Origin of the sequence: Psychromarinibacter sp. S121 (assembly GCF_049801035.1) — a bacterium.
Lineage (GTDB): Bacteria > Pseudomonadota > Alphaproteobacteria > Rhodobacterales > Rhodobacteraceae > Psychromarinibacter.
The window spans coordinates 559,702-616,452 of sequence record NZ_JBNAGE010000001.1 but is presented as its reverse complement, the minus strand read 5'-3'; the positions used below and the strand labels follow the sequence as shown (position 1 = coordinate 616,452).

The 56,751-nt window shown below is 66.3% G+C and carries 52 protein-coding genes (2 of these 52 cut by a window edge); 22 read left to right on the top strand and 30 right to left on the bottom strand.

Translation table 11 applies throughout. The features are described 5' to 3' along the window. Positions 1-390, top strand: the 3' end of a protein-coding gene (locus ACP156_RS03025) for a capsular polysaccharide biosynthesis protein (RefSeq protein ID WP_425049811.1). 1,680 nt of this gene lie to the left of the window's left edge; the window shows 390 of its 2,070 coding nt (coding positions 1,681-2,070); its start codon lies beyond the left edge, outside the window; the stop codon is at positions 388-390. A gap of 102 nt (positions 391-492) precedes the next feature. Here the strand turns inward: ACP156_RS03025 and ACP156_RS03020 are convergent, their stop codons facing one another. The 3 genes from ACP156_RS03020 to pobA form a co-directional block, all read right to left on the bottom strand. After that, positions 493-1,557 (bottom strand): AbrB family transcriptional regulator, encoded by a 1,065-nt coding sequence (locus ACP156_RS03020; protein ID WP_425049810.1) that lies wholly within the window; start codon positions 1,555-1,557, stop codon positions 493-495. A 45-nt stretch (positions 1,558-1,602) separates the two neighbouring features. Beyond that, entirely contained in the window at positions 1,603-2,535 is a 933-nt protein-coding gene (locus tag ACP156_RS03015; RefSeq protein WP_425049809.1) for an SMP-30/gluconolactonase/LRE family protein, read from the bottom strand. A gap of 152 nt (positions 2,536-2,687) precedes the next feature. Next, a complete protein-coding gene (pobA, locus tag ACP156_RS03010; RefSeq protein ID WP_425049808.1) occupies positions 2,688-3,860 on the bottom strand; it encodes a 4-hydroxybenzoate 3-monooxygenase in 1,173 nt (390 codons plus the stop codon). Positions 3,861-3,951: 91 nt separating this feature from the next. Between pobA and ACP156_RS03005 the strand changes: the two genes are divergently transcribed. After that, on the top strand, positions 3,952-4,806 hold the full coding sequence (locus ACP156_RS03005; RefSeq protein ID WP_425049807.1) for a helix-turn-helix domain-containing protein: 855 nt from the start codon (positions 3,952-3,954) through the stop codon (positions 4,804-4,806). A 58-nt stretch (positions 4,807-4,864) separates the two neighbouring features. Here the strand turns inward: ACP156_RS03005 and ACP156_RS03000 are convergent, their stop codons facing one another. From ACP156_RS03000 to ACP156_RS02985, 4 genes are all read right to left on the bottom strand, one after another. Continuing rightward, positions 4,865-5,761: a Hint domain-containing protein gene (locus tag ACP156_RS03000; RefSeq protein WP_425049806.1), complete on the bottom strand. Its 897-nt coding sequence runs from the start codon at positions 5,759-5,761 to the stop codon at positions 4,865-4,867. 121 nt (positions 5,762-5,882) lie between these two features. Next, positions 5,883-6,581, bottom strand: a complete 699-nt coding sequence (locus tag ACP156_RS02995) for an alpha/beta fold hydrolase (RefSeq protein WP_425049805.1) — start codon at positions 6,579-6,581, stop codon at positions 5,883-5,885. Between the two features lie 69 nt (positions 6,582-6,650). After that, a complete protein-coding gene (locus ACP156_RS02990) occupies positions 6,651-7,499 on the bottom strand; it encodes a class III extradiol dioxygenase family protein (protein ID WP_425049804.1) in 849 nt (282 codons plus the stop codon). Positions 7,500-7,511: 12 nt separating this feature from the next. Then, positions 7,512-7,868: a protocatechuate 4,5-dioxygenase subunit alpha gene (locus ACP156_RS02985; protein ID WP_425049803.1), complete on the bottom strand. Its 357-nt coding sequence runs from the start codon at positions 7,866-7,868 to the stop codon at positions 7,512-7,514. A gap of 222 nt (positions 7,869-8,090) precedes the next feature. Here ACP156_RS02985 and ACP156_RS02980 point away from each other — a divergent pair, with 222 nt between their 5' ends. Further along, positions 8,091-8,678, top strand: coding sequence for a hypothetical protein (locus tag ACP156_RS02980; RefSeq protein WP_425049802.1), 588 nt, complete (start codon positions 8,091-8,093; stop codon positions 8,676-8,678). A 126-nt stretch (positions 8,679-8,804) separates the two neighbouring features. Here ACP156_RS02980 and ACP156_RS02975 read toward each other — a convergent pair whose 3' ends face one another. The 4 genes from ACP156_RS02975 to ACP156_RS02960 form a co-directional block, all read right to left on the bottom strand. Then, the gene (locus ACP156_RS02975; RefSeq protein ID WP_425049801.1) at positions 8,805-9,704 is read right to left on the bottom strand and encodes an amidohydrolase family protein; all 900 of its coding nucleotides are present in this window, start codon (positions 9,702-9,704) and stop codon (positions 8,805-8,807) included. Next, positions 9,701-10,756, bottom strand: a complete 1,056-nt coding sequence (locus ACP156_RS02970) for a 4-oxalomesaconate tautomerase (RefSeq protein ID WP_425049800.1) — start codon at positions 10,754-10,756, stop codon at positions 9,701-9,703. The genes ACP156_RS02975 and ACP156_RS02970 overlap by 4 nt, the downstream gene beginning before the upstream one ends. Before the next feature lie 127 nt (positions 10,757-10,883). Beyond that, complete coding sequence (locus ACP156_RS02965) at positions 10,884-11,576, bottom strand: 4-carboxy-4-hydroxy-2-oxoadipate aldolase/oxaloacetate decarboxylase (protein WP_425049799.1); 693 nt, start codon at positions 11,574-11,576, stop codon at positions 10,884-10,886. After that, positions 11,573-12,310, bottom strand: a complete 738-nt coding sequence (locus ACP156_RS02960; protein ID WP_425049798.1) for a PIG-L deacetylase family protein — start codon at positions 12,308-12,310, stop codon at positions 11,573-11,575. Before ACP156_RS02960 ends, ACP156_RS02965 begins: the two co-directional genes overlap by 4 nt. 152 nt (positions 12,311-12,462) lie before the next feature. Here ACP156_RS02960 and ACP156_RS02955 point away from each other — a divergent pair, with 152 nt between their 5' ends. The 5 genes from ACP156_RS02955 to ACP156_RS02935 all read left to right on the top strand — a co-directional run bounded on the left by ACP156_RS02955 (position 12,463) and on the right by ACP156_RS02935 (position 17,191). Then, on the top strand, positions 12,463-13,752 hold the full coding sequence (locus ACP156_RS02955) for a LysR family transcriptional regulator (RefSeq protein WP_425049797.1): 1,290 nt from the start codon (positions 12,463-12,465) through the stop codon (positions 13,750-13,752). Between the two features lie 190 nt (positions 13,753-13,942). After that, positions 13,943-14,338 carry a protocatechuate 4,5-dioxygenase subunit alpha gene (ligA, locus tag ACP156_RS02950; RefSeq protein ID WP_425049796.1) on the top strand — a complete coding sequence of 132 codons (396 nt, stop codon included), beginning with the start codon at positions 13,943-13,945 and terminating at the stop codon, positions 14,336-14,338. Beyond that, complete coding sequence (locus ACP156_RS02945) at positions 14,338-15,192, top strand: class III extradiol dioxygenase subunit beta (RefSeq protein WP_425049795.1); 855 nt, start codon at positions 14,338-14,340, stop codon at positions 15,190-15,192. Before ligA ends, ACP156_RS02945 begins: the two co-directional genes overlap by 1 nt. Positions 15,193-15,274: 82 nt before the next feature. Continuing rightward, a complete protein-coding gene (locus ACP156_RS02940) occupies positions 15,275-16,219 on the top strand; it encodes a Gfo/Idh/MocA family oxidoreductase (RefSeq protein WP_425049794.1) in 945 nt (314 codons plus the stop codon). A gap of 372 nt (positions 16,220-16,591) precedes the next feature. Then, the gene (locus tag ACP156_RS02935) at positions 16,592-17,191 is read left to right on the top strand and encodes a VPLPA-CTERM sorting domain-containing protein (protein WP_425049793.1); all 600 of its coding nucleotides are present in this window, start codon (positions 16,592-16,594) and stop codon (positions 17,189-17,191) included. A gap of 102 nt (positions 17,192-17,293) precedes the next feature. On the opposite strand, the gene ACP156_RS02930 is transcribed toward ACP156_RS02935, so the two are convergent. From ACP156_RS02930 to ACP156_RS02910, 5 genes are all read right to left on the bottom strand, one after another. Beyond that, positions 17,294-18,070, bottom strand: coding sequence for a FadR/GntR family transcriptional regulator (locus ACP156_RS02930; protein ID WP_425049792.1), 777 nt, complete (start codon positions 18,068-18,070; stop codon positions 17,294-17,296). Continuing rightward, complete coding sequence (locus ACP156_RS02925) at positions 18,039-18,998, bottom strand: ABC transporter ATP-binding protein (protein WP_425049791.1); 960 nt, start codon at positions 18,996-18,998, stop codon at positions 18,039-18,041. Before ACP156_RS02925 ends, ACP156_RS02930 begins: the two co-directional genes overlap by 32 nt. Beyond that, positions 18,995-20,875 (bottom strand): dipeptide/oligopeptide/nickel ABC transporter permease/ATP-binding protein, encoded by a 1,881-nt coding sequence (locus tag ACP156_RS02920; RefSeq protein WP_425050808.1) that lies wholly within the window; start codon positions 20,873-20,875, stop codon positions 18,995-18,997. Before ACP156_RS02920 ends, ACP156_RS02925 begins: the two co-directional genes overlap by 4 nt. Beyond that, entirely contained in the window at positions 20,875-21,822 is a 948-nt protein-coding gene (locus ACP156_RS02915) for an ABC transporter permease (RefSeq protein WP_425049790.1), read from the bottom strand. Before ACP156_RS02915 ends, ACP156_RS02920 begins: the two co-directional genes overlap by 1 nt. Positions 21,823-21,965: 143 nt before the next feature. After that, a complete protein-coding gene (locus ACP156_RS02910) occupies positions 21,966-23,546 on the bottom strand; it encodes an ABC transporter substrate-binding protein (RefSeq protein WP_425049789.1) in 1,581 nt (526 codons plus the stop codon). A gap of 94 nt (positions 23,547-23,640) precedes the next feature. On the opposite strand from ACP156_RS02910, the gene ACP156_RS02905 reads away from it, so the two are divergent. Then, entirely contained in the window at positions 23,641-24,297 is a 657-nt protein-coding gene (locus ACP156_RS02905) for a DUF1028 domain-containing protein (RefSeq protein WP_425049788.1), read from the top strand. A 13-nt stretch (positions 24,298-24,310) separates the two neighbouring features. Here the strand turns inward: ACP156_RS02905 and ACP156_RS02900 are convergent, their stop codons facing one another. The 11 genes from ACP156_RS02900 to ACP156_RS02850 form a co-directional block, all read right to left on the bottom strand. Further along, a complete protein-coding gene (locus tag ACP156_RS02900) occupies positions 24,311-25,375 on the bottom strand; it encodes an acetate/propionate family kinase (RefSeq protein ID WP_425049787.1) in 1,065 nt (354 codons plus the stop codon). Beyond that, positions 25,375-26,310: a phosphate acyltransferase gene (locus ACP156_RS02895; protein WP_425049786.1), complete on the bottom strand. Its 936-nt coding sequence runs from the start codon at positions 26,308-26,310 to the stop codon at positions 25,375-25,377. Before ACP156_RS02895 ends, ACP156_RS02900 begins: the two co-directional genes overlap by 1 nt. 118 nt (positions 26,311-26,428) lie before the next feature. Next, positions 26,429-28,204 carry a sulfoacetaldehyde acetyltransferase gene (gene xsc, locus ACP156_RS02890; protein ID WP_425049785.1) on the bottom strand — a complete coding sequence of 592 codons (1,776 nt, stop codon included), beginning with the start codon at positions 28,202-28,204 and terminating at the stop codon, positions 26,429-26,431. A 74-nt stretch (positions 28,205-28,278) separates the two neighbouring features. Next, a complete protein-coding gene (locus tag ACP156_RS02885) occupies positions 28,279-29,664 on the bottom strand; it encodes a hypothetical protein (protein ID WP_425049784.1) in 1,386 nt (461 codons plus the stop codon). A gap of 50 nt (positions 29,665-29,714) precedes the next feature. Next, the gene (locus tag ACP156_RS02880) at positions 29,715-30,494 is read right to left on the bottom strand and encodes an outer membrane lipoprotein-sorting protein (RefSeq protein WP_425049783.1); all 780 of its coding nucleotides are present in this window, start codon (positions 30,492-30,494) and stop codon (positions 29,715-29,717) included. Continuing rightward, positions 30,494-32,764: an efflux RND transporter permease subunit gene (locus ACP156_RS02875; protein WP_425049782.1), complete on the bottom strand. Its 2,271-nt coding sequence runs from the start codon at positions 32,762-32,764 to the stop codon at positions 30,494-30,496. Before ACP156_RS02875 ends, ACP156_RS02880 begins: the two co-directional genes overlap by 1 nt. A 157-nt stretch (positions 32,765-32,921) precedes the next feature. Continuing rightward, a complete protein-coding gene (locus ACP156_RS02870; RefSeq protein ID WP_425049781.1) occupies positions 32,922-33,587 on the bottom strand; it encodes an aspartate/glutamate racemase family protein in 666 nt (221 codons plus the stop codon). After that, positions 33,587-34,423, bottom strand: a complete 837-nt coding sequence (locus ACP156_RS02865; RefSeq protein ID WP_425049780.1) for an ABC transporter permease — start codon at positions 34,421-34,423, stop codon at positions 33,587-33,589. Before ACP156_RS02865 ends, ACP156_RS02870 begins: the two co-directional genes overlap by 1 nt. 3 nt (positions 34,424-34,426) lie before the next feature. Then, positions 34,427-35,347, bottom strand: a complete 921-nt coding sequence (locus tag ACP156_RS02860) for an ABC transporter permease (protein ID WP_425049779.1) — start codon at positions 35,345-35,347, stop codon at positions 34,427-34,429. A gap of 61 nt (positions 35,348-35,408) precedes the next feature. Continuing rightward, on the bottom strand, positions 35,409-36,680 hold the full coding sequence (locus ACP156_RS02855; protein ID WP_425049778.1) for an ABC transporter substrate-binding protein: 1,272 nt from the start codon (positions 36,678-36,680) through the stop codon (positions 35,409-35,411). Positions 36,681-36,741: 61 nt separating this feature from the next. Then, positions 36,742-37,713 (bottom strand): ABC transporter ATP-binding protein, encoded by a 972-nt coding sequence (locus ACP156_RS02850; RefSeq protein WP_425049777.1) that lies wholly within the window; start codon positions 37,711-37,713, stop codon positions 36,742-36,744. A 238-nt stretch (positions 37,714-37,951) separates the two neighbouring features. Between ACP156_RS02850 and ACP156_RS02845 the strand changes: the two genes are divergently transcribed. Beyond that, on the top strand, positions 37,952-38,638 hold the full coding sequence (locus tag ACP156_RS02845; RefSeq protein WP_425049776.1) for a GntR family transcriptional regulator: 687 nt from the start codon (positions 37,952-37,954) through the stop codon (positions 38,636-38,638). Then, positions 38,635-39,468: a GNAT family N-acetyltransferase gene (locus ACP156_RS02840; RefSeq protein WP_425049775.1), complete on the top strand. Its 834-nt coding sequence runs from the start codon at positions 38,635-38,637 to the stop codon at positions 39,466-39,468. Before ACP156_RS02845 ends, ACP156_RS02840 begins: the two co-directional genes overlap by 4 nt. A 4-nt stretch (positions 39,469-39,472) precedes the next feature. On the opposite strand, the gene ACP156_RS02835 is transcribed toward ACP156_RS02840, so the two are convergent. Both ACP156_RS02835 and ACP156_RS02830 read right to left on the bottom strand, forming a co-directional pair. Continuing rightward, positions 39,473-40,066, bottom strand: coding sequence for a hypothetical protein (locus ACP156_RS02835; RefSeq protein WP_425049774.1), 594 nt, complete (start codon positions 40,064-40,066; stop codon positions 39,473-39,475). A gap of 172 nt (positions 40,067-40,238) precedes the next feature. Beyond that, complete coding sequence (locus tag ACP156_RS02830; protein WP_425049773.1) at positions 40,239-43,412, bottom strand: chemotaxis protein CheB; 3,174 nt, start codon at positions 43,410-43,412, stop codon at positions 40,239-40,241. A 493-nt stretch (positions 43,413-43,905) separates the two neighbouring features. On the opposite strand from ACP156_RS02830, the gene ACP156_RS02825 reads away from it, so the two are divergent. The 11 genes from ACP156_RS02825 (at position 43,906) to ACP156_RS02775 (ending at position 56,348) form a co-directional block, all read left to right on the top strand. Next, positions 43,906-44,241, top strand: coding sequence for a hypothetical protein (locus tag ACP156_RS02825; protein ID WP_425049772.1), 336 nt, complete (start codon positions 43,906-43,908; stop codon positions 44,239-44,241). Positions 44,242-44,296: 55 nt separating this feature from the next. Then, entirely contained in the window at positions 44,297-45,121 is an 825-nt protein-coding gene (locus tag ACP156_RS02820) for a M12 family metallopeptidase (RefSeq protein ID WP_425049771.1), read from the top strand. 4 nt (positions 45,122-45,125) lie between these two features. Next, positions 45,126-46,301, top strand: a complete 1,176-nt coding sequence (locus tag ACP156_RS02815) for a caspase family protein (RefSeq protein ID WP_425049769.1) — start codon at positions 45,126-45,128, stop codon at positions 46,299-46,301. Then, a complete protein-coding gene (locus tag ACP156_RS02810) occupies positions 46,301-48,166 on the top strand; it encodes a hypothetical protein (protein ID WP_425049768.1) in 1,866 nt (621 codons plus the stop codon). The genes ACP156_RS02815 and ACP156_RS02810 overlap by 1 nt, the downstream gene beginning before the upstream one ends. Further along, on the top strand, positions 48,163-50,121 hold the full coding sequence (locus tag ACP156_RS02805) for a hypothetical protein (RefSeq protein WP_425049767.1): 1,959 nt from the start codon (positions 48,163-48,165) through the stop codon (positions 50,119-50,121). Before ACP156_RS02810 ends, ACP156_RS02805 begins: the two co-directional genes overlap by 4 nt. A gap of 188 nt (positions 50,122-50,309) precedes the next feature. After that, positions 50,310-53,189: a monovalent cation/H+ antiporter subunit A gene (locus tag ACP156_RS02800; RefSeq protein WP_425049766.1), complete on the top strand. Its 2,880-nt coding sequence runs from the start codon at positions 50,310-50,312 to the stop codon at positions 53,187-53,189. Position 53,190: 1 nt separating this feature from the next. Beyond that, positions 53,191-53,556 carry a Na+/H+ antiporter subunit C gene (locus ACP156_RS02795; RefSeq protein ID WP_425049765.1) on the top strand — a complete coding sequence of 122 codons (366 nt, stop codon included), beginning with the start codon at positions 53,191-53,193 and terminating at the stop codon, positions 53,554-53,556. Further along, entirely contained in the window at positions 53,553-55,178 is a 1,626-nt protein-coding gene (locus tag ACP156_RS02790) for a monovalent cation/H+ antiporter subunit D (RefSeq protein ID WP_425049764.1), read from the top strand. The genes ACP156_RS02795 and ACP156_RS02790 overlap by 4 nt, the downstream gene beginning before the upstream one ends. Further along, entirely contained in the window at positions 55,178-55,672 is a 495-nt protein-coding gene (locus tag ACP156_RS02785) for a Na+/H+ antiporter subunit E (protein WP_425049763.1), read from the top strand. Before ACP156_RS02790 ends, ACP156_RS02785 begins: the two co-directional genes overlap by 1 nt. Beyond that, positions 55,669-55,938 (top strand): K+/H+ antiporter subunit F, encoded by a 270-nt coding sequence (locus ACP156_RS02780; RefSeq protein ID WP_425049762.1) that lies wholly within the window; start codon positions 55,669-55,671, stop codon positions 55,936-55,938. Before ACP156_RS02785 ends, ACP156_RS02780 begins: the two co-directional genes overlap by 4 nt. A gap of 11 nt (positions 55,939-55,949) precedes the next feature. Then, positions 55,950-56,348 (top strand): Na+/H+ antiporter subunit G, encoded by a 399-nt coding sequence (locus ACP156_RS02775; protein WP_425049761.1) that lies wholly within the window; start codon positions 55,950-55,952, stop codon positions 56,346-56,348. A gap of 157 nt (positions 56,349-56,505) precedes the next feature. On the opposite strand, the gene ACP156_RS02770 is transcribed toward ACP156_RS02775, so the two are convergent. Further along, positions 56,506-56,751, bottom strand: the 3' portion of a protein-coding gene (locus ACP156_RS02770; protein WP_425049760.1) for a RidA family protein. 177 nt of this gene lie beyond the right edge of the window; the window shows 246 of its 423 coding nt (coding positions 178-423); the start codon falls outside the window, past its right edge; it ends in the stop codon at positions 56,506-56,508.

The following is a 56,751-nucleotide window of genomic DNA, read 5'->3' as shown; positions in this document are numbered from 1 at the left end:
CTGGTGCTGGGGCCGTGCGATCCGATCCGGCTGCTGGAAGAATGCGACGAGGTCTGGACGATGACCTCGCTTCTGGGGTTCGAGGCGCTGTTGCGCGGCCTGCCCGTCACCTGCCTTGGGACGCCGTTCTACGCGGGCTGGGGACTGACGCGTGACCTTGGTCCCGTGCCGGCCCGCCGGCAGGCACGGCCATCCTGTGCCGCGCTCGCCCATGCCGCGCTGATCGCATATCCACGCTATTTCGATCCGGTCACGGGCGAACCCTGCCCCGCCGAGGTTGTCGCCGAACGGTTGGAGACCGGAAACCTGCCACGCCCCGGCGCGGTAAACCGTGGCGTCGCAAAGCTGCAGGGCGCGCTGGCAAGCTATGCGTGGCTGTGGCGGCGCTAGGAATTTAACCTATACGAAAGCGATGTTTTGCGGTCGGATTTGCGGTCATTGACGCTGGTTTCTTGATCGGAACATACATCCGCGCCTAAACGCAAAAACCGCCTACTCCGCAGCGCCCCGCGCCTTTTGACGCTTGCCGACCCAGCCGACAACGACCACCGCCAGCAGGATGCGGAACAGGTGGTGCGCGGTGACGATCACCGGGCTTGCCTCGAGGCTTAGCGCGATCAGCGCCATCTCTGTCATGCCGCCGGGGGCGAAGCTGATGAACAGCGGTTCGAACCCGCCGGGCACGATATTGCGAAGCGCGAAGGCCGCGGAGGCGCCGATGGCTAGAATGCCGGCGACGTTGACCACGCCCAGCGAGAAGGCCTTGATCAGCAACCCGGCACTGGCCCCGGCGAACTGCGCCCCCAGCCCGGCACCCACCACCAGCTGCGCCAGCGGCAACAGCCAGAACGGGCTGTGCAGGCTGAGCAGCCCCGTGACATGCGCGATCCCGCACAGCACCAGCGGCCCCATCAACTGACCCGCCGGCAGGCCCAGCCGCCGCCCGAGCCATAGGCCCAAAGGCGCCAGCACCGCGATCACGCAAAGGTCGATCCAGCCCGCCTTGCCGTCGGCCATGGTCTGCCCCGCCGCGCTGCCCACCGCCTCGCCGCCGATGAACAGGAACAGCAAGGGCACGCTGACGACGACCACGATGATCCGCGCGAAGTGCTGCACGGTCAGAACCCGCACGTCCGCGCCTTCGCGTTCGCCCATGGTGATCGCCTCGATCAGCCCGCCCGGAAGCGCCGCATAGGTCGCGGTGGCCCGGTCATAGCGCCCGACCCTGCGCAACACGGTGTAGCCGAAGGCGTAGGCCACCAGCACGAAGGGGATCAGCGCCAGAAACGACGGCCAGTATTGCGGGAACAGGCCCAGAAGTTCGGGCGTGAACCGCGCACCGATCATCGTGCCGATGGTGGCGATGAAGAAAAACCGCAGGTTTCGCGGGAACTTCACCACGTGGTCGCGCTGGGTCTGAAAGATCGTGTAAGCCGCGCTGAACCCCAGACTGCCCAGCATATAGGGCATCGGCAGCCCCGCGAAGGCCGCCAGAGTGCCCCCCAAAACGCCCAGCACGAGAAGCACGCCGGTATCGAAAACGTTCACCTGTTGCATGGCGCCCTTATCTGCCCGGAGGCAGAAAGATGCCAGAGTCATTTATCAGGCGTAAGCAACCCCCTGCACCTTCACGTGCAGCGCATACAGCGACTTGCTGGCCGCCATGAACAGCCGCGTGCGGTGCCGCCCGCCGAAACACAGGTTCGCGCAGCGCTCGGGCAGGTGGATATGTCCGATGGCGGTTCCGTCGGGCGCGAAGACCCGCACCCCGTCCAGCCCGTCGCCCAGCCCCCAGCCGGCCCACAGGTTGCCCTGCACATCACAGCGGAACCCGTCCGGCGTGCCGCGTTCGCCCGCTTCGACAAAAACGCGGCCGTCCCCGACCGACCGGCCGTCCGCCGCCACGTCGAACACGTGGATCTTCTTCGGAAGCCCCGACTGCACGAGGTACAGCAGGCTTTCGTCGGGCGAGAAACACAGGCCGTTCGGCTGGTCGATCCCTTCGATGACCGCCGTCATTTCCCCGGTCTTGCCGTCGATGCGATAGACGTTGGTGGGCAGTTCGGGCTCGGCCACGCCGCCTTCGTAATGGCTGAGGATGCCAAAGGTAGGGTCGGTGAACCAGACGCTGCCGTCCGACTTCACGACCACATCATTGGGCGAATTCAATCGTTTGCCATCGAAGCTGTCGGCCAGCACCGTCAGACTGCCGTCGATCTCGGTCCGCACCACAGCGCGCGCGCCGTGCTGGCACGAGATCAGCCGGCCCTGCCGGTCGCGGGTGTTGCCGTTCGCATGGCCGCCCTTGCGGAACTCGGACACGCCGCCCGTCGTCTCGTCCCAGCGCAGCAGGCGGTCATTGGGAATGTCGGACCAGACCAGCGCCCGCTGATCCCCGAACCACACCGGCCCCTCGGACCAGCGGCAGCCGGTCGCCAACCGCTCGACAGCGGCGTGCCACAACACCAGATCGGCGAAGCGGTCATCGAGAATCTCGATGGACGGGTCGGGATAGCGTTCGGCGGGTTCCCACATGCGACAGTCTCCTCCTTGCGGCACCGCCAAGGCTTAGCGCGCCACCGCGCAGGTCGCCAGTGCGGAGCTGAACCGCCCCACAAATCCCAGTCCCGCAAACGAAAACGCGGCCCCGTCTTCGGAGCCGCGTGCATTCGTAGCGCTTGGTCGTGTCAGAACGGCAGGCCGACGTAGTTCTCGGCCAGCGAACCCAGCGCCTTTTCGGAAGAGAACAGGTATTCCATATCCGTCTCCTGAAGCCGCTGGTCGTAGGTGATCGACTCGGGGAAGGTGTGCAGTAGCGTGGTCATCCACCACGAGAACCGCTGCGCCTTCCAGACCCGCGCCAGCGCCTTTGCGGAATAGCCTTCCAGCCCCGCATCGTCGCCGTTCAGGTAGTGATCCACCATCCCGTGATAGAGATAGTAGATGTCCGACGCCGCCGAGTTCAGCCCGCGCGCGCCGGTCGGCGGCACGATGTGGGCCGCGTCGCCCGCAAGGAACAGATTGCCATAGCGCATCGGCTCGGCCACGAACGACCGCAGCGGCGCGATGGATTTCTCGATCGACGGGCCAGTTTCAAGCTTGGCCGAGACCTCGTCCGGCAGACGCTGTTTCAGCTCGTCCCAGAAAGCCTCGTCCGACCAGTCCTCGACGCTGTCGGTCAGCGGGACCTGAATGTAGTAGCGGCTTAGAACCTGGCTGCGCAGCGAGCACAGGGCGAACCCCCGGTCGTTGCGGGCATATATCAGTTCCGGGCTGACCGGCTTGGTGCGGCTCAGGACGCCCAGCCAGCCAAACGGATAGACCTTTTCATGCTCGGTCAGCACGTCCTTCGGGATCGACTTGCGGCTGACCCCGTGGAAGCCGTCGGCGCCGATGACGAAGTCGCAATCGATGCGCACGATCTCGTCACCGTCGCGGTAAGTCACCCACGGCGCATCGCTTTTCAGGTCGTGCAGGGTCACGTCCTCGACGTTGTGGATGACCTTGCCATCCATCTTGTCGCGCGCCTCGTACAGGTCACGCGTCAGTTCGGTCTGGCCATAGACCACCACCGAGGAACCGCCCGAGTATTTCTTCAGGTCGACCCGGTCCAGCTTGCCGTCATGGGCGATGTAGAACCCGTCGTGGATCTCGCCTTCGCGGTCCATCCGTTCGCCGCACTGCGCCTCGCGCATCAGTTCGGCGAAGCCGTGTTCCAGAACCCCGGCGCGGATGCGGCCAAGGACGTACTCGCGGCTTTGCCGCTCCAGCACGATGGTGTCGATGCCCTTCAGGTGCAGAAGCTGGCTCAGCATCAGCCCCGAGGGCCCGCCGCCGATGATGCAGACTTGCGTTTTCATGTCGCGCTCTCCTCCAGTGATCGTCAGAAAATAAACGGCGCGCGGCCTGCACGGAATGGACCGCCCCGCGAAAAACTTGTACGCATCGGACATGACGCAGGGCGCGCAGATCCTCACCTACAACCTGTTCGGCGAATCCGCCGACCTGCCGGACGTGGTGCATTGCGAGACGATCGAGACCCGCTCGCGGCTGCACGACTGGGAGTTCGCGCCCCACCGCCACGCGCGGCTGCATCAGGCGCTGTTCGTGGAAGCCGGCGGCGGGCAGGCCTCGCTGGACGGAACGGTGTTGGACTTGCGGCCGATGTGCCTGCTGAACGTCCCGACCGGCCTGGTGCACGGGTTCCGCTTTGCGCCGGGCACGGTGGGGCTGGTCGTCACGCTGGCCGCCGAGATCCTTGACGAAAGCCTGCATCCGGCGGAAGGGCTGCGCCCGGTGCTAAGCCGCCCCGCCCTGATCGACGCCGAACCCGCCACCGTGGCGACCCTGCGCGCCATCGCCGCCGAACATCCGGGCCGCGGCTTTGCCCGGGCGCAGATCCTGCGGGCGCTGGCGGGTGGATTACTTGGACGGATCGCACGAGCGCTGACCGGCGAACAGCCAGAAGACGCGTCTGGCGGCGGCGACCTCTTGGACAGGTTCGAGGCGCTGCTGGAGTCGCATTATGCGGATCACTGGAAGGTGGCGGACTATGCCGATGCGCTGGCGGTGAGCACGACGCATCTTAGCCGCGTGGCCCGTTCCGCGACGGGGCGGCCCGCGACGGGGCTGATCGAGGAACGGCTGATCCGCGAGGCGCGGCGGAACCTTGTCTATACCAACCTGCCGGTATCGACGATCGCCTACGCGCTGGGGTTTTCGGACCCGGCCTATTTCAGCCGGGTCTTTTCGCGCGCCACCGGCCTGTCGCCGCGCGCCTTCCGGGCGCGGCTGCAGGACGGGTGACGGGAATTTCCAGAAATCCCTGTTCTGCACACTCTTCTGGAAGCGTGTGCCTCGCGGCTTAGAAGCCGACCGCGACATCCTCGGCATCAAGGCCCAGACGCGCCCGCAGATCCGCCGGCAGAAGCCGGGCCGACGCGATCCGCGGCAGCGGCATCTCGTCGATGGTCCGCTCTTCGCCGCACAGCGCCTGATACTCGGCGAAGTTGTCGAAGGCGCGGCGGCCGACGTTGTCGACATAGGTCTCGGCGGGGGTGCCATTGGCGAGGATGACCTCATGCGCCTCGGTCTCGACGTGGTAATAGGTCACCTGCTCGGGCAGGTCGGCCATCGCGTCGAAGCGGATCGTGGTGCCGTTGACCAGAGCGCCCGCGTTCACCGCCAGCCCGTCGAGCATCAGCGCGTGGTCCGCGGTCAGAACCAGATCGGTGTGCGGCAGGCCATTGCCCAGGGCACCGGCGGTCACCCGCACCGGCGCGAACTTCTCGGCCGGGGTGAACAGCTTGTGCACCGTGCGGCGACCGACCCATTTCACGGTCGTTTCGCCTTCGGTCGTCAGCACCCGGTCGCCCGGCTCCAGCGTTTCGACCGCACGTTCTCCGCCCGGCGCGGCGATCTGCGTGCCGGCGGCAAAGCAGGTCACGTCGTAGGTGTAGGGGCTGGTGGTGTCGACGGTGAAGCTGTCAAACTGCGCAACGGTCGGGTTGTTGGTGAACAGATAGTAATCGCCCATACCATCAAGATCGACGACAACGCCGACGTTTGCGATCGTGCCGACGACTTCGAAGACACCGCCGTAGGCCGTCTCGAGCGAGTCGTCACCAACCGCGGTGAAGTCGTTTTCCGTCCCATCAAGGGTGTCGGAAAAGCCGTAGCTGTCTGTAGATGGGGGATCGTCTGCGGTGAACGTCGTTCCATCAAAGGAACCATAGAATAGTGTCGTGAAGCTCTGGCTCATGGGGCTGCCCTGCCTTGTTGATTGGTTTTGCAAAAATTAATTGCGCCATTTAAATTAACGGATCAAGTTTTTAATTAACGATCTGTTCTTAAAATGGAATCTCGCGACGCGTTGCCACACATCAGCGCAGATCTTGGGCAGCCAACCAATCCGTCATCGCTTCAATGACCGCCTCGGGTTTCTCGTAGGGCAGGAAATGCCCTGCCCCCTCGACAACCACGACATCGGACGGACCGGACACCATCCCGGCGATCTCGCGGTGCTGCGGTTCGGGGCTCCAGACGTCCTCGTCCCCCACCAGCAACAGCACCGGGCAGGTCACGCCGCCCAGCGACGCGCCCGCATCCGGGCGGTTGATCAGTGCTCCGATCTGACGCGCATGCACCTCGGGTCCGCAGGCGACCGACATCTCGGTCAGGTCGCCCATCAGCGCTGCATCCGAATGCCGCGACGCGCCCACCATCGGCGGCAGCCACGCCGTGACCATCGCGCCCATGTCGGCGTTGCCCTCGGCCACCTTTGCCTCGCGCTTGGCCCGCTCGCCTTCGGCCAGCGCATTGTGCCCGGTGTCGGCCAGCACCAGCCCCGCCATCCTCTCGGGCGCCAGCCGCGCCATCTCCATCGAGACGCGGCCGCCCATCGAGTGCCCCACGGGGATCACCGGCCCCTCGGCCAGCGCCAGCACGCTTTGCGCCATCGCGGTGATCGAGTTCTGCGTCGTCACGTCGGCGATCACGAAACCGCCCCCCACCCCCTCGGCCACCTCGCGCCACACGCGGGCGTCGGACAGCAGGCCGGGAACGTAGAGCAGGGTCGTCATGGGGGTCTCCTCGGGAAAAGAAAAAGGCCCCGGCGCTGCCGCCGGGGCCCTTCCGTCACATGATACCTATCAGGCGGCGCATTCCAGCAAAAGCGTCCCCGCGGCGGTGTTCGAAATCGGGATGTGGTAGTTCCGCGTGATCTCGGTCACGTCGTCGCCCAGCGCACCGCGCATCATCATCCACATCAGGAACTCGGTCCCCTGCGCCCCGGCCTTCTCGACCAGTTCCATGCGGGTGACCTTGGTCAGCTCCTCGGGGTTCGAGACAATGTTTTCAAGGCAGTACTGGTCGAAGTCCTTGTTGATGAACCCCGCCCGCGCGCCGTCCAGCTGGTGCGACAGACCGCCGGTGCCAAGAATGACGATCTTCGCATCCTCGGGGAAGGACCGCAACGCGCGGCCCAGCGCCTTGCCGAAATCCAGCGCCCGCTTCAGCGTCGGGATCGGGTGTTGCACCGTGTTCGCGCTGATCGGCACAGCGCGCGGCATATCGGGGTTGTTCGGCGCCCCCGGCCAGAACAGTTGCATCGGCACGACGAAACCGTGATCAACCGCCAGTTCCTGACACGAGGTGATGTCGAACTCGTCCGCCACCATCGACTCGATGATGTGCCACGACAGTTCCGGCGCACCGGGGAACGGGGGCAGCGACGGCAGGCCCCAGCCCTCGTCCTCGTTGCGGTACTCGTGCGCCGCGCCGATGGCGAAGGTGGGCATCCGGTCAAGGAAGAAGCCCAGCCCGTGATCGTTGTAGATGTTGATGACGTAGTCCGGCTTGTGCTCCTTGATCCACGCGTGAACCTTCGGATAGCCGTCGAAGAACGGCTTCCAGTACGGATCGTCGTACAGTTCCTTCTGGATCGCGTTGCCCACGGCGGGGATGTGCGAGGTGGTGATGCCACCGAGAACCTGTGCCATGATAGCCCCTCCTTATGCCTGGCTCTTGAGGAATTCCTGGAACTCCTCGGTCGTTTTTCCGGTCTGCAGACCGCCCACGTCCTGCACGGACAGCTTGAAGATCCCGGCCAGCTTGGCGAGGTAGTAGATGTTGCCGCCTTCCTCGATCATCTGCAGGATATTGCGGCTGCGGATGGCGGCTTTCTGGCCCTCGTTCAGGCCGTATTTCGTCATCCAGCCCTCTTCGTCGGCCTTGAAACCTTCGCGGTTCTCGGCGCGGTTGAAGTCGTAGCACATCTTGTTCAGCGCATAGCCCTTCATGGCCTGCTTGCCGTCGAAGATCGTCGTTCCGGGGATGTCGATGTGATAGTCGTAACCAGGTTGGTCCATGGTCTCCTCCTGTAACTGGAGGGCTTATCCCATGCCGGGAAGGGTCACGCGTTTGACATGGATCAAGTGCCGGCCCCGGTGGTCGCGGAACGAATACTGCGGACGCAAAACTTATGCGAGGCGGCCCTGACGGCCGTCAACAAATTCGTGATCACGCATATCTGGTTTGCCCAGAGGCCCCACGGCCTGTACCGTCGCGCCGATTCAGGAAGGACCTCTGTCATGTTTCGGCACGCACCCACCTATCTTCAAGCCGCCGCCTGCGCCCTCGCCATGGCGTTGACCCCGCTGGGCGCCGCCGCGCAGGCGACGTCCGGACACGGGGGCGGTCACGGACACGGCCACGGCGCCGACGGCACCGGGCATGACATGGTGAACATGCCGGGGCTTCGGGGCGAAAACGCGACGCCCGAGGAAAGCGCCGAGCTTGCGGTGATGTTCCGCGCCTTCCAGACCATCACCCGCGAGGTCACCAACCTGCCCGACGGCATCCGCACCGTAACCCGGTCCTCCGATCCGGACGTGATGGATGCGCTGATCAGCCACGTCACCGGCATGATCTCCCGGGTCGAGGCTGCCGACGACCCGCAGATCTTCATTCAAAGCCCGACGCTGGACATCTTCTTCGAGCGCAGCGAGCGGATCGAGACCGAGATCGAGGTCACCGATGACGGTATCGTCGTGGTTCAGACCTCTGACGACCCGGAACTGGTGGCGGCCATGCACGTCCACGCAGCCGAGGTCACGGACATGGCCGACCGCGGCATGGAAGCAGTGCATGAAATGATGATGACCCGCGCCTCGAACTGACACCCGCCCTGTCGGCCGGGACGCCTGTTCAGCAGCGTAGGGTGGGTTTCCAACCCACCGCCCCACCAAATGAAAAGGGCGCCGCGACCCCCGGCCGCAGCGCCCTAAACCAGTCCAAAACGCCGATCAGCGCGCCCAGTACAGCCGCATCGGGTTGTCCACCAGAAGCTTCTGCTGCAGCTCTGCCGTGGCCGCGATCTTCGGGATGAAATCCACCAGCACGCCGTCATCGGGCATGTGCGATTTCATGTTCGGATGCGGCCAGTCGGTGCCCGACAGCACCCGGTCCGGAAACTTCTCGACGATCAGCTTGGCGAAGGGGATCACGTCGGCATAGCCGGTGTCCGGCCCCTCGACCGACAGCCGTTCCGGGCAGGTCACCTTGGACCAGATCGTCGGCACGTCCTCCATCAGTTGCACGAAACGCTGGAAGTCCGGATGATCGACCCCCTTCGACACGTCGGGGCGACCCATGTGGTCGACCACGATGACGGTCGGAAGCTGCTTGAGGAACGGGATCAGCTCTTCCAGATCCTGCGCCTCGAAATAGACGACGATATGCCAGTCCAGCTTGGCGATCTTCTCGGCAATGCCAAGGAAGACCTCTTTCGGTGTGGAATCCACCAGCCGCTTCACGAAGTTGAACCGCACGCCGCGCACGCCGGCTTCGTCCATCTCCTTCAGTTCGTCCATCGTGATGTCCGGGCCGACCGACGCTATCCCGCGCGCCAGATCGCCCGCGGTCCGGCAGGCGTCGACCATGGCGCGGTTGTCCTTGCCGTGGCAGGTGGCCTGCACGATCACGTTGCGGCTGAAACCAAGGTAGTCGCGCAGCTCGTACAGCTTGTCCTTACCCGCATCGCAGGGCGTGTACTTGCGCTCGGGCGCGAAGGGAAACTCGTCCTTGGGGCCGAACACGTGGCAATGCGCATCGACGGCGCCCTCGGGCAGCTTGAAGTCGGGCTTCTTCGGGTTCGGATGGAATTCCAGCCAGTCGGGATCCATCACCTGCACTTCATCGCTCATGCGAACACCTCTCCGTCCATAAGTTTCCGTGCGGTCCGCAGGATCGCCGCCGAGACGACCGCGCCGCTGTCGTCCAGTTTCGCCACGACGCTCATCTCGCCGGTGGGATGTTCCACCGACAGCGTCCGCTCGGCGCCCGCGCCGCGTTCGGCAAGATCATAGGCGGGCGAGCCCTCGGTCAGGCAGGCGGTCGCGACCGAGACCGCGCCCAGAACGCCGATCGTCTTGTGGCAGCGGTGCGGGATGAAGGTCCGGGTCGAAATCGCGCCGCCGTTCTGGGGCGCGCTGACCATCGTCATCTTCGGCACCGACTTCTCGGCCACGTCGCCAAGGTTCATCATCGGCCCGCAGGCCAGCCGGATCTTTTCCAGCTTCGCGCGCAGATCCTCGTTGGCTTCCAGCTCCTCCGGCGTCTCCTCGCCCGATATCCCCATGTCCGACGCCCGCATCACCACGCAGGGCATGCCGTTGTCGATCATCGTGACCTCGACGCCCTCGACCGTGTCGCACGGGTTGCCGGTGGGCAGCAGCGCGCCGCAGGACGATCCGGCGGTGTCCTTGAACTCGCACGGCACCGGCGCCGAGGTGCCCGGCACGCCATCGATCTTGGCCTCGCCCACGTAAGACACCTTGCCGCCCGGCGTCTGCACCACCTCGACGGCCACCTGCCCGGTGTTTTCCATGAAGATCGCAACCGGAGTCTCACCATCCCGCGCCGCGACCAGCCCGCGCTCGATGGCGAAGGGACCGACGCCGGCAAGGATGTTGCCGCAGTTCTGCGCGTCCGTGACGATCGGCCGGTCCACGAAGACCTGCAGGAACAGGTAATCGACGTCGACCCCGTCCCGCTCGGATCGCTGCACGACCGCGACCTTCGAGGTCAGCGGGTCCGAGCCCCCCATCCCGTCGATCTGACGCACATCGGGCGAGCCCATGACGCGCAGCAGAAAGGCATCGCGTTCTTCCGTGTTCGCCGGCAGGTCACCGGCGAGGAAATACCCGCCTTTCGAGGTTCCGCCCCGCATCCACATGCAGCGCACACCGTCAGTCATCCGTCTCTCCTCAAACCGATCGCCCCCACGGGGCTCTGCCCGTTCCCGGTTCTTCTCTTTCCAAGTACCTTGGGGAGTCCGGGGGGCCAAGCCCCCCGCCGGATCGCCGCCCGAAGGCGGCGATGCCTCAGACGTACTTCAGGCCCTTCTCGGCCAGTCTCTCGCGCATCTTGTAGATGTCGAGGCCAAGCTCGCCGTTCCGCAGCTTCACGCGCTTTTCTTCCTCGGCGGCCTCGCGGGCGCGGGATTTCTCCAGCACCGACGCGGCTTCCTCGCGGCGCACCACGCAGACGCCGTCATCGTCGGCCACGATGATGTCGCCCGCGTTGACCATCTCGTCGGCGCAGACGACCGGCACGTTCACCGAGCCCACCGTCTCCTTGATGGTGCCCTGCGCGCAGACCGCCTTGGACCAGACCGGAAAGCCCATCTCGGTGAGGTCGCGCACGTCGCGCACGCCCGCGTCGATGATCAGGCCCTTGCAGCCCCGCGCCATCGCCGAGGTCGCCAGCAGGTCGCCGAAATAGCCGGCGTCGGACGGCGACGTGGTGCCCAGCACCATGATGTCGCCTTCCTTCAGCTGTTCGATGCAGACGTGGATCATCCAGTTGTCGCAGGGCGCGGCCAGCAGCGTCACCGCCGAGCCCGCGATGCGCGCGCCGGGGTAGATCGGCCGCATGTAGGACGCCAGCAGGCCCTTGCGGCCCTGCGCCTCGTGCACCGTGGCCACGCCGCATTCGGCGAGGCCGTCGATGATCGACTGGTCGGCGCGTTCGACGTTCTGGACGACGACGCCCATGGTTCCGGGCTGATAGCTCATTCCAGTTCGTCCACCGTGCGCGGGAAGATCGCCTCGAACCCTTCGGCATAGCGGCAGTCGCGGCCACCGGCCTGCCCGCCCGAGTTGCGGCGGAAGTGGTTGCCGCGGTTCTCAGCCACGTTTTCGTAGAAGTGCCACAGGTGCTCTTGCCCCTGCATGCACTGGATCGCGGCCCATTTCTTGTCCCACACCGGGGTGATGTCGAGGAAGGTGTTCGGCTTCCAGTTCATCTGCTCGGTCTGGTGCGGCTCGAACAGGTACAGCTGCGGCGCGCCAAGAACCTTCTGGCCGGGGTTGTGGCCCCACGCCTGCGCGACCATCCGGGCTTCCAGGGCAAAGTCGGTCGTGCGCATGTGGTCGGTGTTGTACGGGTCCCATTTCGAATGGGAGAACATGAACTTCGGCTGAACCTCGCGGATGATGTCGACCATCATGTCCAGCGTCTCGCGGCCCAGATCCAGCGGATAGTCGCCACGGTCGAGGAAGCGGATATCGCTGACGCCCAGCGCCGATGCGGCGTTCTCGGCCTCTTTCCGGCGCTCGGTCTTCACCTTGTCCAGCGTCATGCCTTCCTGCTTCCACAGCTTCGCGCTTTCGCCGCGCTCGCCATAGGACAGGCAGACGACGGTGACATCGTAGCCTCGGGACTGATGCAGGGCGATTGCGCCGCCGGCCCGCCAGACGAAGTCGGCGGAATGGGCGCTGATGACCAGCGCGGTCTTCTTGTCGGACATGGGTGCTCCTCCGGTGTTCGAACGGGGCCCTTATTGCCGACCGGCCCCGGAAAGCCTATTTCGAATGAAGCTTCGGGGATAAGTTCTGTCTATACCCCTCATCAGATTCCCTGCGCGGGCCGGTGCTGTCCGCGCGCCGCAAGGAGCGCCCGGTGACTGCTGACTTCCCCAACATACGCCATATGCGCGTGCTGGCCGAAGCGGTGCGCGCGGGATCGGTCTCTGTCGCGGCGGGGCGCTGCCACCTGTCGCAACCGGCGGCGACGCAGGCCATCGCGGGGCTGGAAAAGGATCTCGGCACGCCGCTTCTGATCCGCCGCACCCGCGAGCTGACACCGACGCCCGAGGGCGCGGCGTTCGCCCGCCGCGTGGGCGCCGCGCTGGCGCATCTCGACCGGGGCGCGCGCGAGGCGCTGAAGTCCGGCCGCAGCGAAGGCGGCGCAGGCTCGCGCAAGGCGGGCTTCGACCGGCTGGTGACGGCGGCGCAACTGCGCGCGCTGATCGCCATCGCCAACGCCGGCAGCTTCACCGTCGCCGCCCGCGACCTTGGCGTATCGCAGCCGACGATCCACCGCACCGCCCGCAATCTCGAGGCGCTGTCCGGCCTGACCTTCTTCACCGCCACCGCCGTCGGCGTCGAACTGACCGCCGCCGCGCAGGCCTTCGTTCTGGGCGCGAAACTGGCGCAGGCCGAGATCCGGCAGGGGATCGAGGAAATCGGCCGCGCGCTTGGCACGCAAGAGGGCAGCTTCTCTATCGGCTCGCTGCCGCTGGCGCGCACCTCGATCGTGCCGCAGGCGGTGGACGCCATGGTGCGCCGGTCGGGCCGGATGCAGATCCGCGTCGTCGACGGACGCTATCCGCAACTGCTGCGCGGGCTGCGCGAAGGCGATCTCGACTGCATCATCGGCGCCCTGCGCGATCCGGTCCCCGCCGAGGACGTGGTGCAGGAACCGCTGTTCGACGACCCGCTGGCGCTGGTCGCCCACCCCTCGCACCCGCTGTTCCGCAAGGCGTCTCCGACCGTCGAGGACACCCTCGCCTACCCGTGGGTCGCCCCACCGCGCGAGACACCGGCGGGCAGCTATCTGTACGAGACGCTGCGCATCCACGACCGCGACAGCACCCCCGTCCGCGTCGTGTCCTCGTCGCTGGTGTTCCTGCGCGGGCTGCTGGCGCAGGGGCCTTACGTCACCATCATCTCGCGCCACCAGATCGGCGTCGAAGAAGCCAACGGCCACCTCAAGCCGTTGCCGATCCGGCTGGACAACAACGCCCGCGGCATCGGCCTGACCTACCGCGCCGACTGGCGTCCGACCGTCGCACAGGCCGAATTCCTCGACCTCCTGCGCCGCTCCGCCGCCGCGGCCGCCGCCTCGCAAGCGCCGGAACCGTGGGGCGAAGCGCACGCGGTTAGGGACATTGCAGACTCCGCTCTATAGCTTTTTCCAATACTCCCCCGGGCATTCGAATTACAGGCCCGGCGGGCGGGCTGGTACAGCTTTGGCCATGTCAATCGACGGCGGCGCCCTCCGCCTGCGGCTGATCCGTCGCCTTGCGCATTCGTCGAATGCGACCACATAACGGATCATACCGCCTGAACCGGCGCCACCACTTTCCTGGGAGGAAGGAATGCCTGAAAAGGATTACGAGGACATTCCCGGCACATTCGTCTTCGACGCGGACCGTTCGCGCGAAGGCTATCACCTGAACCAGTTCTGCATCTCTCTGCGCCTGCAGAAGAACCGGGACGCGTTCAATGCCGATGAAGAGACGTACCTCGACAAATACCCGATGACGCCGGAGCAGCGCGAAGCCGTGCTCAAGCGTGAATGGAACCGCCTGCTCGAGCTGGGCGGGAACATCTACTACACCTCGAAGCTGGCCGCGAACGACGGCATCAACTTCCAGAACCTCGCGGGCCTGATGACCGGCATGGGCGTCGATGCCTACCGCGAGATGATGCTGAACGGCGGCCGCTCGCCGGACGGCAACCGCTATAAATCCGAATGGGAGGACAAAGAGTAATGGCCCGTATCACCGCAGGCGTGGGCTGCTCCCACGTGCCCGCCATCGGCGTCGCGATGGACACCGGCATCACCGAACAGCCGTACTGGAAACCCGTGTTCGACGGCTTTCAGTACAGCCGCGAGTGGATGAAGAAGAACAAGCCCGACGTGATCTTCCTTGTCTACAACGACCACTGCACCGCCTTCGACGCGTCCTGCATCCCGACCTTCGCGCTGGGTGCCGCGGCTGAATTCCAGCCCGCCGACGAAGGCTGGGGCCCGCGCCCCGTGCCGGTCGTCAAGAACCACCAGAAGCTGGCCAGCCACATCGCCCAGTCGCTGATCCTCGACGAATTCGACATGACCATCATGAACGAGATGGAGGTCGACCACGGCCTGACCGTCCCGCTGTCGGTGATGTTCGGCGAGGTCGCACCCGAGGACGAGTGGCCCTGCCTCGTTATCCCGCTTGCCGTGAACGTGGTGCAGTACCCTGCCCCGACCGGCAACCGCTGCTATCAGCTGGGCAAGGCGATCCGGAAAGCGATCGAAAGCTACCCGGAAGACCTGGACGTGATGATCTTCGGCACCGGCGGCATGAGCCACCAGCTGCAGTACAAGCGCGCCGGCCTGATCAACGCCGAGTGGGACCAGCAGTTCCTCGACATGCTGACCGAGGACCCGGTGAAGCTGTCGCAGATGCCCCACGTCGAATACCTGCGCGAAGCGGGCTCGGAAGGCGTCGAGATGGTCATGTGGCACGTGATGCGCGGCGCGCTGAACGACGAGGTCAAGGAAGTGCACCGGCACTACCATGTGCCCGCGTCGAACACCGCCGTCGGCCATATCATCCTTGAAAACGTCGCCGCCTGACCGGCGGCCGCACGCGAACCCCTGCCCGTTCCGCGCCCGCGCGGGACGGCGTTTCCGTGAATAGCGCAAAGGAGCCTTCCCCATGCGTATCTGTGTCGCCGGCGCCTACGGGGCCTTCGGACTGAAACACCTCGACGCCCTGTCGGCCATCGAAGAGGTCACCGTGACCTCGGTCATGGGCCCGACCCAGGAGAAGATCGAGAAGCTGGCCGCCGAGAAGGGTATCGGCCACGCCTCGACCTCGCTGGACGAATGTCTTGCGCGCGATGACGTCGACGCCGTCATCCTCGCCACCCCCACCCAGATCCACGCCGAACAGGCCATCGCCTGCATGAAGGCCGGCAAACCGGTGCTGATCGAGATCCCGATGGCGGACTCGCTGTCGGACTCGGAAGAGATCTGCAAGGTGCAGAAGGAAACCGGCGTTCTGGCGATGGCCGGTCAGGTCCGCCGCTTCAACCCCTCGCACCAGTGGATCCACAACAAGATCATGGCGGGCGAGCTGACGGTCCAGCAGATGGACGTGCAGACCTACTTCTTCCGCCGCACCAACACCAACGCCAAGGGCGAGGCCCGGTCGTGGACGGATCACCTGCTGTGGCACCACGCCTGCCACACGGTCGACCTGTTCCAGTACCAGACCGGCGGTCAGGTGAAGGAAGCCTTCGGCATCGAGGGTCCGCACCACCCCGAACTGGGCATCGCGATGGACATGGCGATCGGCATGAAGGCCGAGAACGGCGCGATCTGCACCCTGTCGCTTTCGTTCAACAACGATGGGCCGTTCGGCACTTTCTTCCGCTACATCTGCGACAACGGAACCTATATCGCCCGCTACGACGACCTGTTCGATGGCAAGGAAAACCCGATCGACCTGTCGGACGTCGCCGTGTCGAACAACGGCATCGAACTGATCGACCGCGAGTTCATCTCGGCGATCCAGGAAGGCCGCGAGCCGAACTCGTCGGTGCATGACGTGCTGTCGGCGATGCAGACGCTGGACAAGATCGAGAAGTCGTTCTCGTAACGATTCCGACACCCCGCTTGAAACGCCGTCCCGCCCAGCGCGGGGCGGCGTTTTCGCGTCTTAAGTGTCGAGGCAAAGCTGCTTTCGCCCATTTGCGAGTGTTACTGGAAATAACGCTAAGGAAACATGATGAAATGTTACGTTAAGTTAAACAGTATTCATTTCATCTTCGAAACCTAATTGCGTTCACTGCGGCTCGATCGTATCCCTGGCACGAACGATCCGCTAATTTTCCCATATTTAGTTGCGGCATGTGGACAAAAGACAAAATTTTGCCCTTGATGCGACAATTCCGGATGGAAAGCGGGCGGAACTGTGGCAGAAAGAAGTTCCTTATAGCTATGACCGCATACTTACGCGGAGGGGTAACACATGAAGCTGTTGAATATTTGTAAAGGCGCCGTACTTGCAATCGGCCTGACGGCCAGCACTGCGTACGCCACGACCGTCGACTTCATCGTCGGCGGCGACACCAGCGTGGCCGACGTTTCGGCCTGCCTGGGCTGCGACGTGACCATCGACCTGAACTCGGGCCTCATCGGCTCTGCGTTCTCGCTGGGTGTGGGTGAGACGAAGACCCTTGCGTTCTTCGACATCACCGCCGACACCAACAACCCGTTCTTCGCGGCCGGCCTGTTCGGCGTTGACGCCACGCTGGCGTTCGCGACCCCGGGCGGTTCCGCTTCGGCCATCGGCGGCGGCGGCTTCCTCAGCGCTTTCGGCAGCATCACGCTGGGCGCGCTGGTTTGGGACCAGAACGAGTTCACGCTCGATTTCGGCAACGGCGGGATCTACTCGGTCGTGTTCGACCAGGGCGTCGACCTGATCCTTGGCACCGCCAAGACCATCTACGCGGACGTGACGCTGGAAGCCGCTCCGGTTCCGCTGCCCGCCTCGGCTCTGTTCCTGCTCGCCGGTGTCGGCGGTCTGGGTGCCGTGCGCCTGCGCAAGAAAAAAGCCGCTGCCGCCTGATCGGCGCGACGGCATCAAGCTGAAAGACATTGCGGCCGCCCGGACCCCGGGCGGCCGTTTTCGTTCCGCACGGTCCCCATCCGCACGGTCCCCAGGGGCCGCCTAGCGCCCTTCCAGGAACCGCCGCTCCATCTCGGCCTCCTGCCGCACCATGAAGGCCTGCGCGGCTTCCATATGCTCTCGCATGATGGCGCGCGCCCGCGGGGCGTCGCCCACCCGCAGCGCCGAGATCAGTTCGATCTGGTGGTCGGTGCCCATCTTCCAAAGCTCGTAATTCCGGGGCTCGTACAGCCGGCGCATCACCGTCAGGTCCGACAGCATCTGCGCCATGAAGCCGATCACGAAGCCCAGAAGCTCGTTGCCCGCATAGCTGGCCAGCAGCTTGTGAAAGTCGAGCGAGGCGATGTGCTGCGCGCGTTCTTCCTCGGCATCCTTCGGCGGGGTGACATAGCGCGCGACGTTCGCCTCCAGCGCCGCAAGCTGATCGGCCGACAGCTTGCCCGCCAGTCCCGCCGCCATCTCGGGCTCCAGAACCATGCGAAGCTGGTAGATGTCCGAGACCGTCAGGTCCTTGAAGTAGAAGTAGTTGCCCAGAAGCGCCCGCGCCCGCGCCTCGCTGACCTCGTGCACGAAGCTGCCGCCGCCGGGACCGGTGCGGGTTTTCACCAGCCCCTGCGCCTCGAGAATGCGCATGGCCTCGCGGATCGTGCCCTTGGCCATGCCGAACCGCTCGATCAGCTCCAGTTCGTTCGGCAGCCGGTCGCCCGGCTTCATGTTGGCCTCGACCACCCACGACTTGATCGCCTCCGCGACTTTCGCCGGGCGGCTCAGCCGTTGCGGGTCGGCGTCAGGGGTCGAGCGGGTGGTGGCAGGCGGCAAACTGGTCCTCTCCCATCTTGGTCAAAGCCGGATCCTCCTTCCGGCAGATATCGCTGGCACGCGGGCACCGGGCGGCAAAGGCGCAGCCCGGCGGCGGGTTCAGCGGGTCGGGCAGTTCCGTGCCCTTCGCTTCGGGCGGCGTCAAGGGCCGGCCTACAACCGGAGCGCTACCTGCCAGCAGATTGGTGTACGGATGCCGCGGTGCCGCGAACACGCGGTCAGCCCGTCCGACCTCGACCACGGCGCCGAAATACATCACCGCGACCCGGTCGCTGACCGCTTCGACCACGGCAAGGTCGTGGCTGATGAACAGGTAGGTCAGCCCGTATTCTGCCTTCAACCGCGCCAGCAGGTTCAACACCTGCGCCTGCACGCTGACGTCCAGCGCCGAGACGGGTTCGTCCAGCACCAGAATGCGCGCGTTCGCCGCCAGCCCGCGCGCGATGCCGATGCGCTGCGCCTGCCCGCCCGAGAACTCGTGCGGATAGCGGTCGAGGAATTCCTCGCGCAGGTTCACGCTGTCGAAAATCTCGCGAATGCGCTTGTCCCGCTCGGCCGCGGGCATCCCGTGCAGCCGTTTCAGCGGCACCTCAAGAATCTTGCGGATCGGCTTTCGCGGGTTCAGCGAACTGATCGGGTCCTGAAACACGTATTGGATCAGCTTTCCGAAGGCCGCCGGATCGGCATTGTCCAGCGCCTTGCCCTCGATCTCGATACTGCCGGTCGAGGGCGGGATCAGCCCCACCAACATCCGCGCCAGCGTGGACTTGCCACAGCCGGACTCGCCGACGATGCCCAGCGTCTCGCCCTCGGCCACCTCAAGCGACAGGGGCCGCACGGCGCGCACACGCGCCTTTGGCGGGCCGATCAGCGGCTTGCCGACGGCGAAGGTCTTGGACAGGTTCTCCAGTCGCAGGGCAAGGGTCATGCGGTCACCTCCACCACGTCGGCCTCGGGATACAGGCAGCGCACGCCGCGTGTGCCGTCCTTCTTCAACTCGACCGGCGCGGCCGAGCACTCCTCGCGCGCCTTGTGGCAGCGCGGGGCGAATGCGCAGCCCGGCGGCAGCTTGTCGACGGCGGGCGGCAGACCGGGGATCGCCGCCAGTTCACGCCGCCCCTCGCCCAACTCAGGCACGCATTCCATCAGCCGCTTGGTATAGGGATGCGCCGGGCGGGCAAGGATCTCGTCCGTCGTCCCCTCTTCCACGATCCGGCCCGCGTACATCACGGCCACCCGGTCGCACAGTTGCGCCACGACGCCGAAGTCATGGGTGATGAACAGGATCGCCACGCCGCGCTCGCGCCGCAGGTCGTCCAGCAGCGACAGCACCTGCGCCTGCACCGTGACGTCCAGCGCGGTGGTCGGCTCGTCCGCGATGATCACCTCGGGCTCGTTCGCCAGCGCCATCGCGATGGACACCCGCTGCCGCATCCCGCCCGACATCTCGTGCGGATAGCTGTCGGCGCGGCTTTCCGCGTTGGGGATGCGCACCGATTTCAGCAGTTCGATGGCGCGCTTGCGCAGCTCGGCGCGGCCGACCTTGTGGTGAACGCTGATCGCCTCGGCCAGCTGGTCGCCGACCTTCATCAGCGGATGCAGCGTCGCCAGCGGGTCCTGGAAGATATAGGCGACCTTATCGCCCCGCAGCCTGCGCAGCCTCTCGTACCGCGCGCCGACAAGGTCCTGGCCCTCGTGGAACACCGCGCCCCCGGTGATCACGCCCGGAGGCGAGGCCACCAGCCCCATCACCGACAGCGCCGTCACCGACTTGCCCGAACCGCTTTCCCCGATCACGCCAAGGCATTCGCCCGGTGCGATGGTCAGGTTCACCTGATTGACGGCGCGGTAAACCCGCTTGCCGACGTGGAACTGCGTCTCGAGATCGACGACATCCAGCACCCCGCGCCCCGGCCCTTTCGGCGGCGTGTCCTTGCGCGCCACCATCGTCGCGGGCCGCGGCCGGGTCAGCGCGCCCGAGCGCAGACGCGGGTCCAGCGCATCGCGCACGCCGTCGCCCAGCAGGTTGATCGACATGACGATGAGGAAGATCATCACCCCCGGCACCACGGACGTATGCGGGTTGGTGATCAGCGCCGACCGCGCTTCGCCCAGCATCGAGCCAAGGTCCGCCTGCGGCGGCTGCGACCCGAGGCCAAGGAACGACAGACCGGCGGTTTCAAGAATCATCCAGCCGATGGTAGTGGACATGGCGATCACGATCACCGGCACCACGTTGGGCAGGATCTCGGACACGAGGATGCGGCCGTGGCCCATCCCCGCCAGCTTGGCTGCGTCGACGAATTCCTTGTGCGCGATGCCGACGGTGATGCCCCGGATGTTGCGCGCGAAGAACGGCACGTTCACCGCCGCCACCGCGATCAGCGCGTTCAGCAGGCCGGGGCCCAGCGCGGCGACGATGGCCAGCGCCAGCAGGATGTAGGGAAAGGCCATCAGCATGTCGACGAGCCGCATGATGATGTTGTCCGTGCGCCCGCCGAAATAGCCGGCGACGATCCCGATGGTCGAACCGATCACCGCCGCCGCGACGGCGGCGCAGAAACCCACCGCAAGGCTCAGCCGCGTGCCCCACAGAAGGCGCGACAGCAGGTCCCGGCCAAGGTGGTCGGTGCCCAGAAGGTGCCCTTCCGAGAACGGCGGCATGAAACGGTCGGCGGTGTTGGTGACATCGGGCGCCTGCAACGGCAGCACCGGGGTCAGCACCGACAGGATCACCACGAAGGCCAGAACCACGCCGCCGACAAGCGCCAGCTGGTTGCGGGCGAGGAGTTTCAGGAACTGCATCATGTCTTGATCCTCGGATCCAGCAGGCTTTGCGCCACGTCCACGGCGATGTTGAACAGCACGTAGCAGGCGGCGACGAAGACCACCCCGCCCTGCACCAGAAGGATGTCGCGCTGCAGGATGGCGTTCACCAGCATCCGGCCGACGCCGGGCCATTGGAACACGATCTCGACGTAGACCGCGCCCGACAGGACGAAGCCGGCCTGAATGCCCAGCACCGGGATGATCGACACCATCGCCGCCTTCAGCGCGTGCCACCAGATCACCCGGCGCTCTGGCACGCCCTTGGCGCGGGCGGTGCGGATATAGTCCTGACGCAGCACCTCGAGCATGGCCGAGCGCGACAGCCGCGCCACCACGCCGGTCGCCACCACCGCAAGCGCCGTCGCGGGCATCGCAAGGTGCCACAGAAGGTCGGGCAAATCGCCGCCGCCATAGATCGCGTACATCCCCGACACCGGGAACCAGCGCCGTTCGACCGCGAAGGCAAGGATCATCATCATGCCAAGGAAGAAGGACGGGATCGAAATGCCGATCAGCACCACGAAGGTGATCGCCTTGTCGGCCAGCCCGTACTGCCGCGCCGCCGAGATCACGCCCGCGACGATGCCGAAGATCGCGCACAGGATGAACGAGGTTCCCGCCAGCACCAGCGTCGCGCCGAAGCGGTCCAGCACCTCGTCGATCACCGGGCGGTTCAGCGAGAACGAGCGCCCGAAATCGCCGGTCAGCATGTTGCCGAGCCAAATGAAGTATCGCGCCACCAGCGGCTTGTCCAAACCGAGGTCGCGGTTGATCCGCGCCACGTTCTCGGGGGTGGCGTAGCTGCCGAGGATCGCCGTCGCCGGGTCGCCGGGGATCATCGCCATGATCAGGAACACGATCACGGTGATGCCCAGAAGCACGGGCACGGCCGAGATCAGTCGTTTCAGGATGTATCCACCCATAAGGCTCTCCGTTGCGGATGGCGGGGGGGGCCGTCGGGCGGGGGCGGGTGCCGGGGCGGGGGGGGGGGCGGGGGGGGCTGTATGCGCGCCGCCGCAGGGCGGCGCGCGGGCCGGACCGGGCGCGGGCCCGGTCCGAGACAGGGTCAGTTCTTGACCACGTCCTTCAGCAGCAGGAAGAACGACGGCTCGAGCGCGAAGTTCTCGACCATCGAAGAGGTCACGGCGTTCTGCTTCCAGTTCGCGACGAAGACCCACGGGGCGTCTTCCTGCACGATCTCCTGCATCTGCTTGTACAGTTCGGCGCGTTCGTCCTGCGACGTGGACACACGGGCTTTCTCAAGCAGTTCGTCCACCTCGGGGTTCGAATAGTAGCCCGAGTTGAACCCGCCCTCTTCCGGCCAAGCGCCGGTGCGCAGCGCGAGATAGGGCAGCGTGTCCGGGTCGTTGGTCATCCACGCCATCTCGGCCATGTCGGCCTTGCCTTCCAGACCCGGGTTCACCTCGCCAAGGAAGGTGTTCCACTCGTAGGTCTCGATCTTCACGTCGAAGCCCACCGCCTGAAGGTCCGCCTGAATGGCGGTGCCCATGGCGATCGGGTCAAGCATGCCCGAGCCGCCTTCGGTCACGTAGAAGGTCAGCGACGGGTTCTCGACCCCGGCCTCGGCCAGCAGTTCCTTGGCCTTTTCCGGGTCATAGGGATAGGGCTCGAGCGCGTCGTTGTAGGCCCATGCGAAGGCCGGCGGCGTCGGGCCGGCGGCGACATCGGCGGTGCCTTCCAGCACGTCGTTCACCAGCGCTTCCTTGTTGACCGCATAGTTCGCGGCCTGACGCACCAGCTTGTCGGCGAAGGGGCCTTCCTTGGCGTTCAGGATCAGGAACCAGACGTGCGGGCCGGCCTGTTCGATGACGCTGTACTGGTCGCCCTCGAATTCCGACAGCGCGACGGGCGGCACCTCGACCATCAGGTCGATGCCCCCGGCCAGCATTTCGGCGACGCGGGTGTTGGCGTCGGTGATCGGACGGTAGATCACCGCCTGAAGCGACGGCGCGCCGTCCCAGTAGTCCGGGTTGCCCTCGACCACGACCGCCTCGTTCGAGCGCCACTCGGCGAACTTGAACGGGCCGGTGCCCGACGGGTTCCGCCCGAAGTCGACGCCGTATTGTTCCACCGCCGCGGGCGAGACGATCAGGCCCGTGGGATAGGCGAGGTTCGACAGGAACGGCGCATAGGGCGCGGACAGGGTGAACTTGACCGTCAGGTCGTCCACCGCCTCGACCTCATCCACGGACGAGAAGAAGAACGCCAGCGGGAACGGCCCGGTGTTGGCGTAGGGGTGATCCTCGTTCAGCATCCGCTCGAAGTTGAACACCACCGCCTCGGCGTTGAACGGGGTGCCGTCGTGAAAGCTGACGCCCTCGCGCAGATTGAAGGTATATTCGGTGCCGTCTTCGCTGATCTCCCAGTCGGTCGCCAGCGCCGGTTCGACCTCCAGCGTGCCCGACTTGTAGCGGACGAGGCCGTCGTAGACGTTCATCAGGATGCGGAAATCGTTGACGGCGGTCACCGCCGCCGGGTCAAGCGCCTTGGGCTCGGCGATCTGGCCGACCACCAGCACCCCGGGCGGGGTCTGAGCGGTGGCCGGCGCGCTGCCGAGCGTTCCCACCGCCAGAAGCGCGCCGGTGGCGGCGAGGACCGCGCGGCGCGTCAGGTTACGGATGTTCATTTGGTTCCCTCCAGTGGACTGTGAAAAGAAAATTATCACGATAATTCCCTCAGATCAAAATTTTCATTATAAATACCCGCAGGAGGGTGATCCCATGACATTTTCGATCCTTGCACGCGATGAAAAAACCGGCTGGCTGGGCGGCGCTGCGGCGACCGGCAGCCTGTGCGTCGGCGGCTGGGTGCTGCGGGCGAATCCCCTTGGGGGCGCTTCCGCCTCGCAGGGGGCGGCGCCCAGCACCTTCTGGGGCGAGGACGTGCTGATCCGGATGAAAGAGGGCGCGGCCGCCGCCGAAGCAATCCGCGCGGTGACCGATCCCGACACCGGACGCGCGGCGCGGCAGCTTGCGGCGCTGGACCTGAACGGCGGCACCGGGGTGCACACCGGCGAGGACAACAGCGACGTGAAGGGCAGCCGCGAGGGCGACGGCTTTGTCGTGTCGGGCAACCTGCTGTCGGGCCAGAACGTGCTGGACGCCATCGCCGAGGGGTTCGCGGGCGCCGGGGGCAACCTGCCCGCGCGCCTGCTGGCCGCGGTTCAGGCGGGCGAGGCGGCGGGCGGCGACAGTCGTGGCCTGATGTCGGCGGCGCTGCTGATCGTCGGCCCGGACATCGCGCCGCTGACGCTGCGGGTGGATTACAGCGAAACGCCGGTGGCCGATCTCGTCAGCCTGCACGAGCGGGCGACCAGCGGCGACTATGGCGACTGGACCACCACCGTCCCCACCCTGAACGACCCTCAACGGCGCTGATTACGCAGGGGGGCTAGGCGCCCGCCGCGATCAGCTTCCACGCATCCGATGCGATCTGCCGTTCCTCTTTCGCCGGGACCACGTGCACCGGCACGTCCCCCAGCCACGCGAAGCCCTCGGTCACGCGCCTGCGGATCTCGGGCGCGTTCTCTCCGATCCCGCCGGTGAAGGCCAGCGCATCGACGCCCCCCATCACCGCGATCAGCCCGCCGCCGATGCGCAGGACGGACCAGATGAAATGGTCGACCGCGAACGCCGCCTCTTCGCTGTCGCTTTCCAGCAGGGTCTTCATGTCGGCGGTTCCCGCCAGCCCGCGCAGGCCGGATTCGGTGTTCAGCCGCCGGGTCGCCTCGTCGATGCCGTGCTCGCGCGCCAGCCGAAGGACGGCCATGCCGTCGATATCGCCCGACCGGGTCGCCATCGTCGGCCCCGACAGCGGCGAGTATCCCATCGAGGTGCAGACCGACTTGCCGTCGCGGATCGCGCACAGGCTGCATCCCGCACCAAGGTGCATCGCCAGCAGCCGCTTGGGCAGCGCGTCGCCGAACTGGTCCACCATCCCGGCATAGCTGAGCCCGTGGAAGCCATAGCGGCGAATGCCCTCGTCACGATAGCTGCGCGGGATGGCGTAGGTCGTCGCCAGTTCCGACTGCGTGGCGTGGAACGCGGTGTCGAAGCTGGCGTATTGCGGCAGGTCGGGCCGCGCGTCGGCCATCGCCCGGATGCCCGCCAGCCCCGGCGGGTTGTGCAGAGGCGCAAGGGGCACGTTGTCCTCGATGACCGAGATCACGTCGGGCGTCAGCCGCGCGGGCGCGGTCAGCGCCGCGCCGCCATGCACGACCCGGTGCGCCGCCGCCGTGATGTCTCCGGCGCCCGACTGTTCCAGCGCCGCCAGCATGTAGCGCAGACCCGCGCCGTGATCGGGAGCGTCGATCGCCTGATCGCCGCCCGCGACCCGCAACCGCGCGCCCTGACTTTGCCCGATGCCGGTGACCTTGCCGCCCAGCACCTCGTTCAGGTCGGCATCGAACAGCGCCGCCTTGATCGAGGACGAACCGGTGTTCAGCACCAGAAGCATCAGCGCACCCCGGCGGCGATCACGCCCAGTGCAGCGGAGGCCAGCCGTGCCGCCGCCTCTTGGCTGCGCGAGGTCAATAGGATCGGCACCTTCGCCCCCAGCACAAGACCGCCGGCACAGCAGCCCATGCCCAGAACCATCAGCTTGAACACCGCGTTGCCGGTGGTGATGTTCGGGGTCAGGATGATGTCCGCGTCGCCCGCGACCGGGCTGTCGTAATGCTTCACCTTCGCTGCCTCGCGCGACAGGATCAGGTCCATCGCCATCGGGCCCGCGACGTCGGCGTCGGGCAGCTTTTCCTTCGCCCACTTGGCGATTTCGGCGCTTTCCATCGTGTTGGGCACCGACTCGATCGGGTCCTCGGTCGGCGCCAGCAGGCCCGCGCGCGGACGCTCGATGCCCAGTTCGTGGCACAGCCGCACCGCGTGGGTCAGACAGGCCTGCCGCGTCTCGACCGACGGGTTCACGTTCAGCGCCGCGTCGGTCAGCAGCAGCGGCCGGTCGCTGCCCGGCGCGGTGATGTGAAACACGTGACCGCAACGCGCGCCCGGCTCGCGCAGGCCGGCGCGGGTGGGCAGCAGGCCCTTGAGGAAGGTCGAGGTGTGGATCTGCCCCTTCATGATCGCGTCGGCCTCGCCCAGCCGGGCCAGTTCCGCCGCCTTCTCGGACGCCGCCGCGTGGGGGGCATGGATCAGGCGAAACTGCGAGATGTCATAGCCGATCTCTTCCGCCGCACCGCGGATCTTGTATTCGTCGCCGATCAGGATCGGCTCGGCCAGCCCGGCCTCTGCCGCCTCGCGGATACCGTCCAGCGGGTTGACCGCGCCCGCGTTGACCAGCGCCACGCGCGGCGTCGCATGGTTCTGGGCCAGCTCCATCAGGCGCTTGGGCGGGGTGGGATCGGTCTTGGAAAGAAAAGGGTACGGCTCGGACATCTCGGCTCCTGAATGCATGGCGCGAATGTCTGCGGATCACATCACGCGAATGCGACAGGCGCCAGTTGCGCCCGCCGAATTTCGCGAGGTTGCGACGAGAGGAAGCAGCGGCTGCCGCCTATGCAGGCACCTGCGGCCGCATGTCGGACGGGTCGATGCCCGCGACCTCGACCGGTTTCTTCATCGCGTCGCGGCGGAAGGGCTCGCCGAGTTCCTGGTTGATCATCGCCTCGATCAGCGTGGTGATCCCCGCCGCCTGATCCTTGATCGCCTGTTCCAGCGCCGCCGTCAGTTCGTCCATCGTGCGCGCGACGACCCCTTTCAGCCCGCAAGCCTCGGCCAGCTTGGCATAGGAGACGCCCTCGCCCAGTTCGGTGCCGACGAAGTTGTCATCGTACCACAGCGTCGAGTTCCGTTTCTCGGCGCCCCACTGGTAGTTGCGGAACACGATCTGGGTGATGGCGGGCCATTCCTCGCGCCCGATGGCGGTCAACTCGGTCACCGCGATCCCGAAGGCGCCGTCGCCCGAGAAGCCGACGACCGGCGTGTCCGGGCAGGCGATCTTGGCGCCGACGATGGACGGCAGGCCATAGCCGCAGGGGCCGAACAGGCCGGGGGCAAGGTACTTCCGCCCAGCCTCGAACGACGGGTAGGCGTTGCCGATGGCGCAGTTGTTGCCGATGTCGGAACTGATGATCGCCTCGCGCGGCAGCGCCGCCTGAATCGCGCGCCACGCCTTGCGGGGGCTCAGCCAGTCGGGCTTGGCGTCGCGGGCGCGCTGGTTCCACGAGGTGCCGGGATCGTCCTCTTCGTGGTCCATCGAGCTGAGTTCCTGCGCCCAGGCCGATTTCGTCTGCGCGATGGCCGCCTCGCGGTCTGCCCGCCCGGCGTCGCCCGCGTCGTCCGACAGCTTCGCCAGCAGCGTCTGCGCCACTTTCTTCGCGTCGCCCACGATACCGACCGAGATCGCCTTGGTCAGTCCGATCCGGTCGGGGTTGATGTCGACCTGAATGATCTTTGCGTCCTTGGGCCAATAGTCGATGCCATAGCCCGGCAGGGTCGAGAACGGGTTCAGCCGCGTGCCCAGCGCCAGCACGACATCGGCCTGCTGGATCAACTGCATCCCGGCCTTCGAACCGTTATAGCCCAAGGGCCCCGCGAACAGCGGGTGCGAGCCGGGGAAGGCGTCGTTGTGCTGGTAGCCCACGCAGACCGGCGCCGACAGCCGTTCCGCCAGCGCGATGGTGTCGGGGATCGCGCCCGCCAGCACGACGCCCGCGCCGTTCAGGATGACGGGAAACTTCGCCTCGGACAGCAGCTTCGCCGCCTCGGCCAGCGCGGTCTCGCCGCCCGCCGGGCGTTCGAACTCGACCGGCTCGGGGATCTGGATGTCGACCACCTGCGTCCACACGTCCCGCGGCACGTTGATCTGCGCCGGCGCGCTGGCGCGGCGGGCGTTGGTGATCACGCGGTTCAGCACCTCGGCGATGCGCGAGGGATCGCGGACCTCTTCCTGATAGGCGACCATGTCCTTGAAGGCCGCCATCTGCTCGACCTCCTGAAACCCGCCCTGCCCGATCGTTTTGTTCGCCGCCTGCGGCGTGACCAGCAACAGCGGCGTGTGGTTCCAGTAGGCGGTCTTCACGGCGGTGACGAAGTTGGTGATGCCCGGCCCGTTCTGCGCGATCATCATCGAGACCTTGCCGGACGCACGGGTATAGCCGTCGGCCATCATGCCGCCCGAGCCTTCGTGCGCGCAGTCCCAGAAGGTGATGCCGGCCTTGGGGAAGAGGTCGGAAATCGGCATGAAAGCCGAACCGATGATGCCGAAGGCATGCTCGATCCCGTGGCGTTGCAGGGTTTTGACGAAAGCTTCCTCGGTGGTCATTTTCATGGCCGGTCTCCTCTCCTGTGCAGGGCGAAGGAAAGGCAGCCGGCGCGGGGCCTGTCAACCACTGACGCGACCGCTCAGAAGTATGTACTGATCTTCAGTTCCACAAAGCTGTCGCGGTCCACGAAGGACAGCGGATCGGTCCAGCCGTCGGCGCGGACATGCAGCGTGTTCAGTTCCAGCCGCACCGCATCGTTCAGCCGGGTCGAGGCCGACAGCTGGAACAACTGCGCGTCGCTGTCGAGATCGTGGAACCCGCCCAGCCTGATCGCGGTGTCGCGGCTGTCGTTCAGGAACAGGTTGAAGCCAAGGAACAGATCGTTGGCGAACAGGGTGGAAGGCGCGCGGGTGGTGCGGTCGTCCCACAGGTATTCGGCAACCAGAGTCAGTGTCGCATCCGTGGGGCCGATTCCATGAAATGTGTAATCTCCACCCACTATGCCGGACCAATACCCGTCTCCATTGTCGGGTTTGGTAAAGGCAAGCTCTGTCCGCAATTGCAGGTCGCCGCGCGCGTAGACGGCGCTGAACCCGCCCTGCTGGATGTGCTGGTAATAGGGCACGAAGCCCGCTCCGGGAATGGCCGAGGCCTGCTGCACCGCCTGCTCGACCACGTCTTCGGGCAGATTGGCCAGCTGGTCGAACAGGTCGCGCGGGTCGGACCCGGCGGGCGTGCCCGAACGGAAGGCGTCGACCACGGCGGCGTTCACCGCGTCGCAGGCCGCCTGCGTCACCCCGCCCGAGGGCACGCATCCGGGCAGGCCCACCGGCGTCCGGCTGGTGCCGTTGAAGTAACTGGCGGCAAGGTCCAGCGCGCCGTCGCCCAGCGTGAAGTTGTTGCGCCAGCGCAGCGCGAAATCGAGATGGCGACCGTTCCCCTCCTGAAACACCGCCTGCCCGTCGCCGGTGGGGAACGGCGCCCGCAGGCGCGCGGCGGCGCCGGGGCTGTTCGGCTCGACAAAGCCGGTCAGGGCATAGGCGCTGAAGGTCCCCGCCCCGGTGTAGAAGCTGGCGTTGATCATCGGCGTACCGATGAAGTCGCCGCCATAGATCACGTCCGTCGCATCCTGCGGGTTGATGACGTTCAGCACCGACTGGCTTTCGGCGACGCCCCAGTTCTCGACATTGACGCCCGCCAGAAGGTCCCAGTCGCCGAAGGACTGGGTGTAATAGGCGCGGGTCAGGTTGAACACGTCCCGCGCGCCGTCGGTGTCGGTGCGCGCCGAGAATTCCAGCGCCACCTGCCCCGCGCCCAGCGGCATCGTGGCGTCCACGGTGGTGCCGAAGAAGACCTGCGCGCCCGCGTCGGTCTGTCCGGCATAGCGGCCATCGTCGACATAGACCCGCGCGCCGAAATCGAACTGGCCAGAGACCGAGATGTCAGACTGCGCATGCGCCGCCACCGGGGCCAAAAGGCACCCGATCGCCATCACCGTGCGGCCCAGATACGCGCCACGCAACATCACACTCCCCCCGGCAGTCGGCCCAATGTCGGCGATGCGGGCGGCCAAGGTCAACGGATGCGGCTCAGCGCGTTGGGCGACAGCGCGTTCGGGTTCACGCCCGCGTTGAAGCGATAGCCGGACCACGTCAGCGTGGTCGCCTTCCCGGTCAGGTGGTTCTGCATCACCATCCGGCTCGCGCGCCAGAACCGGCCCTGATACTGCCGGTAGCCGCTGATCGTCAGCGTCTTCACATGCGCCCCGCGCCGGTCGAAATACTGCACCTGCCGGATCGTCAGGTTCGAGGTGTCGAACCACACCCGCTGAAGGCTGTAGCCCGAGGGGCTGCGCGGACGGCGCTCGACGATGTGACAGGTGCCCCCGCCGGGACAGCCGCCGTCCTGAACCCACGTGTGGGTGAACTTGCCGATCTCCTGATCCGTCATGTCCTCGTAGGCGAACTCGCTGCCCACGAAGGACCCGCTGCGCCCCGAGGACGAGATGCGGCGCACCTTCGACAGCGACGGCAACCACAGCCACTGGTCGTCATTCCGCCCCGCATAGCCGTGGGTCAGCAGCGCGGTGCCCTGAATGTCCCCCGGCCAGCGGAACACGATCAGCGAGCGCGACGATCCGCGCCCGGTCTCGACCCACTGGGCATCGAAACGCCGGGTGCTGGACGCGCCGCCGGCGGTCAGGATCATCTCGCCGCTCACCGCCAGATCGCCCCAGCCCGAATTGCGGGCGGCGGCTTCCTCGGCGATGGCGGTGCCTTTCTGGACGGCGGACTGCGCCAAGGCGGGCAGCGCGGCAAAGGACAGAAGGGCGATCAGCAGGAAACGGAACAGCATCAGCGGCGTCCTTTCTTCAGGGCCAGCAAAAGGGCGGGCAGGAACAGCAGGTCGGCCAACAGCGCGAAGCCCACGACGAAGACGGTCAGCGCGCCGATGTGGCGATTGATGACGAAGCCCGAAAGGGTCATCACCGCGAAGCCCGCCATCAACGCCAGCGAGGTGATGATGATCGCCGCGCCCACGACCGAGAAGGTGTCGCGCAACGCCGGTTCCGCCGCCAGCCCGGCCCGGCGGCGGCGCAGGTAGTGCATCAGGAAATGCACCGTATCGTCCACGACGATGCCGAAGGTCATGGTCGTCACCACGGTCGATCCAAGGTTCACGTCCCTGAAGGTATAGCCCCACAGCCCGAAGGCCAGCACGGCGGGCACGAGGTTGGGCACAAGGCTGATCACGCCATAGGTGAAACTGCGCAGGGTCAGCATCATGATCCCCGAGATCGCCGCCAGCACCACGCCAAGCCCCAGCAGCATCTGCCGGTTGTTTTGCTGCGACAGCCGGGCGAAGGCGACCGAGATGCCCGAGGCGCGGGTGGCGATGACGGGTTCGTTCCGGGCCAGCCACTCCTCGGACCGGGCGGCAAGGTCGCGGGTCTCGTTCGAACTGGCGACGCGCAGGCCGGCGATCAGCCGGGTCTTGGTGCGGCTGACGTCGATGGTCGAGGTCAGGTCGTGCCCTGGTGGAAGCGAGAACTCGTACAGCATCATCAGTTGCGCATTGGCCTCGCGGCTGTCGGGCAGCCTGCGCGTCTCGTCGCCGGTCATCGCCGCGTTCATCCGCTTCAGGATATCGGCGATGGAGGTGACAGAGATCACTTCTGGCTGCGTTTCCAGCCAGTTGGCGAACCGGTCGACCGAGGCGAGGAAGGCCGGATCGAACACCGAGCCCTCCGGCGCCTCGAACGAGAATTGCAGGCTGTCGAGGCCCGAGAGTTTTTCCGAGATCGCGTCGGCGGACTGCCGGAACTCTGTCCGGGGCGAGAAGTAGCGGAAGATGCTGTCGTCGTAACCGATCCGGAGGATGCCGGTGATCGCCACCAGAACGCCTATGGGGAAGAGCCAAAGCCACAGCTTCCAGCGCCGCAGGACGCCCAGCGCCAGCCGGTCCATCATGGCGTGGGTCACGGGGATGCGGGCGGCATGTTCGCGGCGGTCAAAGCGAAGACCCAGCGGCACCACGACAAGGGTCGCGGCCAGCCCGACCAGCAGGCCGAAGGCGATGATATTGCCCATGTCACGCAGCGGCGGCGCCTGACTGAAGTTGAGGCACAGGAAGCCGATGGCGGTCGTCAGGTTGGTCACCGTCACCGCGCCAAGGTTCTCTTCCAGCGCCGTCGCGATGGCCCGGTCCGGCGCGTCGCCGTCCAGCGCGCGCATCCAGCTTAGCATGATGTGGATGCAGGACGCGGTCAGCAGCACCAGCACAGACAAGGGGCTGATCGCGGTGCCGGCGGTCAGCACGATCCCGGTCCAGCCCGCGATGCCCAGCGTCGCCACCGTGCCGCAGACCGCCACCACGATGGTCGTGACCGCACCGACGATGGTGCGCATCATGTACAGCAGGATGACCACCACGATCAGCGCCGCCAGCGGCACCAGCCACGTCAGGTCCTCAATCGCGATCCGTTCCAGCGCCAGCCCGCCCAGAAACCCGCCGGTGACGCGGAACTGCCAGCCCGGGTGCGCCGCGCGCCACGCGTCAAGCATGCCCGTCACGTGGGCCTGCGCCTCGTCCCGCCCGGCCTCTGTGCCGGGCAGGACCAGTTGCACGCTCATCCCGAAAGCGTCGCCGTCCTCGGAGACGAAGCGCCCCTCTGCCTCGTCGAGATCGGCCAGCCCCTCTCGGAACCGGGTCGCGTCGTCATCGGTCAGTGGCCCGGTGTCGGGCAGCAAAGGCTCGATCAGGATCTCGTCGCCCTCGGAGCGCGACAGCGACAGGTTCACCGGGCTGTCGACGCGCAGGACGTAAGGGATCTGCCACGCGTCGTCGGTAAAGTCGCGCAGCGCCTCCAGCGTGGCGGGGTCGAAGGCTGCGCCCTTGGGCGGGACCAACAGGAACAGCAACCCGTCGGTGCCGGTATAGTCGGCGTCCAGCGCCAGCAGGTCACGGTATTCCGGGTTGTCGCGAGAGAAGAAGGCGCGGTTGTCGGTCGAGAACTCCAGCCGCGGGATACCGGCGGCGAGGACGGCCACGACAAGCGCGAGCAACAACGCAAACAGCCGGTTGTGCCGCAGGATCGCCGCTGCGATGCGCTTGGACGTGGTCATCGGCGCGGGTGCGGATCAGTCATGACATTGAAACGGCGGCGCATCTTCCCGGTCCGGTCCTCCCTCGGCCTTGGGCAGAGGTAGTGCACCGGGCGCGGGTCGGGCAAGAAAAAGGGCCGTGAAACCACTTTGCCGCACCAGCGGTCAGCCGCAAGGCTCAGGCAGCCGAGCGCACGCCCGCATAGCCATGCGCCGCGGCGGCCAACAGCGCGGAGGCCGCCACCCCGTCGATCAGCACCGGCCCACCCGGCCGCGACAGCGCCTGCCTGTGGCGCGCCATACCCGCGCAGCCCAGCACCACCGTCCGCGCCCCGTCGGCTGCGGCGGCGGCGATTTCCCGGTCGAGGATGGACAGCACCTCGTCGCCGCCCTCCTCTACCGCCAGCACCGGCAAGCCGCTGGGGCGCACCCCGGTGCAGGCAGCCGCGAAGCCGTAGGACGCGATGTTGCCCTCGATCACCGGGACCGAGACGGGCAGCGTCGTGACCACGCCGAACCGGCCTCCCATCAGCGCCGCCATGTGAAACCCTGCCTGCCCGATGCCCAGCACCGGGCAATGCGCCATGGCGCGGGCGCTGCCTAGGCCGGTGTCGTCGAAGCAGGCGATGACGATGGCGTCCGCCTTGGCCGCGCGCGCCTTGGGCAGCAGCGCCAGCAGCCCCGGCACCGCCGCGTCGCCGTCCGCCGCGCCTTGGATCGCGGGAGGGCCGTCGTGGTTGGTCCAGCCAAGCACCTCGGCCCCCGGCACCGCCGCCTGCGCCGCGGCCACGATGCTGTCGGTCATCTCGGCGGTCGAGTTCGGGTTGATGTAAAGCAGGCGCATCAGACGCCCTTGCCGGCATCCGACCCGTGCCGCGCCCGGCGTTTCGCCATGAACCAGACGGTAAACAGGAACGCCCCGATGATAAGGAACGAGAACACGGTCGTCAGTGTGCCCAGCGCGTAGATCACCGGGGTCGTGACGTTGGTGGTCATCCCGAAGATTTCCAGCGGCAGGGTGTTGTAGCTGCCCGCCGTCAACAGGGTCCGGGCGAACTCGTCATAGCTGAGCGTGAAGCCGAACAGCGCGACGCCCAGCAGCGACGGCGCGATGATCGGCAGGACGACATAGCGGATCGTCTGCCACGCGGTCGCGCCCTGATCGCGGGCGGCTTCCTCGTAGGATTTGTCGAAGCGGTTGAAGACGGCGAACATGATCAGCAGGCCGAAGGGCAGCGTCCACGTCAGTTGCGAGCCGAACCCCGAGGTCGCCCAGTGGATCTTGAGCCCCAACTGGTTGAAGATCAGTCCGACGCCTAGCGAGATCAGGATCGACGGGATCACCAGCGACGCGATGGCGAGGTAGAACAGAAGACCCGATCCGGCGAACCGCTTGCGGAAGGCAAGGCCCGCCATCACCGAGACGACCACGGTGGTGATCATCACCATCAGCCCCAGCGCAAAGCTGCGGCGGAACGCGCCCCAGATGTCGCCCACCGCCTGCTCTTGAAACAGGTCGCGGAACCAGTGCAGCGACACGCCGCGCATCGGGAAGGTCAGGCCACCGCCCTCGCCCTGAAAGGACAGGATGCCGATGGTGATCGTGGGACCGTAAAGGAACAGCACGAACAGGCCGAAGAAGGCGGCGAGGACGTAGAAGCTGCGCGGGCGTCGTTCCATCGGTCAGAGTTCCTTCCGGATGTTCACGAACCGCAGCAGGATGCCGATCACGATCAGCACCGTGCACAGCAGCACCACCGCCGTCGCGGCCGCCGAGGGGTATTGCAGCAGCGCGATGTCGTTCGAGATCAGCCGCCCCACGTTGGCCTTCTGCGAGCCCGACATGAACCGCACCGTGATGAAGTCGCCCATGACCAGCGTCACCACGAAGATGGTGCCGATCATGATGCCCGGTTTGGTCAGCGGGATGATGACATGCAGCAGCGTCTGGAAACCCGAAGCGCCGTTGTCATAGGCCGCCTCGATCAGCGATTTGTCGATCCGCATCATGGTGTTGAAGATCGGCACGACCATGAACAGCGTGTAGAGATGCACGAAGGCGAGGATCACCGAAAAGTCGGAATACAGCAGCCACTCCAGCGGCTGGTCGATCAGCCCCCAGTTCTGCAGCGTCTGGTTCGCGATACCGTTGCGGCCAAGAAACGGAATCCACGAGATCATGCGGATGATGTTCGAGGTCCAGAACGGGATCGTGCACAGCAGGAACAGCGCGATCTGCATCGTCTGGCTGCGGATGTGGAAGGCAAGAAAATAGGCGACGGTGAAGCCGATGCTCAGCGTGAAGGCCCAGGTGATCAGCGCGTATTTGAACGTCGCCATGAACACCCGCCACGTCACCTGCGAGCCGAACAGGAATTCGTAGTTCTCGAACGAGAAGTCCGGGATGATCGAGAACTCGGTCGCGCGCCAGAAGCTGACGATGACGATCATCACGATCGGCGCCACGAGGAAGGCCAGCAGCACCAGTGTCAGCGGCGCGGCCTGAAGCCAGCCCAGCAGATTACGCCCAAGCGAACCCGGCGGTTTCGGCGGGCGGGCCGCCTGCGGCGCGGAGGCCGGGGTATCGGTCAGCGTCTCGGACATGGGATGGCCTTGAAAACGGGAAAAAAGACGCGGAGGCCGAAGCCCCCGCGCCAGGTGCTCATCATGCAGCGATGAATTCGTTCCACTTGCGGACCATGTACTGGTTCTCGTCCATGACGGCGTTCCAGCAGGCGACGCGGCCCATGCGCTCGTAGAAGTCGCCGCCGTCGCGGGTCTCGCCCGCCTGCGCCAGCGTGTCGCCAGTGGGCGAGGTGATGACGTCGGTGGCTTCCTTGCCCTCGAACCAGTAGCCCCACTCGTTCTCGGTCATGAACTCTTTCGAGGTTTCCGGAACGGCCGAGTAATAGCCCTGACGCATCAGGTAGCCGCCGACCCACCCCGAGAGGTACCAGTTGATGTACTCGTAGGCCGCGTCCAGCTCGAGGCCGGACAGCGAGTTCGACAGGCCGATGCCGCCGCCCCACGAGCGGTAGCCTTCCTTCAGCGGCTGGTAGACGCAGGGGATGCCGCGCGATTTGACCGCGGTGATCGCGGGCGACCACATCGACTGGATCACGACCTCGCCCGAGGCCATCAGGTTGACCGACTCGTCGAAGGTCTTCCAGAACGCGCGGAACTGGCCGTTCTGCTTGGCCTCGGTGAAGATCGCGATGGTCTTGTCGATCTCTTCGCGGGTCATGTTGCCCTTGTCGCCATAGGCGATCTCGCCCATCGCTTCGCAGACCATCGCCATGTCCATGATGCCGATCGACGAGATATCGAGGATGGACGCCTTGCCCTTGAACTCGGGGTTCAGCAGCTCGGTCCAGCTTTCGATCGGGCGGCCGATCAGGTCAGGGCGGATGCCCAGCGTGTCGGCGTTGTAGATCGTCGGGATCAGGGTCATCCAGTTGGTCTGCTCGTCCGCGAACTCGGTCGCGCCCGGCTCGGGGATGAAGCCCACGGTATGCGGCGCGGTGCCCTGGGCGATCTCGCTTTCGGGGGTCAGCTTGCCGTCTTTGAAGATGCCGACGATCTTGTCGTAGTTGGCGATTTTCGACACGTCCATCGCCTGCAGGTTGCCGGTCGGCCAGACCTTCTTGCAGATCCAGTACTCGATGTCTGCGATGTCGAAGCTGTCGGGCTGGGTCGCCGCACGCTGGGTCACGCTGTCGGAATCGAGCGCGGTCATTTCCAGCGTGAAGCCCAGGTCTTCCTTCACCTTCTGGGCCACGTCGTTCAGGTTCGACACGCCGGTGCCGAACTGGCGCAGGGTGACGTCCTTGATGTCCTGCGCCCAGACCATCGGCGCGGGCAGCGCGCTGGCGGCGATCGCGGCGCCGCCGGCTTTCAGCATCGAACGGCGGGTGTATCCAACTCTGGCTTTGGCCATTGTGTCCTCTCTGTTGTCTCTTCCCAGTTGCCTTGCGGCGTTTCGTTGTTGGTGTCGGCCGTCAGGCCAGGAGGCGGTGCAGCCGCCCCTCGTCCCAGGCAAGGCCCACGGCGTCGCCCGGATTCTTCGGATTGGCGTAGAAGTCGGCTTCCGGCACCAGCGCCAGCACCTCGGTCTCGCCCAGCCTCGAGGTGACCGCGACGCGGTCGCCCTGATACTCGACCACGCTGACGGTCGCGGCGTGTCCGCCCTCGGCCAGCTTCACGTCGTCGGCGCGCAGCGCGTAGCGGCCGCCATTCAGGTCGATGACGTTGTGGCCGCCCATGAAGCGGGCCACGAATTCGGTGCGGGGGGCGCCGAAGACGTCGCGCGCCGACCCCGCCTGCTCGATTACGGCGTTGTTCATCACCACCACCTCGTCGGCCAGCGCGAGCGCCTCGTCCTGACCGTGGGTGACGTGGATGAAGGAAATCCCCAACTCGCGCTGAAGCCGCTTCAACTCGCCCCGCACACGGATGCGCAGGAACGGGTCAAGCGCGGACAGCGGCTCGTCCAGCAGCAGCACGCTTGGCTTGGTGACCAGCGCACGCGCCAGCGCGACACGCTGCTGCTGGCCGCCCGACAGTTGCGCGGGCAGGCGCTCGGCAAGGTGGCCCATGTCGACCAGCGCCAGCATCTCGTCGGCGGACTTGTAGCGCGCCGCCTTGTCGATGCCCTTCATCTTCAGGGAAAACGCCACGTTGTCGCGCACCGACAGGTGTGGGAACAGCGCGTAGCTTTGAAACATCATCGCGGTGCCGCGCTGTGCGGGCGGCAGCCGCGAAATGTCGGTTCCATCCAGCAGGATCGAGCCTTCGCTGACCGACTCGTGGCCCGCGATCATACGCAGCGTGGTGGATTTGCCGCAGCCGGACGGGCCAAGCAGGCAGACGTAGCTGCCGTTGGTGAAGACGTGGTTCACGTCGCGCACCGCCACGGTGTCTCCGTAGCGCTTGGTCAGATGCACGAGTTCCAGATCGTTCGGTGTCCGCATGTCCGTCCCTGCTGGCTTGTTGCACCCACTCTTCGCGAAGCACCCGGCCGGACGGCAGCTAATTCGGGCATGCACGGACAGCGAAACAGCATTTGCCCAATCCGCGGGCAGATGCGTACAGGTCGCGCACAGGATAGCGACCAATATTGTATACGATCTTGGATGCGACGCCGCGTCCGCCCTCGAATCCTTGCCCCGAAGTCCCTTCCCGCGCAGGTTCGGGGTCCGGAGGCACGAGATGACAGAATCGCTCAATCAGGCACCAAGCAGCGAGCGCGTGGCGGACGAATTGGCGGTCGCGATCCACGAGCACCGCCTGTCGCCGGGCACCAAGCTGAACGAAGACGAGGTCGGCGCGATCTACGGCGTCAGCCGCACCGTGGCGCGGGCGGCGCTGCAAAGCCTTGCGCACAAGCGGCTGGTCGAGTTGCGGCGCAACCGCGGCGCCTTCGTCGCGCAGCCCTCGGCCCGCGAGGCGCGCGAGGTGTTCGAGGCCCGCGCCCTGCTGGAACCGCGCACCGCGCGCTCGGCGGCGGAACGCGCGACGGACGAGGATATCGCCCTGTTGCAGCACCATATCGACGAGGAACACGCCGCAATCCATGCGGGCGAACTGGGCCGGTCGGTGCATCTGTCGGGGATGTTCCACCTTGAGATCGCCCGCATCGCGCATCAAGAGACCATCGCCGAATTCATCGCCCAGCTTATCGCGCGGTCGTCGCTGATCATCGCGCTTTACTGGAAACGGCGGGGCGCGCTGTGCGAAAGCCACGCGCATCACGCGCTGATACAGGCCTTCGCGAAGCATGACGGCGACCTGGCCGAGGAACTGATGAAGCATCACCTGCTGGACCTTGTGACCTCGCTGGACCTGCGCAACGTCTCTTCCGCGCCGACCTCGCTGCGCGAGGCGCTGCGTCCATGACCGCGACCTGCCGCACCGCCAGCGCCGCCGAGGTGGCGCTGATGCTGGACTGGGCGGCAAAGGAAGGCTGGAACCCGGGGCTGGACGACGCCGCCGCCTTTCACGCCGCCGACCCCGAAGGGTTCTTCGTCGCGGAAGCGGATGGCGCGCCGGTCGCGGCGATCTCGGTTGTGAACCACGATCCGACGATGGCGTTCCTTGGCCTGTACCTGTGCCGCCCGGACTATCGCGGACGCGGCATCGGGTTCGCCCTGTGGCAACACGCGCTGGCCCATGCCGGGGACCGGACCGTAGGGTTGGACGGCGTCGCCGCGCAGCAGGCGAATTACGCGAAGTCGGGCTTCGCGCTGGCCGGGGCCACGCGCAGGTTCATGGGGCAGTTGGAGGCGGTGACGGCCGAGGGGCACCGCCCTGCCCGGCCCGCGGACCTTGCCTCTGTCGCCGCGCTTGACCGGGCGGCCTGCGGTTATGACCGGCCCGCGTTTCTTTCGGCGTGGCTGGCGGATAGCGCGACCCGAAAGACGGTGGTTGCCGAGGACGGCGGCACGCTGACCGGCTTCGCAACGATCCGCGCCTGCCGCGAGGGGTGCAAGATCGGCCCGGTGATCGCAAAGGATGCCGAGGCCGCGCTGGCGCTGGCCGCGTCCGCCGCCGCCACCCTGCCCGGCCAGCCGCTGTTCATCGACGCGGCGCCGGGGCAAGACGCGCTTGCAGCCCGACTTGAAGCACTCGGCTTTCAGGAAACCTTCGCGACGGCGCGCATGTATCGCGGCGCCGCCCCCGCACCGAACGGGACGCTGCAAGCCGTCGCGACGATGGAACTGGGCTAGACCGTCAGGCCGGGTCCGGGCTGGGCAGCCCCTTCTGGCGCGGGCGGGGCGCGGTGACTTCGGCCATCGGCGCATTCTCGACGAACCGCCGCAGCAGGTAGACGAAGAACCGAAGCTCTTCCTTGTTCTCGGCCAGCGACTCAAGCCGCCGCGCCACCTGTTCCAGCACTTCCGTCTCGCCGTCGAGTTCGACCTCTGCCAAATCGAGGCACGGGCGAAGCAGATACAAAAGCGCCTCTGCCGCAGAGCGGTCCAGCGCCTCGCGCGTGGTCTGTTCGGTGCGATACTTCGGCAGCAGCACCGACTGCATCGCGCCAAGGGCCTGCTTGAACCGCATGATCACGCTTTGCACGCCGTGCCGCGCCTGCTGCGCCACCACGCGCACGCCGCCAAGGACAAGCTTCTGGGTCTGCACAACGCTTTCGGATTCCACGATCACCGCCGCATCCGTCGTCTGAGGCAGATGCTTGCGGATCTGTGCCACGAAGTCGGCCGAGAACGCGCTGGCGATGGGCGTCGCGCATTTGAACGTCGTAACGTTCCGAGCCCCACCAAGGTGGAACTCGATCCGATCCGCGAACCATTCATCGGTCAGCAAATCTCTGGTCAGGGTCAGTGAGACCTGGCAACGGCCTTGCTGGTCAGCACCCGCTTCGGCAAGCACGTCTAGTGTTCCTTCGGCTGGGATAAGCGCCGTTTTGGTACGAGCATTTGGTTTACAAAGGGTTAACGCCCCGGCCCTGCACGAAAAAAGTTAAGAAACCGAGAACTCAGGTAACCAACTCGAATGTGCCGAAAAGGTGCTGGGGGTCGCCCTTGTCACCCACATCCACCTGTCCGGTGACGCGGCACCGCGCCTTTGCCCCGTCGCCCAGCAGGATCGTCTCGACAAGGTCGAAGGACTCCTTCTTTTCCAACGCGTTGCGAAAGCAGGTCTCAAGCCGCCCGTGCGAGTCCGGCACAAAGCGTTTCAGCGCGGCGTCGAAGCCGCGAGGTTCGCTTTCGCCCTGCCCCAGAAGGTCGTGCAGCCACGGACTCCAGTAGGTCAGGTCATTCTCGATATCGTGCGAATAAAACCCGATCGACTGCTTCGCGGCGACGCTGTCGTAGTGCCGGACCAGCAGGTCGTCGGTTCGCGCGCGGGTATAGTCGCGGAACACGCCGACCATCGCCACCGTCTCGCCGTTCTTGTCCTGAACCGCGGCGCCGGCGGATTCCACGACGATCACGCGCCCGTCCGCCCGCATCATCCGGGCGAAGAAATGAAACGGTGCGCCGGTCTTGGCCGTCGCATCAAGGCTGGCGCGGATGCGAGGCTGATCCTCGGGCATGTAATACGCGATGGCGGCCTCGACGGTCGGCGGCGGCTGGTTGTGGGGCAAACCGTGGATCGCGAAGGTCTCGTCCGACCAGGTCAGCGTTCCCGTCGCGATGTTTAGCCGCCACGTCCCGATGTTCCCGAACGACCGCAGCGTTTCGTTCAGCAGCGTGTCGCCCGCCATGTCCATGCTTTCGATCATCACGACAAGCCCGATCAACTCGTCCGCCTCGGTCAGAAGTGGCGTGACGGTCAGCGACTTCAGCTGCCAGAACACCTCGAACTGGCGTGTGCAGCTGCGCCTTTCGACCAGGGCCTGCGCGCAGATGTCGACCAGCGGCGGATAGCCCGGCGGAATGCGGCATTGCGAAAGGTGCCCCATCGTCTGCCCACGGTCGCGGATCTCGAACGTCTCTACCGCGCTTTGCGACGCGTGGCGGATCAGCAGGCCCGGATCCAGCATCATCATCACAGTGGGCAGGCGCTTGATCAGCCCGTTCAGTTCGACACCCGTCCGTTCCAACTGAGAGCTGTTCACCATCAACTCCTCGTTGACGGTTATCAGTTCCTCGTTGGTGGATTGCAGTTCCTCGTTCGAGGTTTCCAGTTCCTCGTTGGTGGACTGCAGTTCCTCGTTCGAGGACTGCATTTCCTCGTTAAGCGACTGCAATTCCTCGTTCGACGTCTGCAACTGCTCGATTGCGACCTGCAGCGTCTCGCGGGTGCGGGTCAGTTCGGTTTCGAGATATTCGGCATAGTCGCTGCGTTTGTCCTCGCCCGGCACGGGCGGCAGGCGGTGTTCGGTTTCGAAGGCGATCAGCACCAGCGGCTCGACCTCGTCGTCTGGCTTGATCGGATAGGCCGTCATCCGCACCGTGTTGAAATCATGCGCCTCGATCTGGTGCCACTGGCCGAAGCGCGGCTCGTCGTGCTTCAGGGCAACCATCATCATGCTGTTCGCGTCGTAGGCCAGCGCCTTCTTCAGCACGTTCAGCGTCATGTTTCCGTGGATCGGCACTTTCATTTCGACGAAGGGCGCGATGTCGCCGAAGATGCGCTGGACCACCTTGTCCGCATTGACCAGCAGACCGGTGCCTGCCACCGCCTTCGCCAAAGCGTCGAACCGCTTTCGGTCTTCGGGAGGCGGGTCGTTGCGCGTGGGGATCGGCGGGCGGCGGCCACGTAGATCCGGAGGAAGCGACTGTTCCAGCGCCGCGATAGCCGGCAAGCGGCTGCTTTGCTTGAGGAATATCTTCGCGTGCGGCACGACGGGCGAAAACAGGTGTTCCAGCGCGCCGGTCGTCTCGGAGGTGCCGAGGAACAGTAACCCGTCCTGTTTCAACGCATACTGAATCCGGGTCAGGACGCGTTCCTGCAACCGCGCCTCGAAATAGATCAGTACGTTGCGAATGCTGACCAGATCGATCGACATGAACGGAGCGTCTTGGAACACGTTGTGCCGGGTGAACATCAGGTGCCCCTTCAACCGGGGCTTGGCCTCGATCCGGTCGTCGCCCAGCACGAAATAGCGCGCCAGGTACTTCTGCGGAATGTCGGCAAGCGCAGTGGCCGGGTAGACGCCCGCCCGTCCCACGGTCAGCGCCCTCTCGTCGATGTCGGTCGCGAAGACCTGCAACCGGTCGGCCGCGACCTTGTCCAGCCCCCCCATCGCCTCGATGGCAAGGATGGCTATGGAATAGGCCTCTTCCCCGGTCGCGCAGCCCGGAACCCAGATCCGCACCGGGGCGTCCGGCGACCGCGCCAGCCGTTCCGCCAGTACCTTGGACAGGCTGTTGAATTGTTCGGGATCGCGGAAGAAGTTCGTGACCGAGATCAGCAGGTCGCGGTACAGCGCCTCGACTTCCTCGACCGACACCCGGCAGTGCTCGACATAGTCTTTGAACTCTTCGATCCCCTTCGCGATCATCCGCCGGTGGATGCGACGGTTGATCGTGGTTTCCTTGTAGTGCCGGAAATCCACGCGGGTATGCGCCAGCAGGATCTGGAACAGGTCCGAGTTCCGGTGATCGCGCTCGTACATCTTGCGCAGGCTGTCCAGATCGCGCGGACGTTCGAGGATCTTCGCAAGATGCAGCCCGATCTGTTGCGGGGTCAGCGTGAGGTCGACACAACCTGTGCGGATGGCAGAGACCGGCATGCTGTCGTATTTGCAGGACTCCGGTTCCTGCGCGATCGTGATGCCTCCGGCCTCGCGGATCGCCTGTACGCCGTAACTGCCATCGCTGCCGGTGCCCGACAGGACGATGCCCACCGCGTACTCCCCGGCGTTCTGCGCCAGCGATTTGAACAACCGATCGGCCGAGGGTTTCGAACTGGCCGGGTGCCCCATCGGGGTCGCAAGCTGCAAATGGCCATCGACATAGATCACGTCGCTGCCGGACGGCGGGATATAGATCGTCCCTTCGACCGGTTCCGTGCCATCCTCGATCTCGGCCACGGCCAGCGAGGTCTCGCGGGCAAGAAGCTGGACCAGCATGCTTTTGTGGCTGGGCGACATATGCTGCGCCAGCACGTAGACGCAGTTGAGGTTTTTCACGAGGTTTTGGACCAGCAGCGACGTCGCCTCCAGCCCGCCCGCCGAGGCGCCGACCCCGACGATCACCATAGGTCTGTTCGTCTCCTGCTCAGCCACCGCAACACCCCCCCAACACAAGCCCCGAGACTGTCAACCCGATACGACCACAGGTCTTTCAAACCCGGCAAGGCGGCAGCACTGGGTCAGCCGAAACGCGACCGAACCTGTTGCATTCAGAACGTTAAGATTGCAACTTAACTATCTAAATTAACGTGATTATTCACACCTCATAAGCCGAGAAGGAAGTGGCAAATCGCCGGGCCGAGCACCCCCAAGACACCTCCGGCCAATCCTTGTTTTTCAATGCGATCCGGCGCAGCGGCCTCGGCCGGGGACACAGGCGGAGCGACGCACCGAACCCGCTGCCAGCCCGGCCCCGAAGTCCTTGCCCGCCACGCCGCCGAACGACAGCCCCGTTCCCCTGATGACTGACCCGACACTAGACTGCGGCCATGCCTGTTCCCGGTCTCGATTCGCCCTGCGCCCCCTGTCGCGCTCCCGCCCCGGACGGCGCGGCAATGCAATGATCGACCGCCCGCGCATCGTCACCGGCATCGCCCGGATACCGGCGCCCTTGTCGAAAGCGGCGGTCCTGATCGTCACCGTTCAGGACACGGCACTGTCGGACGCACCCGCCACGCCGCTTTGCCGCCACCGGCAGACCCTGTCCGCCGGGGACGGCCCCGACCTGCCGTTCCGTCTGGAATGCCGCCTGCCCGACCACGGCCGCATCACCATCGCCGCGCGTGTGGTCCGGGCGGCAGACGGGTCGCTGGCACCCGGCGATCTGGTTACGAAGGCCTCGGTTCCGCTTACCCGAGAAGGCGCACCCCTGACGCTCGACCTATCACCGCTTTAAATCATAGGTTGAGTATGTTAACGTAGCGTCATTTACAGACGCACGGATTTGAGCAATGGCTATTCATGACGCGGATGCGGACCCCGCAGGTCTGCTGGGATCGGACTCGATCCGCACAGGCTATGTCCGAGGGCTGAGCGGCGTAGATGGGTTCAACTTCAGGGAAGTCACCTATGCCGTGGTCGGCGGACAGGCGGTGTTCGAAGGATGTATCCTGCTGGGCCCGGTGGCCGAGATGGAGAAACTGAAAGCCGAGGTCGAAGACAACGGCGGCGTTGACCTGCTGAACCAGGTGGAGCCCCTCGGCATCATCGTCCTGCCGCGCAACCGCTGGCCCAAGGGGATCGTGCCCTACCGCATCGACGACGCACTGGCCGACAAGGACCGGGTCCACGACGCCATCGCCCACTGGACCCACCACACCGACATCCTGTTCACCGAGCGCACCGACGAGACCGATTTCGTCTCTTTCGTTCCCGGCGCGGGCTGCGCCGCCCATGTCGGGCGCATCGGCGGCGAGCAGATCGTGCAGCTTGGCCCCAACTGCACCACCGGCAACACCATCCACGAGATCGGCCACGCCATCGGGCTGTGGCACGAGCAATGCCGCTCGGACCGGGACTGCCACATCACCGTCCACCTCGAAAACGTCATCGCGAACATGGAGCACAACTTCGAACAGCATATCCACGACGGCGAGGATATGGGCGCCTACGACACCGCTTCGATCATGCACTACGGGACGCATTTCTTCTCGAAGAACGGCGAACCCACGATCACCACGCGGAACGGCGACCCCATCGGCCAGCGTGACGGGCTAAGCGACGGCGACATCGCCACCATCGCCGAAGCCTACGCATCGGAATACGCGAAGCGATAACGCCATGGCCGACCCGGCGCTGATCTTTCAGGACGATACGCCCGACCAGCCCGGCGTTCATGCCGTGGTCATCGGCTGCGGCCATTACCGCCACTTCCCGGACGGCGCGGGCGACCTGTTCGACACCGGGGGCGAGGATCTGGAGCAGCTGAGTTCGCCGCCGCATTCCGCCCGGCGGATCGCGAACTGGGTGCTCGACACCTACCACGGCGACCCGGAGCACCCGCTGCGGTCGCTGAGCCTTGTGATCGCCGAACAGCCGGGGCCCGCCCGGTTCCACCACATGCTGATCCCCGACCGCCCGGTGCCGGACGCCACGATGGACGGTATCCGCGCCGCGCTGCACGGCTGGCGGCAGCGCGGCGACGCGCACGCCGACAACCTAATGCTGTTCTACTTCTGCGGCCACGGCATCGAGGCCGGGCTTCAGCACACGCTTCTGGCCTCGGATTTCGGCGCCGATCCGTTCAACCCGTTCCGCCACGCGATCGACTTCACCCAGTTGCATCAGGGCATGGCGAAATGCACCGCGCGGCGTCAGGTCTATTTCCTCGACGCCTGCCGCGTCGCGTCCGAAAACCTGTTCCACGGCGACGACAAGGGCGACCCGGTCTTCCGCAACGATGGCGTGCTGGCGCAGCAATCGGCCCCGGTGTTCCGCTCGGCGCTGGCGGGCAAGCGGGCGTGGGGCCTGACCAACCGCCCCTCGCCCTTCGCCGAAGCGCTGCCCCGCGCGTTCCGCGGCGGCGCTTGGCGCAAGGTGGGCGGGCGCTGGGTGGTGTGCAGTTCGCTGCTGAAGCTGGCGATCCAGCACCAGATCATGCGGGTGATGGACGAATTCCGCAATTTCTCCAGCGCCATCGAGCAGGACAACGAGGTCACGATGACGCTGAAGGTTCCCGGCCCCGGCGCCAAGCCGATGGTCCCGGTGGACGTGGGCTGTATGCCGGGCGCCGCCAACCGCGTGGTGCGGCTGCTGGTGCAGCCGATGGGCACCAACGGCGGCCAGCCGATGCCCCTTCGCGAGCCGGAAAGCGAAGAAACCTACCTGCTGGACCTCGAAGCCGGGGTCTACAGCATCTCGGCGCGGTTCGACCCGCCCGCCGCCTTCCACGACACGCCGCTTGACGATGTGATCGTTCACCCGCCGAACGGCTCGGAACGGATCGAGGTGACCTGATGGCGCAACTCGAACTCATCGTGGGCGGCACGCTGGATGGAGAGGGCATCGCGCTTGGCGGTGCGCTGGCCGATGTCACGCCGCTGGGCGACGGCGGGACCGAGGCGCATGACGTGCCCGTTCCCTTCGGCACCGGCGCGCCCGCTCGGGTCAAGGTCGCGCCGGGGCAGTACGTGGTGCAGGCGCGGTTCCCGGATGGCAGCGTCCAGACCCGCGCGGTCAAAGTCTCGGCGGGCGACGTCCCGCGCGTGACCTTCGACGCGATCAACTCGCCGCACGAGTGGCTTCAGTACCAAAGCTATTCCGGCGTCGTCCCCGCCGGAAAGCGGACGCGCGAACCGGCGATGGAGACCGCGCCGCCGGCCACCTCCAGCCTTGGCGCGCAAGACCTTCGGCCCATCTCGTCGGAACCGGGCGATGCGCCGATCACCGCTGGCGGACCGGAAGAGGCAGTCGCGCCGGTCCCGTTGGAGATGACCGGAACGGTGCGGATCGGCGAAGAAATGGGCGTGCCCGCGCTGGACGACATCGGCCGCGTCCCCGGCATCGGCGACAAGCTGGAGTCCGCCCTGCGCGCGCGCGGGATCAACAACATCCTTCAGGTGGCCGGGCTGACCGACCGCGACCTCGACTGGCTTGCCCAGTCCGCGAAGGCGCTGCGCCCGACGCTGGGACGCTACGATATCGCCGGGGCGGCCCGCGTGCTGCTGGACAGCCTGCTGCCCGACCTCCTGCCACTGGTGCTAGAGGGCGCCGGATCGGTGGCGCCCTCGGTCCAGACGGAAACCGTGATGCTGCCGGCGCAGATGGCCGAGCGCGTCAGATCGGCGGCGGGTGCGGCGCAAAGCGTCGAAGCCGTCGACGCCCTTGCCCAGTTGGACGCGGCCCCGCAGCCAGCACCTTTACCGGATGCCGAGATGTGGTGGTTCGAGCGCGTGGACGACGCGCCGATCTGGCCCGCGCTGGATGCGCTGCTGCGGGACCGCCCCACGCCCGACACCCCGGCCGATGCACTGGCCGGGCGGCTGGAAGGCACGCCCCCCGATGTGATCGGCTTCGGCTCTGGCGTGGACCGCTACGACGACGGCCCGATATCCGCCCTCGTCCTGTCTCCGCACACGCCGCATCCGCTGACCCAGCGCCCGGACTCGACGCCGCGCGCCTATGGTGTTCTGCACGACGGGCTGGCCGCATGGCTTTGCCCGCTGCCGCTGCCGTGGCGGCGGGTGTCGAGCGGCGGGCTGGCCGATCTGCTGGTGACGTTCGACCGCGCCACGCCCTCGGCGTCCTTCGTCGACCTGATGCCCCGCGACCCGGATGTCGCCGCGCTGCTGGCCTACCTTCGCGCCGGGGACAGCCGCGCCACCACCGCGCTTCTGCGCACCGCGCAGGACCGGCTGTATTCCAAGGTTTCCAACCCCTTCGCCGCCGCCGCAGGGGCGCTGGTGCTGGTCAACGCCCTGCGCTGGAGTACGCAGCGCAGCGAGGACACCGCCGCACTGTTCTCTGGCGCGCATTGGGATGACTGGGTCGGCAACCTTCAGGCCTGGAACCCGTGGCTGCCCGATGGGGCGGTGTTGCACGCGTGGCTTGCGCTGCTGGAAGCGCCCGGCGTGCCCGACACCGCCCGCGACGACCTGCTGGCGGCATGCCAAGGCGGTCTGCCGGTCTATGCCGGCGTGTTCCGCCTGCTGGTCGACGGGCTGCGCCTGTTGCGCGGACGGGCCGAGGCGGCGGACCGCACTGACCCCGAGGTGACCGACGCCCTCGCCCTGCTTGACCGTGCCGCGCTGCGCATCGACACCCGGCAGGTCTTCACCACCATTCGCCTGACAGACCACCGCCGCTGGCCAGAGGCGACATGATCCGGTGGCTGGCCCTTCTCCTGCTGTGCGCCATCCCGGCGCAGGCGCTGGAGTTCGTCGGCGGGCCAGAGGCGCGGCTTCCCGCCGCGCAACTCGGGCCCGCGACGTTTCCGGTGTTCCTCGACACCGTGGACGGCACCCGCGTCGACGTGATCCACGCCACCCTCGACGGGGCCGAGATCGACCCGGGCCGTTTCGGCGCATGCCTCGAAGAGCCGACCGACAGCCGGTCCTGGCGCCTGCGCCTGTCTCCAGGCGGGCTGCGGTTTCCGGCGGGCGTCCTGTCGCTGAAACTCGCGGTCTGGTCCGCCGATCCGGACGAGACCGACATTTGCGGCAGCGACGCGACCGGGCCGCCCTTCCCGGCGGTCTGCGAGACGGACTGCGCCGTCATGACCTTCTCGCTGACGGTGCCGATGCCAGAGCCCACGCGGGGCAACGCGCTGCTCAGCGGCGTGGCGGACGGCGCGCGGCGGATCGGTTTCGCCCCGGACGGCTCGGCGCTGCCGGTCGTCTTCGACCTGTTCCCGGCGGAGGGCGTCGATCCCGCGCGGCTCGACTACACGCTGACCGGCACCCTGTCCGACGGCACCCGCACCGCCGACGCCTTCGCGCTCGATTTCGTCGATGGCCCCGCGTTGCGCCTGACGCCCACCGGCATAGGCACCCTTTCTCCCGGCACCTACACGATGACGGTGCAGGCCCGGCTGACCGGAACCGGTCCCTGCCCGGCGCAGGCGGGCGACACGCCGCTTGACTGTCAGTCGTTGAGTTTGCAGGTGACCCGCCCCGCCGCCACCCTGCGCGCTCCGGCGGCTCTGGTTTTGACGGTCGACCGCGCCGCCAGCCTGATGGGCGGCGAGATCGAAGCACCGCGTTTCAGCGGGCTGAGCCTGACCGAAACCGGAAACCTCGCCCCCGCGTCGCTGCCCGCCGCCGACTATGTGGTGCGCGTGACCGAGGACACCGACGCCACACGCACCGGCGCGCTGACCTTCGCCACCGACACGCAGGTGATCGGCCCCGGCGGCAGCGCCGTGTTCACGCTGGATGCCGCCGCCGCGCCCGCCGGGTTCGGCACCTATAACGGCACGCTCGACATCGCGCCCGGCTTCGGTTCGGCGGCGGCGGTGTCCATCCCGGTCCGGCTGGTGGTGCGCGTCTGGTGGGGCGTCCACCTTGCGGCGCTGATCTTCGGCGTCTTCTTCGGCACCGTCTATCGCGCCAAGATAGGCCGCCGCCTGCCGCTGATCGAGGCGCAGGCCGCCGCCGCCCGCCTGCGACGCCGCATGCTGGGCGAACGGCGGCTGCGCGACGATCCGGCCTTCAGCGCGGCGGTCGACGCGGCGCTGTTGCGGCTGGCGCTGGCGACCGACAACCGGACCGGCGACGCGACCGCCGAGGGCATCGAGGCCGCGATCTCCGCCGCCGAGGAGGCGCTGGCGAAAGCGATTGCCGAACATGACGGCAAGGCCCGGCTGGCCGCCGATGGCCCCGCGCCCAAGGTCGAGATCGTTCCGCCCGAAACCGTCTATCCCGACTATCCCGATGTCTGGTCGCTTCGCACGCCCGTCGGCAGCCTGTCCCATGCCGAGTGGTTCCTCGACGGCATCGCCATCGGGTCGGGCACCAGCCCGGTCCTGTCGCTGCCGCACGGAGGCACCGTCACGGCCAACGTCAAGGTCGACAACGCCGGAACGACCGCGACCCGCGAGGTCACGCTGTCCGCCAAGCGGCACCGCAACGACCCCGACCGCCTGTGGTGGCGGCTGTGGAGCATCTATCTGCTGCGCAGCGTCCTGAACGGAGTGGTGATCGTCATCCTCGGGATGGTCTTCCTGCAGACGGTGGCGGCGGGGCTGGCGGGTATCCTTGCCGCTTTCCTGTGGGGCGTATCGGCGGATGTGACCGCGGCGCAACTGTCCGGTGCCGCGAAGGGCGCGCCAGAGGTCTGAACCGCGCTTGGCAAGCGGCAAATACGTTGCGTCACCCAACATCCGCGTTATCTGGACCGAAAAGGGCCTGACTCTCGGATTCGTGCTGATAAAAACGATATGTCTCCGGGGCGTTGGCGCGCATTCGGGGGGATCGCGGGCACACAATCCGCGACGGAGATAAAAAGACAGAGGGGACCTTCACGCGCATGGACAGTGCATTGCTTCCGATCATGGCGATCCTGCCCTTTCTCGGGGCGCTGGTCCCGGGGCTGATGATCCGCGCGGGCCGCAATGCCTGTGCGACATTCACCGCGGTTCCCACGATCCTTGCGCTGGTGTTCCTTGGGCTCATGGCCCCCGCCGTGTTCCGTGGCGAGGTCGTGCAGGCGCAGATCGAATGGCTGCCCGCGCTTGGGCTGTCGGCGTCCTTCTTCCTCGACGGGCTGGGGCTGCTGTTCGCCGCGATGATCCTTGGCGTCGGGCTGCTGATCATCCTTTACGCCCGGTTCTACCTGTCGGGCGACGACCCGATGGGACAGTTCTATACCTATCTCCTGCTGTTTCAGGGCGCGATGCTGGGCATCGTCGTATCCGACAACATCCTGCTTTTGCTGATCTTCTGGGAACTGACCTCTCTGTCGTCCTTCCTGCTGATCGGCTACTGGAAGCACCTTCCCGAAGGCCGACAGGGCGCACGCATGGCGCTGACCGTGACCGGCGCGGGCGGGCTGGCGATGATCGGCGGGATGCTGATCCTCGGCAACATCGTGGGCAGCTACAACCTGACCGACATCCTTGCCGCCGGAGACCTGATCAAGGCGTCGGACTGGTACATGCCCGCTTTGATCCTGATCCTGCTGGGCGCGTTCACCAAGTCGGCGCAGTTCCCGTTCCACTTCTGGCTGCCGCACGCGATGGCCGCTCCGACGCCGGTGTCGGCCTACCTGCATTCGGCCACGATGGTGAAGGCGGGCGTCTTCCTGATGGCCCGCATGTGGCCCGCGCTGGCGGGCACCGACGCGTGGTTCTACATCGTCGCCTCGGTCGGCCTGATCACCATGGTGATCGGCGCGCTGATCGCGCTGTTCAAGGACGACCTGAAGGCGCTGCTGGCCTTCTCCACGGTGTCGCACCTTGGCCTGCTGACGATGCTGCTGGGCTTCGGAACGCCGATGGCCGCCATCGCCGCCGTGTTCCACATCATCAACCACCTGACCTTCAAGGCCGCGCTGTTCATGACCGCTGGCATCGTCGACCACGAGGCCCACACCCGCGACATCAAGCGGCTGGGCGGACTGGCGAAGCTGATGCCGGTGACCGCCCTGATCGGCACCGTCGCCGCGCTGTCGATGGCGGGCATCCCGCTGTTCAACGGCTTCCTGTCGAAAGAGATGATGCTCGAGGAAGCCTCGCACACCTACTGGCTGGGCAACGACTGGATCGTGCCGGGGCTTGCAACCTTCGGCGCGCTGCTGTCGGTGGCCTATTCGCTGCGCTTCATCTTCCACGTCTTCGGCGGCCCGGTCCGCGACGACTATCCGCACAAGCCGCACGATCCGCCCGCAGGCATGTGGGCCTCGCCCGCGCTTCTGGTGGTGCTGGTCGTGGTGATCGGCGTTCTGCCATGGGTCGCCGAACCGATGGTGATGCTTGCCGCCGGGGCCGTCACGGGCGGAGACCTGCCCGACGTCCACCTCAAGCTGTGGCACGGCATCACGCCCGCGCTGTTCATGTCGATCATTGCCGTCGCCGGAGGCGCGGTTCTGCTGGCGATGCATCGCCCGCTCGACCGGCTGTGGATCGCCAGCCCGCGCCCCGAGGCCAAGGCGATCTTCGACGCCTTCATCGCCGCCTGCGTGACGGCCACCCGCCGTTTTACCGACGCGACCCACAACGGCGCGATCAGCCGTTATCTTGCGATCTTCGCGGCCTCGACCGTGCTTTTGGGCTATCTCGCATGGCGCGGCGGCGGCATGGCCCCGGCCACCCGCGAGATCCTTCCGGTGCCGCCGGTGCTGGCCGTGGGCTGGTTCCTTCTGATCTGCGCCACCGCCTATGTCGTCGTCATGCACCGCCATCGCTTCCGCGCGCTGGTGCTGATCAGCATCGTCGGTCTCGCGATCTCGACCGGCTTCGTCTACATGTCCGCCCCCGACCTCGCCCTGACGCAGATCACGGTCGAGACGGTCACGATCCTGCTGCTGCTTCTGGCGCTGCACTTCCTGCCCAAGCACTCGCCGGACGAAAGCGGCATGGGCAAGCGGATGCTCGACGGCGCCATCGCGCTCTGTGCCGGCGGCGGCGTCGCGGCGCTTACCTTCGCCTTCCTGACCCGCGATTTCTCGACCATCTCGGATTATCACCTCGCCAACTCGTACAAGGGCGGCGGCGGCACCAACGTGGTGAACGTGATCCTCGTGGACTTCCGGGGCTACGACACCTTCGGCGAGATCATCGTGCTGGGCATCGCCGGCCTGACCATCTACGCGCTGATGGAGGCGCTGCTGAACGGTCCCGCCTCACGCCGCCTGCGGAACATGGACTTCAGCCAGGACCGGTCGCGCGACCGGCACCCGCTGATGATGGTGATCGCCACCCGCGTCATGATGCCCATCGCCGTCGTGGTCGCGATCTTCATCTTCCTGCGCGGCCACAACCAGCCCGGCGGCGGCTTCGTCGCGGGCCTTGTCGCCTCGATCGCCTTGTTGATGCAATACATGGCCTCGGGCTTCGCATGGACCCAGAACCGCCAGCGGATCGAGTACCATTCCATGATCGGCTCGGGCGTCGTGATCGCCGGTCTGACCGGCATGGGCGCTTGGCTGGCGGGCAAGCCCTTCCTGACCAGCGCCTTCGGCTATGTCCACCTGCCCCCGATCGAAGAGTTCGAATTGGCCACCGCCATGCTGTTCGACCTTGGCGTGTTCCTGTGCGTGCTGGGCGCGGTGATGCTGATGCTCTACTCGCTGTCGCGCATCGCGCGCTACGCGGGCGAGACGGTCAACGTCGAGCCGATGGACTACGACCCGTCGCAGGCCATTCTGGGCGACAACGACACCACCCCCGACGCGAAAGAGGAGCGCTGACATGGAAATCCTCGTTGCAAGCGCGGTCGGGGTCCTGACCGCCGCCGGTGTCTACCTCATCCTTCGCCTGCGGGCGTTTCCGGTGATCCTCGGGATCTCGTTCCTGTCCTACGCGGTGAACGTGTTCCTGTTCTCGACCGGGCGCATCGCGGTGAACATGCCGCCCGTGCTTCAGCCCTATGGCGACGCCTCCTACACCGACCCGCTGCCGCAGGCGCTGGTGCTGACCGCCATCGTGATCTCGTTCGGGATGACGGCGGTGCTGGTGATGGTCGCGCTGGGAGCGTTCCTCGAATCCGCGGACGACAAGATCGACATGACCGACGACCACGACACGACGACCCAGCCCGCGGAGCAGTCCGAATGAACCACTGGATCATCGCTCCGATCATCCTGCCGGCCATGATCGCGCCCATCGTGGCCTATGTCATGCGCTACGACATGCTGCTGTCGCGCGTCTTCTCACTGTCGGCGACGGTCTTCCTGACCGCAATCTCCTTCGCGCTGGTGCTGCTCGCCGCAGACGGCACGGTGCATGTCTACCGCCTTGGCGACTGGCCCGCCCCCTTCGGCATCGTGCTGGTGCTGGACCGGCTGTCGGCAATGATGCTGCTGGTGACCTCGGTGCTGGCGCTGCTGACCCAGATGCACGCCATCGCCACCGGCTGGGACGCCCGGGGCTGGCACTTCCACGCATTGTTCCAGTTCCAGCTTATGGGCATCAACGGCGCCTTCCTGACCGGCGACGCCTTCAACCTGTTCGTGTTCTTCGAAGTCCTGCTGATCGCCTCTTACGGCATGATGATCCACTCGGGCGGCAAGAAGCGGCTGCAGGCCGGGCTGCAATACGTGGTGATGAACCTCGCGGGCTCGACGCTGTTCCTGTTCGCGCTTGGCACGCTGTATGCCGTGACCGGTACGCTGAACATCGCGGACCTTGCGGTGAAGGTGCAAGAGATCCCGCCCGAGGACGCGGGCCTGATCCGTGTCGCGGCGATGCTTCTGATGATCGTCTTCGCGATCAAGGCGGCGCTGTTCCCGGTGCAGTTCTGGCTGCCCGGAACCTACGCGAACGCCCCCGCCCCGGTTGCCGCGCTGTTCGCGATCATGACCAAGGTCGGCGCCTACTCGATCATCCGCATCCACACGGTCGTCTTCGGGCCGGATACCCCGGCGCTTGACGGGCTGCCGGGCGACTGGCTGTTCCCGGCGGCGGTGATCACCACCTTCATCGGCGCGTTCGGCGTGCTGGGCGCGAAGCGGCTGATGCAGCTGATCTCGTTCTCGGTGCTGGGCTCGATGGGCACGCTGATGCTGGCGATCTCGGCCTTCACCCCCGAGGCGGGGCTGGCCGCGCTGTACTACCTGCTGCATTCGACCTTCGCGGCGGCGGCGCTGTTCCTGCTGGCCGACCTGGTGATCACCCACCGCAATTCGGGCGACCTGTTGAAGGCCGCGCCGCCCACGGTCCAGAACGGGCTGTTCGCGGCGCTGTTCTTCGCGGCCGCCATCGGCATGGCCGGGATGCCGCCGCTGTCGGGCTTCCTCGGCAAGCTGCTGGTGCTGGACGCGCTCGCCACCCACCCGCACATGGCCTGGGCCTGGGTCGCGGTTCTGGGCGGCTCGCTGCTGACCATCGTGGGCTTCGCGCGCGCGGGCAGCCTGCTGTTCTGGAAATCCACCGCGGCCGAGGTGAAACCCGCCGAAGCGCACGACGCCCTGCCCGCCGACATCACGCCCTCCGGCCCCGCCGCCCTGTTCCCGACCTTCGCGGCGCTTGGCCTGCTGGCGGCGCTGACGATCTTCGCCGGTCCCGTCTCGCGCTATCTCGAGGCCACGGTGGACGAGTTGCACGACCCCACGCCCTATATCGAGCAGGTGCTGGTGAACCAGGGCGAGACCAAGGACCTGTCCGACCATGACGAGGACGGCGGCTATGACGCAGAGGCCGACACCGACGCCGACACCGCCGAAGGGGAGAGCCACTGATGCTTCTGAAACGGATCTTCCCGCACCCGCTGGTCAGCCTCGCGCTGGTGATCGTCTGGCTGATGCTGGTCAACAAGGTCACGCTGGGCAACCTGATCCTTGGCACCGTGATCGGCATCATCGTACCCGTCCTGACCGCTCCCTACTGGCCCAACCGCCCCAAGATCAGGCGGCCCCTGAAGGTGATCGAATACGGTCTGGTCGTGCTGTGGGACATCGTCGTCGCCAATGTCGTCGTCGCCTCGATCATCCTGTTCAAGCGCAACGAGAACATCCGCTCGCGCTGGGTCTGCGTGCCGCTGGACCTCACCTCGCCCGAGGCGATCACCGTGCTCGCGGGCACCATCACGATGACACCCGGCACCGTGTCGGCCGTGCTGGCGGCGGACGGGTCGAATATCCTCGTGCACTGCCTGCACACGGACGACCCCGAAGGCACCCGCGACGAGATCAAGCACCGCTACGAACGCCGCCTGAAGGAGATTTTCCCATGATCACCTACGCCCTGTTCTTCGCCTTCGGCTGCTTCGGCCTTGCCCTGCTTCTGAACCTCTGGCGCATCGTGACCGGCCCGGACTCGGCGGACCGGATCCTTGCGCTCGACACCATGGTGATCAACGCCATCGCCCTGATGGTGCTGTACGGCATCTGGCGCGGGACTGCGGTCTATTTCGAGGCGTCGATGCTGATCGCGATGGTCGGCTTCGTCTCCACCGTCGCCTACTGCCGCTTCGTCCTGCGCGGCGACATCATCGAGTAAGGGGACAGCACATGCACATCGCACTCGAAATCGCCGTCTCCGCCTTCCTCGTCATCGCGGGCGTGTTCGGGCTGGTTGGCTCGTTCGGCCTGATCAAGCTGCGCGACACCATGCAGCGCCTGCACGCGCCCACCAAGGCCACCACGCTGGGCGTCGGTGGCGTGCTGATCGCGTCGATGGTCTATCACTGGGCCGATGGCGGGCAGATCACGTTCCACGAACTGCTGATCACCCTGTTCCTGTTCCTCACCGCGCCGGTCTCGGCCAACTTCATCGCCAAGGCCTATCTCGCGCAGAACGTGGCGGAAAAGGACCTGCCCGAACCGCTGACCGAACACGGCTGGGCGATCTACAACGACCCGCCGCTGATCGAAGAGGCGAAGGAGGCCCTCGACGAAGGCCGCGCCTGATCCGGCGCCCTTCTTCTCTTTCCAAATACCTCGGGGGAGCCGCGCAGCGCGCGGCGGGGGCAGAGCCCCCTGCGGCGCCCGACGCAATCGCGCGGCATCCGTGCCGTTGGAAAACCGCCGCCGCCCGCGGGAGAGGTCCGGGCGGCGGCGGGAGCACTCACAGCTGGATGGTGATGTGCTCGACGTCGCCTTTCGAGGCGCCGCGATAGGCGGTCACTTCGATCTCGACCTTGAAGTCCGGCGCACCAAGCGGCGAGCAGGTGACGGTGCGCTGCGGGTCGATGCCCTTCAGGCGCTCGCCCACGTAGGTCATGACGGCCTTCGCGTCTTCGACGTAGGGGATGAAGATCTTCGACTGCACCACGTCCTCAAGGCACGAGCCCACGGACTTCAGCGCGCCCTC

Bases quoted from the DNA above. Each gene is read 5' to 3' on its own strand.
- ACP156_RS02900 (WP_425049787.1), bottom strand. From the start codon at position 25,375: ATGCTTCTGGTGCTGAACACCGGTTCGTCCTCGATCAAGGCGGCGCTG.
- ACP156_RS02905 (WP_425049788.1), top strand. From the start codon at position 23,641: ATGACATTTTCGATCCTTGCACGCGATGAAAAAACCGGCTGGCTGGGC.
- ACP156_RS02820 (WP_425049771.1), top strand. From the start codon at position 44,297: ATGGCTATTCATGACGCGGATGCGGACCCCGCAGGTCTGCTGGGATCG.
- ACP156_RS03000 (WP_425049806.1), bottom strand. From the start codon at position 5,761: ATGAGCCAGAGCTTCACGACACTATTCTATGGTTCCTTTGATGGAACG.
- ACP156_RS02935 (WP_425049793.1), top strand. From the start codon at position 16,592: ATGAAGCTGTTGAATATTTGTAAAGGCGCCGTACTTGCAATCGGCCTG.
- ACP156_RS02915 (WP_425049790.1), bottom strand. From the start codon at position 21,822: ATGGGTGGATACATCCTGAAACGACTGATCTCGGCCGTGCCCGTGCTT.
- ACP156_RS02805 (WP_425049767.1), top strand. From the start codon at position 48,163: ATGATCCGGTGGCTGGCCCTTCTCCTGCTGTGCGCCATCCCGGCGCAG.
- xsc (WP_425049785.1), bottom strand. From the start codon at position 28,204: ATGAAAATGACCACCGAGGAAGCTTTCGTCAAAACCCTGCAACGCCAC.
- ACP156_RS02780 (WP_425049762.1), top strand. From the start codon at position 55,669: ATGATCACCTACGCCCTGTTCTTCGCCTTCGGCTGCTTCGGCCTTGCC.
- ACP156_RS02850 (WP_425049777.1), bottom strand. From the start codon at position 37,713: ATGCGGACACCGAACGATCTGGAACTCGTGCATCTGACCAAGCGCTAC.
- ACP156_RS02925 (WP_425049791.1), bottom strand. From the start codon at position 18,998: ATGACCCTTGCCCTGCGACTGGAGAACCTGTCCAAGACCTTCGCCGTC.
- ACP156_RS02790 (WP_425049764.1), top strand. From the start codon at position 53,553: ATGAACCACTGGATCATCGCTCCGATCATCCTGCCGGCCATGATCGCG.
- ACP156_RS02920 (WP_425050808.1), bottom strand. From the start codon at position 20,875: ATGCAGTTCCTGAAACTCCTCGCCCGCAACCAGCTGGCGCTTGTCGGC.
- ACP156_RS02800 (WP_425049766.1), top strand. From the start codon at position 50,310: ATGGACAGTGCATTGCTTCCGATCATGGCGATCCTGCCCTTTCTCGGG.
- ACP156_RS02965 (WP_425049799.1), bottom strand. From the start codon at position 11,576: ATGAGCTATCAGCCCGGAACCATGGGCGTCGTCGTCCAGAACGTCGAA.
- ACP156_RS02860 (WP_425049779.1), bottom strand. From the start codon at position 35,347: ATGTCCGAGACGCTGACCGATACCCCGGCCTCCGCGCCGCAGGCGGCC.
- ACP156_RS02995 (WP_425049805.1), bottom strand. From the start codon at position 6,581: ATGACGACCCTGCTCTACGTTCCCGGCCTGCTGTCCGACGCCCGCGTG.
- ACP156_RS02775 (WP_425049761.1), top strand. From the start codon at position 55,950: ATGCACATCGCACTCGAAATCGCCGTCTCCGCCTTCCTCGTCATCGCG.
- ACP156_RS02865 (WP_425049780.1), bottom strand. From the start codon at position 34,423: ATGGAACGACGCCCGCGCAGCTTCTACGTCCTCGCCGCCTTCTTCGGC.
- ACP156_RS02975 (WP_425049801.1), bottom strand. From the start codon at position 9,704: ATGAGCGATGAAGTGCAGGTGATGGATCCCGACTGGCTGGAATTCCAT.
- ACP156_RS02990 (WP_425049804.1), bottom strand. From the start codon at position 7,499: ATGGCACAGGTTCTCGGTGGCATCACCACCTCGCACATCCCCGCCGTG.
- ACP156_RS02875 (WP_425049782.1), bottom strand. From the start codon at position 32,764: ATGACCACGTCCAAGCGCATCGCAGCGGCGATCCTGCGGCACAACCGG.
- ACP156_RS02960 (WP_425049798.1), bottom strand. From the start codon at position 12,310: ATGTCCGACAAGAAGACCGCGCTGGTCATCAGCGCCCATTCCGCCGAC.
- ACP156_RS03005 (WP_425049807.1), top strand. From the start codon at position 3,952: ATGACGCAGGGCGCGCAGATCCTCACCTACAACCTGTTCGGCGAATCC.
- ACP156_RS02895 (WP_425049786.1), bottom strand. From the start codon at position 26,310: ATGTCCGAGCCGTACCCTTTTCTTTCCAAGACCGATCCCACCCCGCCC.
- ACP156_RS02910 (WP_425049789.1), bottom strand. From the start codon at position 23,546: ATGAACATCCGTAACCTGACGCGCCGCGCGGTCCTCGCCGCCACCGGC.
- ACP156_RS02870 (WP_425049781.1), bottom strand. From the start codon at position 33,587: ATGCGCCTGCTTTACATCAACCCGAACTCGACCGCCGAGATGACCGAC.
- ligA (WP_425049796.1), top strand. From the start codon at position 13,943: ATGCCTGAAAAGGATTACGAGGACATTCCCGGCACATTCGTCTTCGAC.
- ACP156_RS02810 (WP_425049768.1), top strand. From the start codon at position 46,301: ATGGCGCAACTCGAACTCATCGTGGGCGGCACGCTGGATGGAGAGGGC.
- ACP156_RS02825 (WP_425049772.1), top strand. From the start codon at position 43,906: ATGATCGACCGCCCGCGCATCGTCACCGGCATCGCCCGGATACCGGCG.
- ACP156_RS03020 (WP_425049810.1), bottom strand. From the start codon at position 1,557: ATGCAACAGGTGAACGTTTTCGATACCGGCGTGCTTCTCGTGCTGGGC.
- ACP156_RS02840 (WP_425049775.1), top strand. From the start codon at position 38,635: ATGACCGCGACCTGCCGCACCGCCAGCGCCGCCGAGGTGGCGCTGATG.
- ACP156_RS02795 (WP_425049765.1), top strand. From the start codon at position 53,191: ATGGAAATCCTCGTTGCAAGCGCGGTCGGGGTCCTGACCGCCGCCGGT.
- ACP156_RS02970 (WP_425049800.1), bottom strand. From the start codon at position 10,756: ATGACTGACGGTGTGCGCTGCATGTGGATGCGGGGCGGAACCTCGAAA.
- ACP156_RS02830 (WP_425049773.1), bottom strand. From the start codon at position 43,412: ATGGTGATCGTCGGGGTCGGCGCCTCGGCGGGCGGGCTGGAGGCGACG.
- ACP156_RS02785 (WP_425049763.1), top strand. From the start codon at position 55,178: ATGCTTCTGAAACGGATCTTCCCGCACCCGCTGGTCAGCCTCGCGCTG.
- pobA (WP_425049808.1), bottom strand. From the start codon at position 3,860: ATGAAAACGCAAGTCTGCATCATCGGCGGCGGGCCCTCGGGGCTGATG.
- ACP156_RS02845 (WP_425049776.1), top strand. From the start codon at position 37,952: ATGACAGAATCGCTCAATCAGGCACCAAGCAGCGAGCGCGTGGCGGAC.
- ACP156_RS02945 (WP_425049795.1), top strand. From the start codon at position 14,338: ATGGCCCGTATCACCGCAGGCGTGGGCTGCTCCCACGTGCCCGCCATC.
- ACP156_RS02940 (WP_425049794.1), top strand. From the start codon at position 15,275: ATGCGTATCTGTGTCGCCGGCGCCTACGGGGCCTTCGGACTGAAACAC.
- ACP156_RS02855 (WP_425049778.1), bottom strand. From the start codon at position 36,680: ATGGCCAAAGCCAGAGTTGGATACACCCGCCGTTCGATGCTGAAAGCC.
- ACP156_RS02885 (WP_425049784.1), bottom strand. From the start codon at position 29,664: ATGTTGCGTGGCGCGTATCTGGGCCGCACGGTGATGGCGATCGGGTGC.
- ACP156_RS02985 (WP_425049803.1), bottom strand. From the start codon at position 7,868: ATGGACCAACCTGGTTACGACTATCACATCGACATCCCCGGAACGACG.
- ACP156_RS03015 (WP_425049809.1), bottom strand. From the start codon at position 2,535: ATGTGGGAACCCGCCGAACGCTATCCCGACCCGTCCATCGAGATTCTC.
- ACP156_RS02815 (WP_425049769.1), top strand. From the start codon at position 45,126: ATGGCCGACCCGGCGCTGATCTTTCAGGACGATACGCCCGACCAGCCC.
- ACP156_RS02880 (WP_425049783.1), bottom strand. From the start codon at position 30,494: ATGCTGTTCCGTTTCCTGCTGATCGCCCTTCTGTCCTTTGCCGCGCTG.
- ACP156_RS02980 (WP_425049802.1), top strand. From the start codon at position 8,091: ATGTTTCGGCACGCACCCACCTATCTTCAAGCCGCCGCCTGCGCCCTC.